Raw genomic sequence first — 49,345 nt, forward strand, 5'->3', positions numbered from 1 at the left:
TCTCTGCCGTCGCGCTCGCGGCCACCGTCATCTTCTGGCTATGACCAATGAGTCCTGACCCTAGGAAGCGCGGCGCCTTCGCCCTTATCGGAAACGGTCGGCAGTCTCCAAAAACCGGCATGTCGGAAGTTCGTGCTGTTGCCGTCAGATATATCCGCTATGCTGGATTTATGGATAAGGATTCGGCTATCGTTGCGTTTGCTGCGCTCGCTCAGGGCACAAGGCTCGACGTGTTCCGGCTGCTGGTGCGCCACGAACCGGACGGAATGGCCGCGGGCGAAATCGCCCGCCGGCTCGACGTGCCGCAGAACACCATGTCCGCGCATCTCGGCATCCTAGCGCGCGCCGGCATCGTCCGCTCAGAGCGACAGAGCCGGTCGATCATCTACCGCGCCGATCTGGACGGCCTGCGCGCACTCACGCTCTTCCTGGTCAAGGACTGCTGCGCCGGCTCGCCCGAGCTGTGCGTGCCGCTTCTGGCCGAACTCACCCCCTGCTGCTGAAAGGACGCGTCATGGCCGTCGACATCGTGATCTACCACAACCCCGCCTGCGGCACGTCGCGCAACACGCTGGCGATGATCCGCAATGCCGGCATCGAGCCGCACGTCATCGAATATCTGAAAACCCCGCCCTCGCGCGCTTTGCTGGTCCAGCTGATTGACCGCGCCGGTATGACGCCTCGCGAACTGCTGCGCGAGAAGGGGACGCCCTATGCGGAGTTGGGGCTTGGCGATGAGACGCTGACGGACGACGCGCTGGTGGACGCGATGATGGCGCATCCGATCCTCATCAACCGGCCACTGGTCGTCTCGCCGCTCGGCGTGCAGCTGTGCCGACCGTCCGAAGCGGTCCTCGGTCTGCTTCCCGAGCCGCAACTGGGTGCCTTTGCCAAGGAGGACGGCGAAGCGGTGGTGGACGCCTCGGGTCAGCGCGTCGCTTGATGCTGCTCGCGCTCGCCATCTTCGTCGCCACGATCACGCTCGTCATCTGGCAGCCCAAGGGCCTCGGCATCGGGTGGAGCGCGCTGGGTGGCGCGGCCGTGGCGCTGCTCGTCGGGGTGGTCTCGCTGTCCGACGTCCCGGTGGTGTGGGGTATCGTCTGGAACGCGACCGCGACGTTCGTCGCCATCATCATCGTCAGCCTGCTGTTGGACGAGGCCGGCTTCTTCGAATGGGCGGCGCTGCACGTCGCTCGCTGGGCGGGAGGACATGGCCAAAGGCTATTCGTCCTGATTGTCCTTCTCGGCGCGGCCGTGTCGGCGCTGTTCGCGAACGACGGTGCGGCGCTGATCCTGACCCCGATCGTCATCGCGATGCTGCGGGCGCTCGGCTACCGCGACAGGGCGACGCTGGCGTTCGTCATGGCGGCCGGTTTCGTGGCCGACACGGCCAGCCTGCCGCTGATCGTGTCCAACCTGGTCAACATCGTGTCGGCCGACTTCTTCGGGATCGGCTTCGCCGACTATGCGTCGGTGATGGTGCCGGTCGACCTCGCGTCGATCGGTGCGACGCTGATCGTGCTGCTGCTGTACTTCCGCCGTGACGTGCCAGCCGACTACGACGTGGCGCAGCTCCGCGCGCCGGCCGACGCTGTCCGCGATCGGGCGACATTCCGGGCCGGTTGGGTCGTCCTTGCGGCGCTTCTGGCGGGCTTTTTCCTGCTCGAACCTATTGGCATACCGGTCAGTGCAGTCGCCGCTGCCGGCGCGGTGCTGCTGCTCGTCGTCGCCGGGCGCGGCCGCGTCATCGAGACCCGCAAGGTGCTGCGCGGCGCGCCGTGGCAGGTCGTAATCTTCTCGCTCGGCATGTACCTGGTCGTCTACGGCCTGCGGAACGCCGGTCTGACCAACCATCTCGCCGGTCTGCTCGACCGCACCGCCCAGGGCGGCGTATGGGGCGCGGCGTTCGGCACCGGCATCATCGCCGCGCTGCTGTCGTCGGTCATGAACAACATGCCGACCGTGCTCGTCGGCGCTCTGTCGATCGACGCGACCCACGCCACGGGCGCGATCAAGGACGCCATGATCTACGCCAACGTGATCGGCTGCGACCTTGGCCCCAAGATCACGCCGATCGGCTCGCTCGCCACATTGCTGTGGCTGCACGTGCTCGAGCAGAAGGGCATCCGCATCGGCTGGGGCTATTATTTCAGGATCGGCGCGACCTTAACGATCCCAGTGCTGCTGGTAACGCTCGCCGCGCTCGCCCTGCGGCTCGGTGCCGCCTGATGCCGTTGAATCGAACCAAAGACAGGACATACCCCTGATGCCCCTGCGCCCGCTTTCCGACCCCGACCATCTGCCCGCACTCGATCGACGCTACACGCGCGACCGGCCCGCCATCGGACTGGGTGCGGGAGACCCGCCCCCGCGCATCCTGCTGCTCTACGGCTCACTGCGCGAGCGGTCATATTCCCGGCTCTGCGTCGAGGAGGCCGCGCGCCTGCTACGGTTCTTCGGAGCCGAGACGCGCATATTTGATCCCTCGACCCTGCCGCTGCCCGATCAGATGGCTGGCGACGACCATCTGGCGGTCCATGAACTGCGCGAGCTGTCGCTGTGGTCCGAGGGGCATGTGTGGTGCAGCCCCGAGCGACACGGCCAGATCACCGGCATCATGAAGCTGCAGGTCGATCACCTGCCGCTGTCGATGGGCGGGATGCGACCAACGCAGGGCCGGACGCTCGCCGTTATGCAGGTGTCAGCCGGATCGCAGTCGTTCAACAGCGTGAACACGCTGCGCCTCCTCGGCCGCTGGATGCGGATGGTGACGATTCCGAACCAGTCGAGCGTCGCCAAGGCGTTCGAAGAGTTTGACGACGCCGGCCGGATGAAGCCGTCCAGCTACTATGATCGCATCGTCGACGTGATGGAGGAGATGGTCCGCTTCACCGTCCTGCTCCGCCCTCAGGCGGCCCAGCTCGTCGACCGGTATTCGGAACGGAAGGCTTCCGGCGTCCCGATCGATCCGACAACCGATCTGTCGAGCATCGCTACGGTGTCGCATCTATTACAATGAACGAATGCCAAATGTGGGCAGGCACGCTGCAGCGCGACGGCTTTGACCAGAGCTGTATCCACCATCTATCCATGGGACGAGTTGGTCTTCGTGTTCGCACTATGCGCTGGCATAATGACGACGACAGCCCCGAAGCTTTCGCTTCGGGGCTGTCGTCGGGTTGGTTGCAGGGATAGGATTTGACCGCTGCGGAACTCGGCTTCTTCTGACTGGCTCAGCAGTCATCAACAGCCAAGATGCCAAGATTAATCATCAGGGCCTAGCCTCGTTCAGGGCCAGAGTGCCAAGACGGTAGAAAGTGACACGTTTAATAAGAATTTGGCAGCGGGCTTATTGTATCGGGTGTCGACGCAATTAAGGTTCTTGAAAAGATATAAGTAGACCTCGGTAATGTTTCGACCGAGACAGTCGATATCAATGCTTATCGATCTTAGCTAATTTTTACTAATCACCGACAGCGTCTGAAGTCGCCGACCTTTAAATGGCGCTTCCGAGACGAAGGCTCAGACACCGCCTTAGTTCTTTCATAGTACAAACTAGCCAGTCGAGCTTCCATACTACGAGAATGTCGCCGGTTCGCGCATAGGAGAGTGCGTCGACGGGCGGCTTACGGAGCGGTTTATTGCAATGGCAGACAGAGCGGGGCGCGGTCTTTTTCCAAAGACGATGGTATTTCTGGAAAGTTAAGCCTGTAAGCCGATGTCGCCTTCAGGGCTCTTCTCCCGCATGTTCCCGATCAAACATCTCTCGTGATGCGCGAAAGCTGTCGACGTTTTCGACGATCCACGTCCACAGGGGAACCATCATGACCAGTAGCTTCAATCCGGTTTCGGATAGAGCATATTCTACATGAGGAACCACCTCCTCGAAGTCGTGACGCACCACCAATCCATCGCGCTCCAGATGGCGCAGCGTGCGCGTCAGCATCCGCTGCGTAATACCGTGCATCCGTCGGCCGATTTCCGCGTGGCGAAGCTGGCCGTACACGCCGAGCGTATGGATGACACCAAGCGACCAGCGGTTACCGGCATGGGCCAACACCTCACGGCGCACCCCGTCGTCATCGTCCCGGAGGCCATCGCAAACCGTTTGCGAATATCGGAGGATGTCCTCCTCGTTTAGAGATTGAACGGCAGTATCACGCATGTACCCATCTTTCACGCTTGCCCGTGTCTTGCCAGATCACCAGCATCCACGGTGAAACGAGTTAGAACGATGAACGATACAGTCTCCAATGTGAAATCACGCAATATCCTCGTTCTGGGTGCCGGCGAGCTTGGCATGCCCGTGCTTCGCAATCTGGCGCGTCACGCCAAGAACATCGACGGCGCCAGGATCAGCGTCCTTCTCCGCGAGAGTGCCGTCGAGTCGGGCGATCCCTCCAAGCAGCGTGATATCGCCGAGATCCGCGAAGCGGGGATCGAGATCGTGCTCGGCGACCTGGTGAACGACACCATCGATGAGCTGGCATCGCTCTTTTCGGGCTACGATACGGTGATCGGCTGCGCGGGCTACGCAGCCGGGATCAACACGCCGATGAAGCTCGCCAAGGCGGCGCTGCAATCCGGTGTCCCGCGCTATTTCCCGTGGCAATTCGGCGTCGACTTCGAGGCGATCGGCCGCGGCGGGCCGCAGGACATCTTCGATGCGCAGCTCGACGTGCGCGAGCTGCTGCGCTCACAGGACAAGACCGAGTGGGTCATTATCTCCACAGGCATGTTCATGAGCTACCTGTTCGAGCCGGACTTTGGTGTCGTCGATCTGGAGAAGAGCGAGGTTCACGCGCTCGGCAGCCTCGATACCGCTGTGACGCTGACGACGCCGGATGACATCGGCGTGCTGACCGCCGAGATCGTATTCTTCGAGCCGACGATCCGCAACGAGATCGTCTTCCTGGCCGGTGACACCGTCAGTTATGGTGAGGTCGCAGACAAGTTGGAGGTGGCACTGGGCCGGGCCTTCAAGCGGTCGGTTTGGACCGTGCCTTTCCTGATGGAAGAGCTGGCGAACGATCCGAAAAACATGATGCGCAAGTACCGCGCCGCCTTCGCGATCGGTCGCGGTGTGTCCTGGCCGAAGGCAGGCACGTTCAATGATCGGCAGGGTCTTCCGGTCACCGACGTTGCGGCCCTGATCGATGCCGATCTGCGAGGCCCGCAAAAAGAAAAATGATGTAGGCGGGGTGACTGTAGAGACCTTCCCAAAGACGAACCTAGAGTGGGACAGCCGCCCCGGCGATCACGCAGACAGCTTAGGGCAGCTTACGTCCCAAGATCCGTTCCCGATTGGCCTTTCCCAAGATGGCCAATCGGAGACGGAGAAACGGGAAATTTCGCGCTGAACGAATAGCCGTTATTTGGCGCCCGGATCGCCAGCCTAAACGTCCGAACGTGGGCGAAACTGTTGGGTATCGCAGGGCTGCCAAAACTAACATTCGGTCATCCCAATGCGGCTTTTGCCGTTCCAATTTCCGACATCCGTCCATGTTCGCCGCTGACTTGAGCTTTCAATCATGCCAGCGGTACGGAGCACTTGCGCGGGCCAGCGACGTATATCTGGTGCAGTGATCTCTCTTGACCTGCTCCTCAGAATTCATCCGATTGGTTAGTTATCTCGTCAGATGGAGGAGAGTGATGCGGCATGGCCGATCTTCCGAGAATCAGATCATTGGCGTCCTGCGCGAGCGTAAGGCTGAGGCAGAGACTTGGCCCGGAGGGCGGCGATATCAGCCAGTCGAGCTGTACCTAAGCCAATCATGGCGATTTACGATTGCAGGTACGAGCATTACCGCCGACGGACTACTTTACAGAACGTTGGAGGGAAAAGCGCTGACATTGGATCTCCGACCGAGCGCGCTGATCAAGGCGAATGTGGACAGCCTGCGCCAGACGGTCCGCGTGATCGTTGCGACTGCAGCAGCGTTTGCGGCGTACAAGACGCTCGGCCTGCACGAAGGCTATTGGGCGGTGTTCACCGTGCTGATCGTGATGCAGGCATCGATCGGGGGGACGCTCGGCGCAGCGACCGATCGGTTGCTGGGGACCTTGTTGGGCGCGGTGCTGGGCGGGATCGGCGCGGCACTTGGGCGAACCGACACGCTCGAACTCGGGCTGGTGCTCGTCACCGTTACCGGCATCGCCGCGCTCGTCGCGTCGGTCCGGCCGCGGTTGCGGATCGCGCCGGTCACCGCGGCAATCATGCTGCTCAGCGCGCCGCCGGGCTCTTCGGTGGAGATCTTCGTCCGGGATCGCATCATCGAGATCGGCCTGGGCGGCATGATCGGTGTGCTGGCGGCGATGCTGATCCTGCCGGCACGCTCGCACGGCGTTGTGATCGCGCGCACTTTGGCCGTGTTGAGCCATATCGAACGGATGTTGCGGGCGCAGGCCGACGCGTTGACCACCGGGCTGGCGCTGCCATCGTCCCCCGAACACGCCGCGCTGCGTCATGCGCTGGCCGCGGTGGAGCTGGCGATGAAGGACGCCGACCGCGAACGCGCCTCGCGTCTCGCCGATCACGGTATCCCCGCCGCCGTCCCGCGCACGCTCTGGCGTATCCGCAACGATTTGGTGCTGAGCGGTCGCGCACTCGACGAGCCGCTGCCCCCGGCTGCGATGGCCGCGCTCGCCAAGCCATCGGCGGCGATGCTGACCGCGCAGGCCGCGCTGGCGACCCGGTGTTCGGAGGCGCTGCGCACGCGGGGCAAGGTCGATCGGGGCGACGTCGAAACCTGTTATCGGATGTTCGGTACCGCGCTCGATCTGTTCCGACGGAGCGAGGCCGCGGCGACCCTGGATTTCGACGCATCGGGCCGCGTATTCGGGCTCGCCTTCGCCGCGGGTCGGCTTCACCGCGACCTGCTCGACCTTGCCGGTCGCGTCGACGAAATCGCCCCGACCAAGGTGCTCGCTGCCGAACAAAGCTGACCGCGCGGCTTTGCCGCTGGCCACGCGCGCGGTACGGGCGGCGATGACCGAAACCTTATCGACGCCCGACCTCGCCGCCGAACTGGTCCCGCTGCTCGACCTCGAACCGCTCGATACCGACCTGTTCCGCGGACCCCAGCGACCCGGCGCAACCGCGCGCGTCTTCGGCGGGCAGGTCGTGGCGCAGGCGCTGATGGCGGCGCAGCGTTCGGTCGACGCACCCGCCGTGGCGCACAGCATGCACGCCTATTTCCTGCGCGCCGGCACCGAGACGCGACCGATCATCTTCCGGGTAGAGCGCGATTTCGACGGCAAGTCGTTCGCGAACCGCCGCGTCACCGCAAGCCAGAACGGCGCGACGATCCTGACGCTGGCTGCATCGTTCCAGCGGCCGGAAGCCGGCCTGGAGCATGCGGTCAAGATGCCCGACCTTCCCCCGCCAGAGGAACTGCGCTCGCTCGACATCCTCGCTGGTGACTATGCGGGTATCTCCGCGCAAGCCGTCGCGTTCCTCGGCCAGCCGTCCGCCTTCGATATCCGGCCCTGCGGCGTGCCCGCGTTCCTCCAGACCAAGCCCGGCACGCCCGTATCCCATGTCTGGATCCGGTTCCGGGGAAGCGTGCCGACCGATCCCGTCGTGCGCCGCGGCGTGCTTGCCTATCTGTCCGATTATGCGCTGCTCAGTGCGTCGCTGATCCCGCACGGGGTCAACATGTTCGAGCACAGCATGCAGACCGCGAGCCTCGATCACGCAATGTGGTTCCACGACGACGTGCCGCTGGACGATTGGCTGCTCTATACCAGCGAAAGCGCGTGGTCGGGACATGGCCGCGGCATCGCGCGCGGTGTCTTCCATAGCCGCGACGGGCGAGCGATCGCGCATGTCACGCAGGAGGGATTGATCCGGATGCGGCCCGATCTCGCGCCACGTACGACGATCCCGCATATGCCCTGATCGGTACACCCCGGATCGGGTCGCCGCGTAAAACCATGTTGACAGCGTATTTGTACGGACATTAGGATCATCTTATGCCAGTGAAGCTGGTTCCAGGATGTCGCGCCGCGCAAGACGGACGATCCCAATCGATGAGGATGTCTGTATGCGTCATTCGTACGCCGTATCGCTGTGCGCGTTGCTAGCCGTGCTGCCATCGGCAGCGCGGGCGCAGACGGCGTCTCCGCTCGATACCGATCCGTCGTACCAGACGATGCTGGCGCTGATCGACGAGATGGTTGAGAACAAGCTGGTCAGCCGCGAGCGCGCTGATACGCTGATCGCCAATGCCAAGGCGAAAGCCGGCCGTGCGCTTGCCGCGAATGCCCCACCTCCGGCCGCTGCGCCATCAACGGCCCCGCAACTGGCAGCGCCTGTGCCAGCACCCCCGTCAGCGGCCCCGACCCGCGTGCAGGTCGCCAACCAGACGGCCGACCCCGGCGCGAAGATCGCCCCCGTGCCGGTCGGCAACCCGCAGGTCGTCAATGCCGGCGGGGTCGCGCTGCCCGCCGATCTCGCGGTCGACTGGAGCCGGGGGGCCCCCGTGTTCAGCAGCCGCGACGGAAAGTTCACGTTCAAGATGCGCGGGCGGTTGTTGGCGGATATCTCCTCGACCGGGGGGTCGGATTTCGACCGTCGCAACATCACCGTCTCGACGCTGCGCCAGTTTCGCGTCGGCGCGATTGGCACGATCGGCGATCACCTCTTCTATCAGTTCGAGACCGATTTCCGGCGTAACGCGACCGAGGTCGTGCAGGCGTTTGTCGGTTACCGCCAGAAGTTCGGCAAGACCGACGCCGATGTCCGGTTCGGCAATCTCATCACCGATCGCGGCATCGACATCGGCACCGCGTCGACCGCCAATCCCTTCATCACCACCAACATCAACACCACCGCGCTCGCGACGCAGGGCGGCAAGGTCTTCCTGATGGGCGCGGTCGGCCGTGCGGGCGGCAAGAACTGGCATGCGAGCCTTGGCGTTCACGGCGATGCGATCGACAGCGATTTCACGCGTAGCGACAACCGCATGCTGCTGGGCCGCGCGCACTGGAACCCGATCCTCACCAAGCATGGCCTGATACACATCGGCGGTTGGGCGTATAGCGAGAACATCCCCGATACGACGCTGCCGACCACGTTCGCGCAAGGCATGGCGGGGGCGCTCAACAACAGCGTCCGTGTCGAGTCCGCGGCGCTGGCTGGCGCGGACGGATCAAAGGCGTTCGGCCTCGAACTCGGCGGCACGCTGGGGCCATTCTACGCGTTCGGCGAATATGGTCAGCGGACCGTGCACGGCGGCCCGACCTCGACCTTCCGCAGCGGCAAGATCAAGGCCTTGTCGGTCAATGGCGGCTTCTGGATCACCGGCGAGACGCCGACCTATGCCTCGCGCAGCGGCACCTATGTCGCGCCGAACGTGCTGAACTCGGTGCTCGATGGCGGATGGGGGGCGCTGGAGGCGGTGATACGCTACGAGGATCTCGACAGTTCTAGCCTCCCGCTCGGCGGCACCGGTACGGCGGGCACGCTCGGCCTGAACTGGTCGCTGACCAACAATTTCCGGTTCATGGCGGACTATACCCATTTCCGTACCGACAACCGGACCGGCAGTTTCATCGGGCGCGATAGCGGCGACACGTTCGCGGCAAGGGCCGAAGTGGCGTTCTGACCGCCGGCACCGGCTTCACCTTGCCAGCGTACCATAAGTTCGATAATGTCCGTACAAAGCGATAAGGAGGATGTATGAGCCTTTCGGCTATCAAGGTTGGCGAGCAGCGCTACCGCGCGAGCTATGGCCGGTATCTCGAGGATTTCGTCGTCGGGGACATTTACGAGCATCGCCCCGGGCGGACGATAACCGACGCGGACAATATCCAGTTCTCGTTGATGACGATGAATTCGCACCCGATGCATTGCGACGCGCAATATGCCGCCAAGAGCGAGTTCGGGCGGCTGCTGGTAAATAGCGGGCTGACCCTGGCGATCGTGCTCGGCATGACCGTCAACGACGTGAGCGGCAAGTCCCCCGCCAATCTCGGCTGGACCGAGATCAAGCTTACCCATCCGGTGTTCGGCGGCGACACGCTGACCGCGGAAACCGAAGTACTCGAAATCCGCGAGTCCAAGTCGCGCCCGACGCAGGGGATCGTCACCACCCGCACTCGCGCGTTCAACCAGGACGCCAAGCAGATCATGGAGTTCACGCGCAACTCGCTGGTCTACAAGCGCGGCGAATCTCCCGACGACAAATAGCCCGACTAATCGACTAACCGGTCGCCGTTGGTGACCGGACGCCCCCAGCGCGGCCTGCGAGAGCTTCGACAAAAGAAGACCCGGCCCGTCGTCATTACGAAGAGAGGTAGCCCCATGGCCGATACCATCGCCGTCAACGCAGGAGCCAGGCTGGACCGTCTGCCTATCTCCCGATTCCACTGGCGCATCCTGGGGCTGATCAGCGCGGGCGCATTCCTAGACGCGTTCGACGTGTATCTCGCGGGGGGTGTCATCGCCGCGCTGAAGGCCGAGGGCTTCTCGACGCTGGCGCAGGCTGCGGTGTTCATGTCGATGACCTTCCTCGGCATGATGATCGGCGCAGGCATGGCCGGCTATGTCGGCGATCGCTTCGGACGTCGCGCCTCTTACCAGTTCAACCTCGCGCTGTTCGGGCTAGCCTCGATCGCGGCGATCTTCTCGCCCAACATGACGTTCCTGATCGTCTGCCGCTTCATCATGGGCATCGGCCTCGGCGCCGAGCTGGTGGTCGCGGCGGGCACGCTCGGCGAGTTCATCCCGCCGGCCTATCGTGGTCGCTGGGTGTCGATCATGGGCATGGTCGTCAATTCGGGCCTGCTGGTCGCGACCTCGGTCGGCTATATCGTCATCCCGACGCTCGGCTGGCGCTACATGTTCGCGATCGGCGGCATCCTTGCGCTGATCGTCTGGGTGATGCGCAAGAAGATGCCGGAATCGCCGCGGTGGCTGGAATCGGTCGGCCGCAACGAGGAGGCAGAGGCGACGCTTCGCGAGATCGAAGCCGACGTCGTCAAGCATAAGGGGCCCCTTGCCGCCGTCCCCGAAGTCCGCATCGTGCCAAAGGTCCACGCACCGCTCAGCGCGCTCTTCGGCGCCAAACTTCGCCGCCGTCTGATCGCCGCGACGCTCGCCGCGATCGCCGTCAACGTCTCGGTCTATGGGTTCGTCGCGTGGTTGCCGACCTTCCTGGTGAGCCACGGCACGGGGATCGTCACCTCGCTCTGGTACACGACGCTGATGTCGTTCGGCAGCGTGTTCGGTGCGATCGTCGCGATCGGTATCGCCGACCGCATCTCGCGCCGCGCCTCGCTGATCGCGGCGGCTGTCGCGATCATGATCTTCGGCTTCCTGTATCCCAATGCGCACGGCGACCTGATGGTGCCGCTAACGGGCTTCCTGCTCGTGTCGAGCATCTACACGCTCGTGACGCTGGCGCTGTTTGCCTACATCCCCGAGCTGTTCCCGACCGCCTATCGGCTGCGTGGCACCGGTTTCGCGGGCATGTGCGGACGGGCCGCGTCGATGGTCACGCCCTATGCCACCGTCGCGCTGTTTGAGCGCTTCGGGCTGGAGGGCGTGCTCGGCATGGTCGGCGTGGTGCTCGCCTGCATGATCGCCGCCGTCGGTCTTTTGAACATCGAGACCACCGGTCAGTCGCTCGACGACGTCGCCGACGACTCGCTGGTCCTTGGGGGAGCCGCCAAGTGACGCTCTCGCAAACCTTCGCCGATTTCGCGACTGGCCTGACGATCGATGCCATTCCCGAGCGGGTCAAGGAGCGCGCACGCCACCTGATCCTCGACTCGGTCGGCACTGGCCTAGCGGCAGTCGGCGCAGACTGGGCCGAGGCGACTTTCGCCGCCGCGGGGGACCTCGGCAGCGGAACAGCGCCGGTGCTCGGCTATGGCCGCACGCTGGCAATGCGGGACGCGGCGCTGATGAACGGCATCGTTACGCACGGCCTCGACTATGACGACACGCATTCACGCGGGATCATCCATGCGACCGTCAGCGCCTTTCCGACTGCGCTGGTCGCGGCGGACAAAGCCGGCGCATCGGGCGCCGATCTGCTCGTCGCCTATATCGCGGCGATGGAGGTCTCGACCCGCGTCGCGGCGGTCGGCGCTGGTGGATTTCACGGCTTCGGCTTTCACCCGACGGGATTGATCGGCGCGTTCGGATCGACGCTCGCGGCCGGCAGGTTGCTCGGACTTGACGCGCAGCAGATCGCGATGGCGCAGGGGATCGTGTTGTCGATGGCCGGCGGGAGTCTGGAGTTCCTGGCCGACGGTGCGTGGACCAAGCGCTTGCATCCAGGCTGGGCGGCGAGTTCGGCACTGACCGCGGCGACGCTTGCCAAGCGCGGCTTCGTCGGACCGCCGGCTGCCTATGAAGGGCGCTTCGGTCTTTATGCCCTGTATCTTCGCGACGCCGCCCCTGCCCTGCTCGCGCAGGCGACCGAAGCGCTCGGCGATACCTGGGAGATCGAGGCGGTGTCGGTAAAGCCGCTTCCCGCCTGCCACATGACGCATGCCGCGATCGATGCGGCGATCGCGCTGCGTGCGGAATACGACCTGACCGCTGCCGATATCGCCAAGGTCATCGTGCTGGTACCCGAGGCGGTCATTCCGATCGTCTGCGAGCCGGTGGCTCCCAAGCGGACGCCACACACCGGCTACGACGCGCAATTCTCGATCCCCTACACGGTCGCAACCGCGCTGCTGACAGGAAAGTTCACGCTCGATTCGCTTGATCCGGCAGCACTGAACGATCCGGCGGTGCTCGATCTAGCCGCCCGCGTCACATACGCTGTCGACCCCGATAGCGATTATCCCAAGCACTTCACCGGCGAAGTCATGGTCGAAACCCGAGATGGCCGCATGCTGCGCCATCGCGAGGCGATCAACCGCGGCGCGTCCGACCGGCCGCTCAGCAACGCCGACATCGACGCCAAATATTTCGAGAACGCCGCTCGCACGATCGACGCGGCCCGCGGCGCGCATATCCGCGCCGCCGTGCTCGACCTGCACCTGCACCCCGCTTCCGCGCTCGGAGACATCCTCGCCGGCGCCACTGCCCCTCAAGGAGTATCCGCATGACCCTGGCAAACGCGATCGCTGCCGATGGCGCGATGACTGACGAAGAGATCATGATCCTCGATTCCATCGACAAGTTTCTCGAAACCGACGTGAAGCCCTTCGTCCATCAGCTCGAGCATGACGACGAATATCCGCAGAAGATCGTCGACACGATGAAGGAGATGGGCCTGTTCGGGCTCATGATCGCACCCGAATTCGGCGGGTTCGGCGTCTCGACGCTGACCTATGCGCGGATCATAGAGAAGATCTCGACCGTGTGGATGTCCGTCGCGGGCATCATCAACAGCCACATGATCATGGCGATGACGGTCCAGCGCTGCGGTACCGAGGCGCAGAAGGATCACTATCTACCCAAATTCGCGACCGGCGAACTGCGCGGCGGTATCGGCCTGACCGAGCCCGACGCGGGCACCGACCTTCAGGCGATCCGCACCACCGCGGTCCGCGACGGCGACGACTATGTCGTCAACGGCAGCAAGATGTGGATCACCAATTCGGGTTCGGGCAACACCATCCTGTTGCTGGTCAAGACCGACACGGCCGCCGAGCCACGCCACAAGGGCATGAGCCTGCTGATCGCCGAGAAGGGCGACGGCTTCATCGTGTCGAAGAAGCTGGAGAAGCTTGGCTACAAGGGGATCGACAGCAACGCGCTGACTTTCGACGGGTACCGCGTGCCGGTCGATCGGTTGATCGGCGGGATCGAGGGCGTCGGCCTGAAGCAGGTGCTGGGCGGGCTCGAACTCGGCCGCATCAACGTTGCGGCGCGCGGCGTCGGCATCGCGCAGGCAGCACTCGACGAGGCGGTCGCCTATGCGCAGACGCGCAAGACGTTCGGCAAGCCGATCTGCGAGCATCAGGCGATCCAGCTGAAACTCGGCGAGATGACGACCCGCACCTACGCCGCGCGGCTACTCACCGAAGCCGCCGCCAAGGCGTATGACCGCGGCGAACGCTGCGACATGGAAGCCGGCATGGCCAAGTATTTCGCGACCGAAGCAGGGCTGGAAAATGCGATCGAGGCGATGCGGATCTTCGGCGGCTACGGCTATTCGAAGGAATATAATGTCGAGCGCCTCTACCGCGATGCACCGCTGCTGACGATCGGCGAAGGCACCAACGAACTGCAACGCATCATCATCGCCAAGCAGATCATCGCGCGGAACCCGGCATGAGCCAGCCAGCGCCCAATCAACCACTCGCCGGCCTCCGCATCGTCGCGGTCGAACAATATGGCGCGGGGCCGTTCGGTACGCAGCAGCTCGCCGATCTCGGCGCCGAGGTCATCAAGATCGAGAACCACAAGGATGGCGGCGATATCGGCCGTCATGTCGGCCCGTATTTCTTCGCGCCGGGCGACAGCCATTTCTACGAATCGCTCAACCGCAACAAACGCAGCATCGGCCTCGATCTGAAGAGCGCGGACGGGCGCGCGGTGCTCGAGAAGCTCGTCGCGGAGTCGGACGTGGTCTTCAACAATCTGCGCGGCGACCTGCCGGCAAAGCTCGGGCTCGACTATGCCGCACTGTCGCAGTTCAACCCCGCGATCGCTTGCGTCCACCTCTCCGCCTATGGTCGTACCGGCAGCCGCGCGGCATGGCCAGGCTATGACTATCTGATGCAGGCCGAGGCCGGCTATCTGTCGCTCACCGGCGAGCCGGGAACGCCACCCGCACGCTTCGGGCTGTCGATCGTCGACTTCATGACCGGCACTACCGCTGCGCTCGCGATCTTGGCCGGCGTCGTCTCGGCGCGCGGCAGCGGGATCGGCCGCGATCTCGACGTCAGCCTGTTCGACGTCGCGCTCGGCAACCTCAACTATGTCGCCGAATGGTATCTCAACGGCGGCGTCACCGTCGAACGCACGTCCCGATCGAGCCACCCGTCGCTCACCCCCAGCCAGCTCTACACGACCAGCGACGGCTGGATCTTCGTGATGTGCAACAAGGAGAAGTTCTTCGAGGTTCTGTGCGGGCTGATCGAGCGTCCCGAATGGGCGACCGATCCGCGCTACGCGACCTTCGCCGCCCGGCTGGAGAACCGTCCGGCGTTCAACGCCGATCTCGATGCGGTGCTGTCGACCCGCACCACCGCGGACTGGATGCAGCTGTTCGAAGGACGCGTGCCGGCCGCGCCAGTGCTCGACGTTCAGCAGGCGCTCGACAATCCGTTTCTCGCAGAATCGAAGCGGATCATCGATTTCCAGCATCCCGAACACGGCCCCCTGCCCGGCATCGCTTCCTCGATCCGCGCGGGCGGCGTCGAACATCCGGACAAGGCTGCTCCCACACTCGGTGCGGATACCAGCGCCATCCTCGCGACCCTCGGCTACACCGATGACGACGTGGCAGCCTTGCGGACCCGCGGCGCGGTCCGGTGACACCCGCGCTTGCATCAAACGCCAAGGCATTGGACGGTGCGCTATTGTCCGGATCACCCGACAAAGCGACCGATGGATATTTGATGCCCCAGCTTCGTCAGCAACCGCGTTACCTGCAACTCGCCCAGACGCTGATCAACGAGATCGAGGATGGGCGCTATCCAATTGGCACGCTGCTGCCGACCGAGTTCGAGCTGTGCGACCAGTTCGGCGCAAGCCGCTTCACCGTGCGCGAGGCGATCAAGCGGCTCGTGCAATCGGGCATGGTTTCGCGACAGGCCGGGGTCGGCACGCGCGTCCTCGGGCTGTCGCGCCCGGCGGCGTATCGCCAGGTGATGGAGGGGCTGTCCGATCTCCAGCAATACACCAACGAGACCAGCCTCACGATCATCGCGCGCGAGACGATCGCGCTGGACGGCCCGCTCTCTGAACAGGTCGGCGCGACATCAGGCCAGACCTGGCTGCATCTCATGGCGCTGCGCCGCGCCGCCGGGACAAGCCCGATCTCCTTTTCGGACATCTACCTCCACCCCGCATTCCGCAGCCTGAAGCTCGACGACGATGTCGGCGACGTGCCGATCTTCAGCCGGATCGAGGAACAGTTTGGCGAGCGCGTCGCCGAGGTCCGCCAGCATATTGAAGCGGTGGCGATCCCCGCGCCGATCGCCAGGTTGCTCGAAACCAAGACCGGTGCGCCGGGCCTCCGCCTGACGCGCCAGTATCTGAACGCACGCGGCGAGGTCGTCGAGATGGCGATTAATACGCATCCGGCGGACCGCTATTCCTATTCCCAGACCTTCCGCCGCGATCCCGTATCCGGCCTGTAGAGGACATCCCATGACCATTGCCGCCCGCAGTATCCTGTTCGTGCCTGGCGATCGTGCCGAGCGTTTCGAAAAGGCGCGCGCGAGCGGCGCGGACATCGTTGTGATCGATCTCGAAGACGCTGTCCTCCCCGACCGTAAAGTTGCCGCGCGCGATACGATATACGATGCGCTCACAGGCCTGTCGGCCCCGCGCTTCTTTATACGCGTCAACAGTCTCGATACCGAGTGGCATGCCGACGACGTACGTGCCCTCGCGGCATTGCCAGGCGTCGCTGGACTGATGCTGCCCAAGGCCGAGCGCGCGTCGGACTTCGCGGCGATGCACGAGGCAGCAGCCGGCAAGCCGCTCCATGCACTGGTGGAAACCGTTTCGGCGGTCTTGAATCTGGCGGACCTCGTCACCGCGCCCGGTCTCTCACGGTTGTCGTTCGGCACGGTGGACTTTCAGGCGGACGCCGGCATCGACGGCGACCAGGCGGAGATAGACTATGTCCGTACCCAGCTCGTCCTTCACTCGCGAAGCGCCGGACTTGCAGCACCGGTTGATGGCGTTTCCACGGATCTCTCTAACGACGAGGCGCTGGCACGCGACACCGACCACGCACGTCGCTTCGGCTTCGGCGGAAAGCTTTGCGTCCATCCACGACAGGTGGGGATCGTCAACGCGGCATTCCTGCCCTCCGCCTCTGACGTGGACTGGGCCACCCGCGTGGTCGCCGCTATCGACGGCGCGTTCGGAGCCGTTGCCGTCGACGGCAAACTGATCGACAAACCCGTCGTCGATCGCGCTCGCCGAGTTCTTGATACACATTCGGCATTTGATTCTTTCCGCCGGTAAGCAGACAGTCCGGATGGCCTACCGGGTCGCAATATTTGCGGAGGATGACCCAGTTGCGGACGTTCAAATGCAGTCAGTTGCGTCACGGAAATGGACGCTCGTTTATCATTGACTAGAGCCGGTTTCGGCGGGGGAACGCAACGGAGGATGCTTGGAAGCGTGGTCAATTCGTTGACATGTGCATCTGATCTCAGACCTTCCAAGGCTCAGGCATTTCGCAACCTTCATTGCCCGTACCGGCTCGCAGAGCTACGTCCTTTGAGACGACATATATGCGTCCACACCCGCCAATCCTTGATGTCATTCTGTTGGTACAGCCGGTGCTCTAAACTCTTTGAATAACGATCGATGCTCGTCCAGAAAGCGCTGGCTAATTATCATTCTCACGACGGGCAAACAGATCACCGATGGACGCGACAAAATGCGTATTCATTGCTGCGGTCGCAGCTTTCGGGTCACGATCGGCGATCGTGCGCGCTAACGCATGATGATGTGCCAGCACGGCGGCACGCTGCCGCGCGGTGGTCCGCGTTGCCCACGCTGCAGGGACGGCATGAACCATCATCGGTGCGAACGAGCGGATGATCTGCAAGAACAACATGTTGCGTCCAGCCTGCGCGATTGCTTGGTGAAACGCGATGTCGTGGCGGGTCAGCGCATCGATATCGCTACCGGCTGCTTCCATTGCCTCGGCCAGACCGATGATCGTCCGCGCCTCTTCGTCGGTGCGGTCGATCGCGGCGAGCTCGGCAGTGCGCAGTTCCAGCGTACGGCGCACGTCCCAGATCTGTACCATCGAGATTTGCGCCGTTGCCACCGCGTGGTCGAGCGACGTTGCCATCACAGATCCGTCGATCGCGGCTACGCGCGCGCGCCTGCCGTTGCCTACGTCGATAAGTCGCAACGCCGCTAGAGCGCCGAACGCCTCGCGGAGTACTGGGCGGCTGACACCCAGTTCTGTCGCAAAATGCCCTTCGGACGGCAGCGTGTCGCCGACTTTCATGTCGTTCGTGCGGATATGCGTGCGGACCGCATGGACTGCCTGATCGACCAGCGAGCCGCCCTCTATCAGTCGCACGCTCGTCGCGCTCATGCCGCGAGCCGTGGTGCGCGCAGCGACGACGGGGTCGCGCCGAACTGCCGCGAGAAGGCCCGCGTGAAACTGGCATTGTTGAGATAGCCGCACTGGTATCCGATCGACGATACCGGCAGATCGGTCGCGATCAGCATCTGGCGTGCCGCTCCGAGCCGCCTGTCCAGCAGCGCGTCGGCGACCGTGCAGGCAAACATGTCGCGGAAGCCGCGGGTCAGCTTCGCACGGTTCAGTCCACAAGCGCGCGCGATCGAATCGAGCGTCATTTTCTCACCCCAGCGCTCGTCGATCATCCGCTTGGCTGCGACGATCCGCTGGCTATCGCGAGCGGACAACTGCCCGGCGCCCGCGAGCGGCACAAGGTCGTCCTCGACGATCCGTTGAAACGTGATGGACAGGAGTTCGATGCATTTTGCGGACCGGTGCGTGCTGCGCCAGGGCTCGGAGAGCGCGCAATCGCGGATCGCGACGACGATCAGCCGCAATTCGCTTGGCAGATGACACGCGATGTCCGCGTCAGGCGCGTAATCGAAGACCCGCAGGCAGGCACCGCGTTCGACCGCAAGAATGAGGTCTGCCCGCTCCTCCGAAAGAACCGCACCGGTTGTGACGGTGACCTGCGCCGGCGTATGCTCGCCCAGCGTGAAGCAGAGGACCACGGCATCGGCGGGGAACGTCGTCGGGTCGACCATACCCTCGCCGATGAATGCCACCATCTCGGGCGACACCGTGACGCGTTCCTTGTGCATGCTTCCCTCGCCCACCACCGCTCTCCTTCTCCCGTTTGCCGGGCTTGGGTCGATCATGCAGCTATCAGATAGCTCCTGCAAGAGCTATCTTACAGGTCAGGCCGTTGCTGACACCGGCGCGCGACGCATCGCAATCGTAAAGGCGACGACGGAGATCGCGCTGGTCACCACGCCGACGATCGCGAGACCTTGCGCGAGATGCGCCTCGCCGCCCAGCATGCCGCTTGCAGCCGCCACCAGCGTGGGTGCGAGGCCGTAGCCGATCAGCCCCGCGATCGCGATGAACGCGCCGATGCACAACCCGCGCAGTTCGTTGGGAATCAGCACGGTCAATGCCACCGAAGTCACTACGCCCGTCACCGCACCGCACGTTACCAACAATCCCACGGCGACCCCGAACAGCGGGACAGAGGGCATGATCGGAAACAACGCCGCGGGTACGCCGAGCGCGGCGGCAAAAATCGCACCGATCAGCAGGCCACCGCGGCGGCCACTCTTTTGCCCACGATCGGCGGACAGACCACCGACGATCGCACCGACCACGCCGGCACCGAATAGCAGCGCGCCCATCCAGCCGGCGAACTGGTCGGGTTGGAGGTGGAACGTTCGCGACAGGACCGGCGAAACCCAGATCCCAGCCGCGGCATCGGCCATCACGACGCTGATCTGGCCGACGAACAACGGGATCAGGAACACGCGACGCGCCCAGAGTTCGCCAGCCACGACCTTGAACGGCGCATGGGTGCCGGCCGCAACCTCCTGCCGCACCGGTTCGCGCAGCAGGAACAGTGGCAGGATGGCGAGCATGCTGACGACCGCCAGGCACAGATGCACACTTCGCCACGGCATCATGCCTGCGAACCACGCTGGCGCGCGGCCATGTGCGAACAGCCCGAACAGTGCGCCCGACAGTGCCAAGGCGAGCGCGACGCCGAGCGACTTGCCGAGGTTGACGATTAGCATCGCCCTGCCCCGCTGCGTCGGAACGCAGAAATCGGCGCACAGCGAGAGCGCTGCGGTCAGCGCGCCGGTCGTGCCGATCCCGGTCAGCATGCGTGCGACGAACAGCAACGGAACGCTATGCGCGAGCCCGGTCAGCACCGTGCCCAGCGTCCACACGAACGCGAGAACGATCATCATTCGTACGCGGTTGTAGCGATCGACCATGATCCCGATCGGGATCGAGAACACCGCCAGCGGCAGCGCCGCCGACAGCCCCTGGATAAGGCTCAGCGTATAGTCGCTGAGGTGAAGTTCGGCTTTCGCGCCTTCCTGCACCGTGCCGAATGCGCCCATCATCGTGAAGCCAACCGCCATGGCCAGCGCGAGCGCGAGCAACGGCAACAGCGTCTTGGCAAATGGCGGTGCGGCCGCCTCGATCGGTCGGGCGAAATCTGTCATTCTGGATCCTTATGCAAGCGCACGGCGCAGAGCCTCGTGGCTGTCGCGGCGTGCCTGTTGCGAGACCGGACCGTCGGCGAAGATGTCGAAGGCGTGATAGCCGCCGGGATAGACGTGAAGCTCGACCGGCACTCCGAAGCGAATCAGCCGCGTCGCGTAATCGATGTCCTCTTCGACGAAGAGATCGAGCGCGCCGGTCGCGATATAGGCGGGCGGCAGGTTGCCGAGATCCGTTGCCCGTGCTGGTGCGGCATAGGGTGACACGGCGTCGCCACCGGGCGCGTGGCCGAGCAACGCGGTCCAGCCAAAACGATTGCTCTGCGCGGTCCAGACGAACTCTCCGGCATAGGGATGCGGCGGTGCGGTACAGCTACGGTCGTCGAGCATCGGGTAGATCAGGTGCTGGAATGCGAGCGCATGTTCGCCACGGTCGCGCACCATCAAGGCCAGTGCCGCGGCATACCCGCCGCCCGCGCTCTGCCCCATCACGCCGAGCCGCGCCGGATCGATCCCGAGCCGGTCGGCATGGGCGATCGTCCATACCAGTCCTGCGTAGCAATCCTCGATCGGGCCGGGAAAGTTCGTCTCCGGCGCCAGCCGGTATTCGACCGACACCACGACGCACTGCAGATCGGCGACGAGCGGACGAAGCAGCGGATCATAGTCGGACACCTTGCCCATCACATAGCCGCCGCCATGGATGTGATAGATGCACGGCAGGGCGCCGGTGACGCCCGCCGGGCGGAAGACGTGCAGGTCGATATCAGGCGCCCCGGCAGGCCCTGGAACCGTATGAATCTCCAGCGTCGCCAGGGTTTCGTCGGCGGGCGGCAGCATCGACGGTCGGTCGCGCATCGCCGGCAGGATGTCAGCGGTGAGCGAGATCTGCGGCAACATCTCGAGCAACGGGCGCAGCGTCGGATCCACCAGGTGCAGGCTGTCCATCATTCTCTCCACGATCCTTGTTGTGACGCGCGTCCGATACCGGAACGGCGTTCAGAACGCGAAGATCTTGCCCGGATTGAACAGATTGTCGGGGTCCAGCGCGTGCTTCAGCGTCCGCATCAGTTCGACCGCGTCGCCCAGTTCAGCGACCAGCCAGTCCTGCTTGCCGATGCCGATGCCGTGTTCGCCGGTGCAGGTGCCGTCCATCGCCAGCGCGCGCTCGACCATCCGTGCGTTGATCGCCGAGACCTCGGCCAACTCCGCCTCGGACTCCGGATCGATCGAGAAGACGACATGGAAATTGCCGTCGCCGACATGCCCGAGAATGGTCGCGGGGACCGACGACGCCTGGAGGTCGGCCTTGGTCTCGCCGATGCACTGCGCCAGGCGACTGATCGGCACGCACACGTCCGTCGCCCAGCCGACTGCGCCCGGACGCAGGTTGACCGCCGCGTAATATGCCTCGTGCCGGGCCTTCCACAGCTTCGAGCGTTCCTCGGGCAGGTTCGACCAGCGGAAGTCGCCGCCGCCGTTTGCCGCCGCCAGCTCGCGCACCGTCTCCGCCTGTTCGTCGACATAGCTTGGCGAGCCGTGGAATTCGAAGAACAGCGTGGTCAGTTCGGGGTAATCTAGCTTCGACCAGGCGTTGACCGCCTTCATCTGCATGTCGTCGAGAATTTCGACGCGAGCGAGTGGCACGCCGATCTGGATCGCCTGAACCACCGTATCGACCGCGCCGTTCAGCGTTTCGAAGCTGCACACCGCGGACGAGATCGCCTCGGGAATGCCGTGCAGCCGCAGCGTCACCTCGGTGATGATGCCGAGCGTGCCTTCGGAGCCTACGAACAGCCGGGTCAGATCATAGCCCGCCGCCGACTTCCGCGCGCGACGGCTCGTACGGATCTCGCGCCCGTCCGGCGTCACCACGCGCAGGCTGAGCACGGCCTCGCGCATCGTGCCATAGCGCACCGCATTGGTGCCGCTCGCGCGCGTCGCGGCCATCCCGCCGATCGTCGCATTCGCACCGGGATCGATCGGGAAGAACAGCCCCAGGTCGCGGATATGCTCGTTGAGCTGTTCGCGACGGACGCCGGCCTGCACCGTACAATCAAAGTCCTCGGCGTTGATCGACACGATCTGGGTCATCTCGGACAGGTCGACCGAAACGCCGCCATGCACCGCCAGCGTGTTGCCCTCGATCGAGGTCCCCGCACCGAACGGCACGATCGGCACCTTGGCCGCGGCGCACAGCCTGACGAGATCCACCACCTCCTCGGTCGACCGCGCGAAGACGACCGCGTCGGGAAGCATCGGGACGAAATGCGCCTCGCTGCTACCGTGGTGGAGGCGCATCGCGTCGCTCATGTGCAGCGCAGTGCCGAAACGCTGCTGGAGCGCTGTGACGAACGCCGGATCGAGCGGCGCCCTTTCGATCTGTTCGACGTGCATGGTCATCCTAGAACCGGAAGCTCGCCCGCACGCCGTATCGGCGGCGGTCGCCCTGGATGGCGAGGTTCGACGCCAGCGGCGCAAGCCCGGCCCGCACCAACGCCGATTTGTCGATATAGCTTTCGATGAATTTGGTATTGAACAGGTTGGTACCGAACGCAGTCACCGTCAGGCCGCTGGAGAAGCGGAAGCCGAGCGAGGCGTTAGTGATAGCATAGGCCGATAGCCTGGGCGCGACATCGGGGTCGAGCGACGACCCGATCCGGCTGCCCTTCCCGAAGATCCCCGCGTCCAGCAACACCGCGTTATCGCCGACCGGGACGGTGTAGGTGGTGTTGAAGTTGAAGTTGTAGTCGGGCGTGAAGATCACACGGTCGCTCGATACATGGACGCCGGTGGTCGCGAAATACTGGCTGTCGTCGGTGATGCGGGCATGGAGATAGGAGGCGCCGGCGTCGATCCGCCAATGATCGGTAAGGCGGAGGTGCGCTTCCAGTTCGGCGCCGTAACTCTTGACGGTGCCGGTGTTCAGGTTGATCGCGACGAACCCGCCCGTGGCACTCGGCGCCAGCGAGTTCTGACCGATGAAGTCCTTGTAATCGTTGTAGAATATGTCCGCGTTGATCGTCAGGCGGCGGTCGAATGCATCGAACTTCGTGCCCAGCTCATAGGTCCAGACATTGTCGCCCTTGTACGTTGCGTCCTGCGGCCGCGTACCCGGACCGTTCTGGCCACCGCCGCGGATTCCCTTGGCGACCGAGGCATAGCTCATCACCGCCGGCGTCCAATGCTGCGTCAGCGTGACGCGGGGTTGGAACTGGTCCTTCTTATAGACCGGCGCGGTATAGGGCGTCACGCCGTTGATCTGGCTCGCGACCAGCTTCTGGTGATCGTAGCGCCCACCGACCGCGAGATCGAGCGTGCCAACCTTCAGGAAAGCGGTCGCGAAGATCGCGCGCGTGTCGTTGCGGACATAGGTCGACGAAGGCGTGGTCGAGGCGGGCAGCGGGAAGGTCGGGCCCAGCAGCGCGCGGAAGTCGATCGTCGTCAGCTGATCACTCACCTGCGTGTAGCGATTGCCGTACAGCCCGATGAGCGTCGAAAACGCATCGCTCCACTGCGTATCGAAGCGCAATTCGGCCGTCTTGGTCTTCAAGGTCGAACCACCGCGGGTACGGAGCAGGTCGACCGCACCAAAATCGCCGTCATTGACCCCGGAAAGATTCTTCTGGTTGTACGCGCCAATCGCGGTGATCTTGGTCTTGAGCGATGCGACGTCGAACTCGCCCTTCACGTTCGCGCCGTAATAATCGATCACCGCCCGGTTCAGCACGTTGGTCGCGCCATCAAGCCGGTAATCGGTCGGCCCGGCGACATGGATGTACGACGTGCTGCCCCCTGCGGCCCGGTCGTAATTGCCGTTGACGGTGAACACCGCCCAGTCGGCGGGCGTGAAGCGGAGCGTGCCACCGACGCTCTGCTGCTTCAGCGGGTTCATGTCGCCGATCGTCAGCGTGTTGCGCATGAAGCCGTCCTGCTCATGATAGGACGCGCCGATCCGGAACTGGAGCAGGTCGCGGACGATCGGCCCGCTGACCGACCCCGAGACCGAGGCGTAGTTGTCCGTACCGGCGATCGCGGCGTCGAACCGCCCCTCCCACTCGTTACCCGGCTGGCGCGTGATGACGTTGATCGCGCCGCCCAGCGTGTTGTTACCGAACAGCGTTCCCTGCGGCCCGCGCAAAACCTCGATCCGCGCGACGTCAACGATCGGAGAGTTCAGATATGATGTGTTCGGCTGATAGACGCCGTCAATGAAAATGCCGACGCCGGGCTGCACAGTGTCGATCAGCGTCGTACCGATACCGCGGATCGACACGAATGCGCGGCCGACGCTGTCGGAATTGATGTTGAGGCCCGGCGTGTAGGACGCGATGTCCTTCACCGTATTGACCTGCAATTCCTTCAGTCGGTCGCCGGAGATCGCCGTCACCGCGATCGGCACATCCTTCAACGATTCCTGGCGCTGACGTGCGGTGACGATGATGTCGTCGGAGCGTGCGGGAGGTGTCGCCTTTGCCTGATCGGCGGCGTCTTGCGCGGATACCGGCGTGGTGACGAGCGCGGCGACGGCGCATCCTCCGGCGAGCAATGTCTTGAAGCGCATTGGATCCTCATCCCCTCAGAGCGCCGATCCATCGCCGGCTACTTCTAGGCTCCAAGCTATCTGATAGCTGACCTGTCTGAAAGGTTATCGACTGTGCCGCCCGGCTCGCGGGCTTCGCCGATCGGTACGCTACCAGCAGCTATAGCCGCCATCGGCGAGCACGATGCTGCCGGTCATCAGACTGGCCGCGTCCGAGGCAAGAAAGGCGACGATCACCGCGACTTCTTCAGGTTCCCCCAGGCGCCCCTGCGGCGTACCGTCGATCCAACGCTTGTACATCTCCCCCTCGCGGTCGGCGAAGCTGTTGAGGACGGTGTTGATATAGGTCGGCGCGACGGCGTTCACGCGCACACCGCGCGGCGCCCATTCGACCGCGAGGCTCTTGGTGAGCTGATGCACCGCGGCTTTCGATGCGTTGTAATAGCTTTGTGGTTGCGGCCGGTTGACGATGAAGCCGCTCATCGAACCGACATTGACGATCGCGCCCTTCCCTGCCGCCAGCATGTGCCGTCCAAAGGCGCGTGCACACCAGAAGGTGCCGTTGAGATTGACGTCGAGCACGTTCAGCCAATGCTCGTCGGCCACGTCCTCAGCGGCGGTCTCGCTCCGCGCGATGCCGGCATTGTTGACGAGAATGTCGATCGCCCCGAGCTGATCGGCCAAGCCGGTGACCTGTGCAGCGTTGGTCACGTCCATCACATCGCCGTCAACCGCATGGCCCTTGTCCGCAAGCGCAGCCCGCCCCGCCGCGATCGCCACCCCGTCGCGGTCGGCTAACGTCACGTGTGCGCCCATTTCGGCTAACGCCTCGGCACAGGCGAGACCGATTCCCGCCGCGCCACCCGTCACGACAGCACGGCGGCCGGTGAGCTTTAGTCGTTCGAGATACATGACCGGTCCTTCACGGCAGATAGGGTGCGGCGGGCATAACGGGCTCATGCCGCGCCTCCTGCCGGACCAGGGAATAGACCTGGCGCGTCTCGGTATCGAACTCGGCCCAAGGCAGGTTGCCGTCCGTTGCGAAGCGGATCCACAGCGCGTGCATCCGGTTGGCGAGGTCTTGCGGCGGGTTGGGTCCGCACAAGCCCTGCTCGCCGGTTGCGGTCGCCAGCGTATCGAACACGAACGGCAACTCCATCCCGTGCGACGCACCGAGTTGGCCGCCGAACATCGGCGAACGCCAGTCGAACTCGTACATGTGCGTGCGCCCTTGGTGCGCCTCGGCAAACCTGCGTGCGGGCCAGCGAAAGACGAGGTCGTTCATCGCGTCGGTCAGCGCCTGGCCGGGCTTCCTGCCCTTCGTCCCGATACCATATGCCTTCAATACCTTGCGGGCATGCGGTTGCGACTTGTGGAGGACATAGGTTGCCAGCAGCCGCCCGATCTTGTCCCGCAGGCCGGTCGGGACGAGGTACAGGTTCATCTCTTCCGCGTTGGTGCCGATCAACAGGTCGACTTGCGCGCCCGCACCGTTCGCTAGCGCATCGAGCGGACGCTGCGGCAGCACGTCGTCGCCGTGGACGGGCACGAAGCGGCTGATTCCGAAAACTGGTTCGTGCCCGCCCTCGTCGCGCAGATCGATCCGTGCGGTCGGCGCGGATACCGCCTCTACCGCGTCGATCAGCGCATCGTACGGTACGCTGCCAAAACCACTGACGTTGGGAGTGATTTTCAGGACCTTCGCCAGCTTCTTCACCAGACGCTGCATCACCGGCACCGAACGCGTCATCCCGCCATGCCCGCTCTGAACGATCGCGCGCCGGAACAATCCCCTTGAGAGCGGGGATGCCATCAGGTCGGCGATCGCCATCGCGCCGGCGGATTCGCCGAACACCGTGACGTTGCCCGGATCGCCGCCGAACTGGGTTATGCCGTCCCGTACCCACGTCAACGCCGCGATCATGTCGCGGAGGCCGAGGTTGGTCGGCACGCCCGGGATCGGCAGGAAGCCGTCCACCCCCATCCGATAGTTGATCGCGACGCAGATCACGCCGTCGCGCGCGAAGGTGCCGCCGTCCTGCACGGGCGCATCCTTGCTGCCGATCACGAAGCCGCCGCCGTGGATGAACACCATCACCGGCAAGCCGGTCCGGTCGTCATCGGGGCGACAGATATTCGCCGTCAGATACTCGTCGCCCGGCACCCAGCCTTTGCCGATCAGCGGTACGATATCGAGGCCGGGAAATGCCCTGGTCCGCTGCGGCGCGTTGGGTCCGGCCACCGTCGCGTCGCGCACCCCGGACCACGGCGTGACCGGTTGTGGCGGCGCGAACCGGTTCGCACCCACCGGCGCCGCGGCGTAAGGCACGCCGAGGAACCGCACAACACCGCCCGCAGCGTTTCCCTGCACGATACCGTCGGCGGTCGAGACCATAGGTTCGCTCACGATATTCTCTCCTTCCGATCCTCAGCCGCGATCGAAGGGCAACGGTAGCAGCCGCGAAGCGCCAGTCTCGAACTCAGGCTATGCCAATCGTTGTTTTGATCGTGCCGTACGGCGGGCAAGCACCCGCCCACGTTACCAGGCCCCAGTTCCAGTCGCGCCCTGCCGGTATTCGGCGATGCGCCGTCGGGTCGCCGGGGACGTAGTTTCAGGCAGGTCGTCCACCGGAAACCAGTCAGCCTGTTCGATCTCTTGCAGATCAGCACGACCCAGCATTCTGCTTGCTGCCGTTCGCACGATAAAGATCACGATATGATCGTCCTTGCTCTCTCGGCGACTGTGATAGACGCCCAGCACCCGCTCGATCACCGGGTCGGCAATCGCCACTTCCTCGGCAAGCTCCCGCATAAGCGCGGCGGCGATACTTTCGCCCTTTTTCACGCCGCCGCCCGGAAGATACCATTGATCGACATAGGTATGCCGCACCAACGCGACCCTCTCGTCCGGATCCAGCAACACAGCGCGGACACCGATCGTGCGCGGCTTGCTGATCCGCCATACCAGCCTTGCTACCCTGCCGACCATCCGATGATGTATCCCCACGCGCTCGTTTCCCTGCCTGTAGTCGACGCTTCGCAGTGATACCGTAGAACAGGGTCGTACGCTCCAAATGCCTTCGGTGCGCATAGTCATGCAGCGGCCTTGCACAGTAATTGGTTTCGTCGCCTGCCCCGAATGCGCGCAGAATGCGACAGCTCTCCTGATATCCGGATCACGGGGACGGCGCGTCGGGATTACGTCTGCTCGCCGTGCTTGCCATCCCGGACATCGGCGAGGGGCCAAGACGTGGGAGAGTGATGGTGAATCAGGGTGCGCAGCTGTTTGCGATCAAGACGCGGGTACGACCATGAGGCAGCTTCACCGCGCGAACAATGTTGCTGACCTGCGCCTCATGGCACGCAAACGGTTACCGCGACCGATCTTCGACTATATTGACGGTGGCGCCGACGACGAAGTGTCGCTGCGCCGAAACGTCACCGCATTTTCAAACTACGAGCTGGTGCCGGACATACTGAACGACGTCTCTGCAGTCCGCACCGGCACGACGCTGTTCGGACAACCATCGCGCTGGCCACTGATGCTGGCGCCGACGGGGCTCACCCGGATGTTCCACGGCCATGCCGAACTGGCCGTCGCTCGCGCTGCTGCGCGTCACGGTATAGTGTACAGTCTGTCGACAATGGGAACGACGCGGCTGGAAGACCTTGCCCAGGCATTCGCCGGACCGAAGGTTTTCCAGATCTATATCTTCAAAGACCGCGGTCTGACCACAGAGTTCGTCGCGCGTTGCCGGGATGCAGGCTTTCACGGGCTGGCGCTGACCGTCGACACGCCGGTCGCCGGCAACCGCGAGCGAGACAGGCGCAGCGGACTGTCCCTGCCGCCCAAGCTGACGCTGAAGTCGTTGCTGAGTTTCGCGCGTCATCCGTCATGGTCGCTGCCCGCGCTGACAGGGTCAAAATTCGATCTCGCGAACGTGAGCCACAGGGTCGACGCGCTCGCGTCGGGGCAAATGAGCCTGTTCGATTATATCGGCGGCCAGTTCGATCGGTCGGTCGGTTGGCGCGACGTCGAATGGCTCGCACGCGAGTGGAACGGGCCGCTCGCGATCAAGGGCGTGATGACTCCCGAGGACGCGCGGCGTTCGATCGCGTCGGGCGCGACCGGCGTGATGGTATCGAACCACGGCGGACGCCAGCTCGATGGAGCGCCCGCCCCGATCGACCAGATCGCAGCGGTACGCGACGCGGTTGGCGGTGGGCCGGACGTCATCTGCGACGGCGGCATCCGACGCGGCTCGGACGTCGCGAAGGCGTTGGCGCTCGGGGCAACCGCCTGTGCGATCGGGCGCCCCTATCTGTACGGCCTCGCAGCCGGCGGAGAAGCAGGCGTCGATCGCGCTCTGACGTTGTTGACAGAAGAGTTCGAGCGCACATTGACGCTCGCCGGCGTGAACGATGCAGCAGTCCTGTCACGTGGCCATGTTCGGACTCGGGAGAACCGGCGTGATATGACGTAGCTCTCGACTTGAATGAGAGCGCCATGTTCGCTTGCGCTACTGGGCAGGCTTAACGATGCGTGTGTATCCGACGCCTGCCGCCTTGGCCGGATCTGATCTGTTTCTGCATAACTATACTCAAGAGACCAGCCTAACGCCTTGATTTAACCAACCAAAATTCGGGCTCTTGCTCCAATTTGCTCCAAAATCAGATTCGCCTCCAAGACCGGCCGTTCCGACGGCTTTCAGCGTCTCGCAACTCCGGACGCTCGTTCATATCCGTCACACGACTACGCGATAATCTCGGCTTTAGGTCTTTCCTGCCGTTCCTCCTCGGCTGGCGGGAGCATTGACAAGGTGAATGTCGATCGATCCTAGGTGCCGATAGACGATCCGGGGGACCAGCCATGAAGACGATTTTCGCGACCTGCACCGCCACGCTGGCGTTGCTCGCCGGCCCCGCGATTGCACAGACCAAGGCGCCAGCGGTGACCCGGTACGAGATCGCTTTCCCCAACGCGGTCCATCACGAGGCACAGGTGACCGTCACCTGGCGCGACCTCGGACCGGCCCCCTTGCGTGTCCAGATGTCGCGCTCCTCGCCCGGCCGCTACGCGATCCACGAATTCGCCAAGAACGTCTATTCGCTCGCCGCCAAGGATGGGCGCGGTCGCGCGCTCGCGATGACGCGGACCGACCCCTATGGCTGGACGATTTCCGGGCACGACGGGACGGTAAGCGTTTCCTACACGCTGTTCGGCGATCACGGAGACGGCACATATGCGCAGATCGACGCGACCCACGCGCATCTCAATATGCCCGCGACCTTTTTGTGGGCGGTCGGGCAGGCCGCGCGCCCGATCAGCGTCCGGTTCGTGCCCTTCGACGCCAAGTGGAAGGTCGCGACCCAGCTCCAGCCGACCGACGACCCCTACACCTTCGCCGCGCCCAACTTCCAATATTTCATGGACAGCCCCACCGAGCTGTCCAATTTCGATCTGCGCGAATGGCAGGTCGGAGAGGGGCCGACGCGCGCCACGATCCGGCTCGCGGTCCATCACGACGGCTCGCCCGCCGACCTCGATCGCTTCGCCGCCAGCGCCAAAAAGGTCGTCGCGCAGCACATAGCGATGTGGGGCGAACACCCCGCGTACGACTTCGGTACCTACACCTTCATCGCCGACTATGTGCCGCAGATCAGCGGCGACGGCATGGAGCATCGCAACTCGACGATCATATCGCAGCCGCGTTCGTTCACCGCGGCGAATTTTGCGCAGATCGACACACTTAGCCATGAATTCTTCCACAGCTGGAACGTCGAGCGCATCCGCCCTGCCGAGCTCGAACCGTTCGACTTCACCCGCGCCAACCCGACCCCGTCGCTCTGGCTTGCGGAAGGGTTCACCCAATATTACGGGCCGCTGATGATCCGCCGAGCGGGGGAATCCGCGATCGACGCGTATCTGCGCGGGGTCGGCTCTACCGTCAACGCGCTAACCACTGGCACCGCACGCCGTTACGGCGGTCCGCAGGAAATGAGCCTGCGGGCGCCGTTCGTCGATGCGGCAAAGTCGATCGACGCGACGAACCCCAACATCTTCGTGTCCTACTACACCTATGGCGCCGGCCTCGCGCTCGCCCTCGACCTGACATTGCGCCAGCGTTACCCGGGCATCACGCTCGACACGTTTATGCGCCACCTATGGCAGACCTTCGGCAAGCCTGAGCGCCCCTATACCCGCGCCGACCTGTCGCGCGCGTTAGGCGAGGTGACCAAGGATCCCGCCTTCGCGGACGCCTTCTTCAGGACCTCGGTCGATGCCGAGGCGCTCCCCGACTATGCTCCCCTGCTCGACCAGGCGGGTCTGAAGCTCCGTCCCGCCAACCCGACCGCCGCGTGGCTCGGCAACGTCCGCCTCAAGACTACCGGCACCGACGTCCGCATCGACGGCGCGCCCGCCCCCGATACTCCGCTCTACCGCGCCGGCTTCGACAATGGCGACCAGATCGTCAGCCTAGGCGGGACGGTGATCACCAGCGATGCTGACGCGGCTGCGGCGCTTGGCCGTTACAAACCCGGCCAGACCGCCGACATCACCTACCGCCAACGCGGCCTCGACCGCCGCGCCACGCTGACCTTCCTCGCCGACCCCACTGTCGAGGTGGTCCGCTACGAAACCGCAGGGGTTAAACCAACCGCCCAACAACTCGCGTTTCGCGCCGCGTGGCTCGGGCCGGATGCAGTGGCCAACTAGGCAGGGTCGACACTCAGGGTTTCAAATACGCTTAAGGCTGGCCCATGGATGTCCATGGGGATCGGCAGCGCATGACGACGGAGGAGAAAACTGTTGGGCTACTTAGAGGCCACGACGACCAGTTGCGGACGTTCGCGGGCTCGTTTTGGCTTCTCAACTTCGGCCGCGCGTTCATGTCGCAAAAGCGCCGATCCGAGCGGCTTGGTTTGGGGACATTCCCGCCGATTGCAGCGATAACCCGAACGACAGCTCTAGGCAGAAGCCGACGTTCAGGCGCAGTCTTCGTTGGAAACGATGCCGCTGATCAAATCATCAAGGCGGTTCAGCCGCTCGTTCCATTCCTGACGGTGATAGTCGATCCAATCCTGCAACGGCGCGAGCCCGGCAGGATCGAATTGACAGGTGCGCACCCGTCCAAGCTTGGTCGAGCTGGCGAGCTTGGCTTCCTCAAGAACTGCAAGGTGCTGGCCTATCGCTGTCTTGCTGATCGCCAGTACCGCAGCAAGTTCCGAAACGCTCGCGGGCTGCTCCGCAAGATGACTCACTATGCGACGGCGATTGGCGTCACCCAGCGCATGAAACAGAAGGTCGACCCTCGACGAGCGGACAGTCTCTACGGCAGGCTGCATCATGCGGGGTGCAGTTCCGAAGCCATCGTGTCGAGCAGGAAGTCCCACCCCATCCGGCGCATTGCCGGGCCGTCGGCGCCTTCGAAATAGACGGCCTGGTGCGTCAGCAAGACCTCGCTCTTGTCGCCGAGCGGCGCAATTTCCACGGTGACCACGGCAGCAGATACGCGGGCCTGATCGACGTCGAGCGTTTGGAAGAACACGATCCGAGCGTTATCGACGATCTCAGCATAGGTTGAGGTCCAGCACAGCTCCCTTCCCGCGATAGGAGTGCCTGGCAGCATCCTGGCGGTGAGCTTCTCCTCACCGCCCGGACGAAAGTCGAAGCTGTAGGACAATGGCTCGTGTCCGGGACTGGCGGCGTACCACCTGTTCTTGCGGTCCTGAAAAGCGAAGGCGCCAAAAATCGCGGGCGGAGCGGCATCGCAGGTTTTGCGGATTTTGAAGGTATCGTGTGTGATGGTCATCGACTCGCTCCTCAGTGAAGCTTTGACTTCACTAATTTTCAAAAGCCTTTTGGTCAAGTCTGTACTTCACTATTGCGCCCGCGACTGTTGGATCGGCGATGGCCACGGGAGGACCGAGGCGTCACCGGCACCGATGGTTGTCACGCACCGTTCAGGCGGGCAGGCCTTTTTCGCGATCACGATCGCTGTCGATGCGCGATTATAGCGGTCGAGCCACCCAGCGGCGCGCGCCGCGTCCGCGACGAGTTCCGGATCGTCGGCGACATAGAGCTCGCCTGCCAGCATCCGCTCCTTCTGCGTCATCGCCATCAACTCAGGTCGTGGAGGTCCTTGCCCAACGGGGCTGTGATGCTCAGGTCTGAAAAACGCACGTCCAGTCCGGCACGTTCGGGCGTGCAGGCCATCGGTCCAACCTGATAGGCGGGGGCGATCGGAAAGGGTGCCAGTCTGACCAAAGGCCACGTCTTGCCGTCTGCTGAGACCTGCAACCGCAGGACGCCCTTGGCGACCGTCGCGCGCATCCAGAAATCCTGCGCGTCATGCTCATAGGGGCCGGTCGCCCAGTCGGACTTGCCATCGGTCAGCACGCTGCTCAGCATGGCGCGCCCGTCGGACAATTCGATCCCCGCCTTGACCCAGCGCCCTTCGTCGACCCGCACCATGATGCCGGCCTGATCGTAGAGTTTCTGATACTGGCCGCGAATGCGCAATTGGGCGGTGAACGCGGCAGGCGCGGTGAAGCCGAGGAAATGACCGCTGTCACGGGTGAAGCCGTAATGCGTCTCGCGCCAGAAATCGCTGCCCTTGTCGGTGACGAGCGTCAGGTCTCCGCCGGGTGCGGCCTTCCAGGCCTTGGGCGCATTCAGCCAGCGACCGTCACGGCGCCCAAGCGCCGAGATTGCCGAGCCCTGCGCGGTCGCGACGCCGGCATTTCCCGCGATCGCAAGCGCTGCGGCACCACCGATTACCGTCCGCCTCCTCACCTGGTCCTCCATCATAGCCGCTACCTTCCAATAACCCTCGATATTATGTACATATGTACACATGCCGAGATCGAGGTAAAGAGGCGATGACCCAACAGTCCCGGCGCAACGATCCGACACGGCGGCAGCGCATCGTCGATGCGACGCTAGGAGTCATTGCCGAGCTTGGAACCGCGGCAACGACTCATCGCCGCATCGCCGAGGCGGCGCAGGTGCCGCTGGGATCGGTCACCTATTATTTTGCGACCCTGGAGGACCTGCTCACGGCTGCCTTCCTGCAACTGGCGGCGGAATCCTCTGCGGCGTTCCGCGCGCGCCTGGAGTCCGCGACGGACCGCGCAGAGGCGTGTACGGCAGTCATCGACATCATAGCCAACCAGGTCTGGGCGGAACCGCGCACGTTGTTGTTGAGCTACGAACTCTACGCCTTCGCGGCCCGGCACCCACCGGTCAGCGCGGTCATGCAACATTGGATGGACAGCAGTCGAGGCGCCCTGGGCCGCTTCTTCGACCCGCTCACGGCGCGCGCGCTCGACGCGCTGATCGAGGGTATCGGCATCCACAATTCGATCGACCGCGCCCCCCTAGAGCGCGATGCGATCAAGACCATCGTCCAGCGGATTGCCGGGTGTTAGCCGGTCCGATCCATCCGGGTACCCCAGCGCAAATGGCGCGACGGTCAGGGTCAAGCCGATGCATGAGGTATCACTGCCGCATGACCGCATTCGGTGCCCCTTTTATGCGCGCGCCGCTCCGGGCTAATGCGCGGTCCGTAGGAGAATATTCATGACAACAGCACCGGTCGCCCTTCTCTACCAAGCGCTTGCACCACCGCTGATCGACGGACTGCGAAAGGACGCGAAGCCGGGCGGATATTCAGATGGCGGCGCCGACATTGCTTTCGCCTTGCGGACGGCTGGGGTGGATGTTGTCACACCCGCCTCCGCGCCAGACCCTTCAAAGGCACTCGACTGGGTATTCCCGGACACGGCCGAGGGCATCCGTAGCGCAGGCGCGGCCGGCGCATCGGTCCTGTGGGCGAACACGGTCTTGTTCGAAGGGCATCCGCTCGAGACGGCGATGGTCGACTTCGACATCGTCGGGCAGCTTCCTGCGGCGATGCAGGCGTTCGACGACAAGTTCGAGACCAACCACCTTCTTGCCAAAGCTGGCCTGCCGGTAGCACGATCGTTTCTGCTGTCTGGCACGGCGAAGGAGAACGTCTGCGCGCTCGCCGATGTCGAGCACGCGTGCGCGTCCCGCGGCATGTCCTTTCCGATGATCGTCAAGCCGGTGCGTGGCCGTGGTAGCCAGGGCGTGACCCTGGTGGAGAGCCTCGATGCCCTGCGCGATGCCGCGACTGCGTTGATCGCAGCCGCCAGCTTCGGCGACATGCTGATGGTGGAAGAATTTCTCGATGGTGACGAGATGACCGTCACCCTCATGCCGCCCGCGTCCCCGCGCCCGGATGGTTCGCGGGCACCGACGCACTGGGCCCTGCCGCCCGTGTACCGTTTCGATCAGCGCGGCGGAGTAGCACCTTATAATGGCGACGTTCCGGTGACCGCCAACAGCATCGCAATAGCCCCGGAGCGACTTTTCGATCCGGCCATCGTGGCGATGATCGAAAGCTGCGTCTCGGCAGCCGCGTTGGTCGACGCGCGCACCGCGATCCGGATCGATTGCCGGGCCGATCGTCATGGTCTGTTCAAATTGTTCGACCTCAACATGAAGCCCAACATGACCGGGCCGGGCCGCCCGGGGCGCGAAGATCAGGATTGCCTCTCGGCCATCGCCGCCCGCGCTAACGGTTGGAGCTACGTTGATCTTTTGCAGGCGATGCTTGCTGCCAAATGGAGGCTCGAGCCGCTAAGGGAGCTTAGCTAAGAACGTCAGCTACGGGGCGGAAGTACCTGCCCATGCTTCCGGTCAGACCCATAAGGCGACGCTCAGACCGTCCTACCGTCGCCCGAAGAGGCGACGGTCGTTCCGCTTCGGATTTTAGCCGACGCGCCCGCTGCGACAGGCTAGTCGAGCCGGCGTTCCAATGAGGCTCTCGTCGACCATGCCGGCTGCATCCGATCGGCTAGAATTTCGACCCGAAAGTGATGCTCGGCAAAAGTATAGGCAAGAGTGCTCCTTATCGGTCCGGTCCGACCAGTTCCGCTGGAACCGGCCGAGCACTTCCGCCGAGATGTCCTTCTTGACGGCGAACAATCGCCGGACTGGCGCCGACACGTCTAACCCAGCCTGCACCCGTAGGCGGAGATCTTGGCGAAGCTCGCTCCGGGGTCCCACCCGCTTGTTGCGATAGAATCTCCACTCACCCATCGCGGCCGCTACCGCGCGGAGGTCGTCCCAGAACGGACCCGAGATTACATCGGCGCGAGTTTCCCACGACCATCCTGCCCCGTTCTGCACCGATAAGCTGCCCGAGGAAGGCACCGAATGCCAATAGCACCTTGACCAGCCGGAGTGCGCGGTCGACGCAGTCTGGATGACGGATCCGAAGGCAGCCACTCTTTCCCTGCTCGAGCGCCGCGCACCCGGGGCGACGATATGCCCAAGCGAGGTGGCCCGTTCAATGGCACAGGATTGGCGCAGCGCAATGCCTGCAGTCCACGAAGCGATAGACGAGCTAGTCAGCGACGGGCTGGTACAGCTTAGCTGGAAGGGACAGCCGCTTGCAGAGCGCTCAGGGCCGTACAGGATCCGCAATCTTGGCGGCGATTGAAGCTAGGGCGTAATTCGCATGCTTTGCCCATTCCAGTATCAGACGTCCGCACAACAACGTCATATTCAGCAGCTGCGGCTGCGGCGACTCACAGGCAGACTTTCATGCCGCTCCTTCTGCTGCCCGCAATCAGACATCGGTTTAGGTTGGCACGCTGTGCTCCTTGGTCGCTTGCGACACGAACACCGAAAACGCCAGCGTGACACCTACGATTATCAGGACGCCTCAGAACGTCAGGTGCAGGCCGCCGACCCCTGCCCCACGAGCATCTACTGAACCTGTTGCAGCGGCCCAGTGGGTCCGCGTTCTAGGCTGGTAGGCACAGTGCCCAGCACCGCCGCCCCAAGCGTGCTGCCAGATTGCAGGCAACAAGTTGGAGGCCGTCGTGGCGCCACGCTCTGCCAAATCCACGCTGCCCCGGATCAGTGTAAGGATAATGCACCACAACCCATCTTTGGCAGGTCGCACAAAATTTAGCTTTGCCGTCTCATTATGCGATAGCGCTGCGAGAATTCCGGAGCGCAATATGAAAACGATCTTACTCAGCTTGTCTCTGGCAGCAGTGGCCGCACCGACAATCGCGAAGACGGATGACGTGAAGGCCAGCGCCGCGCGCCAAGCGGAGGAGCGGTTGCATACCGATTGGGCATGGCTCGGCCGCTACACGGAGGCCAATACGGCGTTGCCTGCCGGCATGGCGGGCCCACGCGTCGTCTTTATCGGCGATTCAATCACGCAGGGCTGGTTCGACATGGCCCCTACCTTCTTTACCGACAACAACCGCATCGGACGCGGGATCGGCGGACAGACAACGCCGCAGATGGTGTTGCGCTTTCGCCAGGACGTGATCGATCTGAAACCCGTGATCGTCCAGATCATGGCCGGCACCAACGACATTGCCGGCAATACGGGGCCGATGACGCCCGACCAGTCGAAGGCCAATATCATGACGATGGCGGAACTCGCGCGCGCGCACGGGATCCGTGTGATCCTCGCCTCGATCCCGCCCGCCGCAAATTTTCCGTGGCGGCCCGGCCTCGAAACCGCCGACAAGATCGTGGCGATGAATAGCTGGTTGAAGGAATATGCTGCGCAGACCGGCGCTACCTATGCCGATTACTGGACGGCGCTACACGACGGCAAGGGGTTCCGCGCGAGCCTGACCTATGACGGCGTCCATCCGAACAAGGCGGGATATGCCGTCATGGGACCGGTTGCCGAAGCGGCGATCCGCGCCTCTCTCGTCAAGCCGGCGCCAAAGGCGCTCGCGCGGTGATCGTCCTCGCGCTGGCGCTCGCCGCCGTCACCGCCGGCCCGTTGGTGCGCGTCGACGATGGTCCGGTCCGCGGCGAGGCGCTTGCGAACGGCGGTGCGGTGTTCCGCGGCATCCGCTTCGCCAAACCGCCGACCGGACCGCTGCGGTGGCGCGCGCCCGAACGGCCGACGCGTTGGACTGAACCTGTCGAGGCAATCGCGCCCCATGCGGCCTGTCCGCAACCCGTCTATGGCGACTGGAACCGGGACGCGGCGATCCATAGCTCGGAGGATTGCCTGTTCCTCGACGTACGCACGCCGACGTCGAGCGCGACCGCGGCGCTGCCGGTGCTGGTATGGATCCACGGCGGTGGCAATCGCGCGGGCGCCGGCGGCGGCACCGTCGAATCGCGGATCACCGAAGCAGGCATCGTGCTGGTGAGCGTCCAGTACCGCCTCGGCGCGCTCGGCTTCCTGTCGCATCCCGCCCTCAGCCGTGAACAGGGGGGGCATTCGGGCAATTACGCGTTGATGGACCAGCAGGCGGCGCTCGCCTGGGTCCAGCGCAACATCGCGCGCTTCGGGGGCGATCCAAAGCGCGTCACGATTGCGGGGGAATCTGCCGGCGCGCAGGACGTCGCGCTTCACCAGCTGGCCCCGGCTTCGCGCGGGTTGTTCGCGCAGGCGATCCAGGAAAGCGGAACGCCCAGTTTCGGTGTCGCTCCGCGCACGCTAGTGCAGAACGAACGCCTGGGTGAACGTCTCATAAGGGCCGCCGGACTGCCGGATACGGCCCCGACCGCCCAGCTCCGCAACCTGTACGTCGACAAAATCCTGGAGGCGCAAGATGCAGTCGATGTTCCCGATCTGGACGATGACAGCTTCATCTGGTTGCAGGCGGTAATCGACGGTCGCGTCCTGACCGATACGCCCGCCAAGCTGCTGGCGGGCGGCCGGTTCGCGCGCACGCCGCTCGTCATCGGCGTCAACGCAAAGGAACTGCCCCTGCATGGCGGTCGCGCTGCGGCGGAGGCGACGGTTCGACGCGAATTCGGTGCGGGCGCCGACCGGGCGCTCGATCTCTACGGTCTCCAGCGAGGCGGCACGCCGGTCGATGATCTGCGCCTGGGTGACGTCACCGCGCAGATCGCCGATGACGTGACCTTTCGCTGTCCGACGATTGCCGTCTCCAAGGCATTCGCACGCGTCGGTGTACCGGTGTGGCAGTATCAGTTCGACTACGCGCCGGCTGGCGGTACGGTCAGCCATGCAAGCGAGATCGGCTATGTGTTTAACCCGCCGCAACCCGGCCAGCCGCCGCTACAACGCTATTGGGTCAACTTCGTCAGAACCGGCAATCCCAACAGCGCCGGGTTGCCCCTATGGGCGCGCTATTCGGTCGACACGCGCGCCTACATGGCGTTCGAACAGACTGGCCCGGCTGCGCGGCGAGACCTGCGCGGGCCAATCTGCACGCTGCGCGACATTCCCTAACGCGCCGGCATCATCAGGCGATCGGGAGCGCCGCCGGGCTCGGCAGCCTGCGCGCGCGCCGGATGGCGCGCCGACAGGCCGAGGAACGCGTCGTGCGGCTGCGCGAGCGCAACTGCCTGTGCGATCGACTCCTTCATCCGGGCAAACGCCGATTCAAGGTCCTGAACCGAGAAATGGTCGGCACCAGGATCATGCGCGGCGGCGTCGATCCCGAAACCTGCATACATCGACAACCAGCTTGGATCCTGGAACGATTCCCACTCATACCGGACCAGATGGCCGCGCGCCTTGAACAACCGGAGCTTGTGCGCCAGCGCGTTGGGGAGCGCCGTGTCGCGGCAGCGATCCCACATCGGCTCTCCACGCCTGACATTGGCAAAATAATGGAGCAGCAGGAAATCGCGGATCCGCTCATATTCCAGTCCGGTCGTGCGATTATATTCCTCCGCCAACGCGGGATCGAATCCGCGATCGGGCAGCAGGGCGAGAAGCTTTTCGATACCCGTCTGTATCAGCGTGATGCTGGTCGATTCGAGCGGTTCCATGAAGCCCGCAGCGAGACCAAGTGCAACACAGTTCCCCTGCCAGAAGGCCGTACGCCGCCCGGTGCGAAAGCGGATCATGTTTGGCTCGCCTAGCGCTTCGCCCTCAAGCCTCCCCTTCAGCGTAGCGACCGCCTCGTCGTCAGAGATGTGACGGCTCGAATAGACATACCCGTTGCCGACGCGGTGCTGGAGCGGGATGCGCCACTGCCAACCGGCTTCGAGCGCGGTGCTGCGTGTATACGGGGTCAGCGGCCCCGATCGCGTACACGGCATCGCCACTGCCCGGTCGCACGGCAGCAGGTTCGTCCAGTCTTCATATGGCACGCCCAGCGCGCCGCCGAGCAGCAGCGACCGGAAACCCGAGCAATCGATGAACAGATCGCCGTCGATCGCCTTGCCGCAACTGGTGTCCACCCCGCTGATGAACCCCGTGCGACCGTCGACGCGCACATCGGTGATAGTGGCATCGATGTGTTCGACGCCCCATGCGATCGCCTTCTGCGCCAGGAACCGTGCGAATAGCCCGGCATCGAAGTGCACCGCCCAGTCGAAAAACAGCAGATCATGAACCGGCCGGTCGGTCGGCGGCATGAACAGGTTGCGCTCCGCCAGCGCGGTCGCGAGACAGAAATCGGCCAGCGGCGAAGCGTGACCGGCAGCGTTCATCTTGCGCCAGTAATGATGGAACGCCACGCCGCGCGATCGCATGCCGTACAGGCCAAACGGGTGGAAGAAGCGCTCGCCTTCGCGCTTCCAGTCGACGAACTCGATACCGAGTTTGACCGTGCCCTGCGTCGCCGCCATCACCTCCTGCTCGGTGACGCCGATTTCGCGAAAGAAATCGCGGATGCCCGGCACGGTCGCCTCGCCGACGCCGACCGTGCCGATCGCGCTGGAGTCGATGACCGTGATCTTGACCGGCTGTCGCTCGAGCCGGCGCGCGAGCAACGTTGCCGCCATCCATCCCGCCGTGCCGCCCCCGACGATGACGATCGAGCGCAGCGGCCCGCGGGCGGAGGCCGGACCCGGTGTTCTGCCCGTCATGACCAACTCCCCGTCAACGCAGTCCGGCGTGCAGGTGCCCGCCACCCCGATGAAAGCCGGCGGGCATCTGCGTCACACATTACGCCTCAGAACTTAAAGCGTGCACCCGCCATGAACCGGCGCTCGTAAATGTTGTTGTAGGCCTTCTCGTCCGGGAAGGTCAGATAGTATTTCTCGTATTCTCCGGTCAGGTTCGACCCTTGCGCATACAGCGTCAGGTTCGGCGTGAAGTCGTAGCTGATCGACGCGTCAACATAGTTGGTTGGCTGCTGATAGAGTTCGAGACCCTGAATACCGCCGAAATTCTGCTGCACCGCGCGCTTGGAGCGATAATTCCACGCGACACGCGCCTGGAAATGATTGTCCTGGTAAAAACCCGCCAGATTGGTCTGGATCTTCGAATTATCCTGGAACGGGATCGCATCGCCCTTCAGATCGACCGCGCCGGAGTCGGACGGCGAATAGGTGATGTTCGCGTCGATACCGAAGTTGGTCAGGATCGACGGCATGAAGCCGAGGTCGCTGAACGACTGTTTCCAGCCTGCCTCGACGCCCTTCAGCGTCCCGCCATCGCCCTGCACCGGCGTGCTGATCGAGACCGTCCGGTTGCGGACGACGCCGTCATTGTCGGGCAGGTCGGTGCGGACGATGTTGCCCGACTGGATGAAGCTCGCAACGTCGATGTAGAAGGCGCCGACGCTGATCAGGCTGCTCGCGCCGATATAATATTCGAGCGATCCCTCGACGTTGGTGGCGCGCCACGGATCGAGCTGCGGGTTGCCGTTGGAACTGCCGCCGGTGACGCGGAACACGGGCGAACCGGGGTTGCTCGTGTCGATCGCATAGGTCGGGTTAAGGCCGCCGCCCCATTGGTTGAGGTCGAGCAACGTCATCGTCTTCGAATAGGCAAGCCGCAGCTTCACATTCTCGACGAGGTTGAACGCGAGATTGAAGGCGGGCAGGAAGTCGGTGAAGCTGCGCTTGGTCTCGACGGTGCCGTTGCTCAGATTGGCCAGGCCATAGGGCTGTGGCGAACCGGTGACGAACTGCGTGATGTCGAGCTTGGTGTTGATGACCTTGAGGCCCGCATTGCCCGACACCGGGATGCCGAACACGTCGCCCTTGACGTTGAGCTGCGCGTAGCCCGAAATCTGCTTCACGCCGACGTTGAACGACGCACCTGGGTTCTGCACTTCCACGTTGCCAGGGTAGAAGCTGTTCTGGAACGCCAGCGCGTTGTCCATCACCTTGGGATCCAGCACGTAGATCGGCGGCAGGCCAGCGCCCGGCAGGTTGTACTGCTTGACCTGCCCGTTGAAGATCGGATCGCTCGCCTTGCGGACCTGCCCTGCGGTGTAGGGAGCGAAGCTGGCGGTCCCGAACGTGCCCGTACCGGCACGGCACGAGGCATCGTTCAGGGGGACGTCGAATGCCTTCCATTTGACCAGGCAGCCACCCGCCTGCGACGCCTGCCCGGCATAGAGCGGTGCCGCGCGATCGAATTCGAAATCGTCGACCGTGCGCTCGCTGTACCGGCCACCCAGGGCAAGGCTGACATTGTCGTTCGCCTCGTAGGAGACGTCACCGCGGATCAGCTTGAGGTCGCCCTTGCGCCGGTAATTGCCCTCCGACGAGGTCGTCTTCATCGTGTAGCTGTCGATATTGCCAAGCGCGTTCGTCAGCTGCGATGGCAGCGTGAACACGGGCTGGTTGCCGGTGAAATCGACCGTCGCTGGTAGCGACGCCGCGCCTGCCAGGGTGTTAACGACATAGCCGCCGGGATTGAACGCGACGTCTCCCGTCGGATAATGACCGATCCCGCCCGGCTGCCACTGCGCGCCGTTGGACGGGCTGAACTGCAGATAGCTCTGGTCGTAGTTCGAATAGGCCTTGCCGTAGATACCGCGCAGGCTTGCCTTGAAGCGACCGCCATTGTCGTACTTGAGTTCGACATTGTAGTTCTGCGACTGCGACTTGAAGCGATCATTCTGCGCGTACGAGTCGAAGTTGCCGAGATCGTAATTATAGACTTGTGTGGTGTTCAGGTCATAGTCGCGAGTCACGCCGCCGTTGCTGAGCGAAACAATCGAACCCGTGTTACGCGACTGCCCCGGGACGAATTCGGCCGCCTGCCAGTTGACGTTCTGCATCTGGATGCCGGCAGTCCGGTCGTTCTCGTTCTGGCGGGTGAAGAACGCGTCGGCGTTCAAGGTCAGCGCATCGCTGATCTCCCACTGCGCCGAGGCATTGATACCGATCCGCTCGCGCTGGTTCACCTTGTCCCAGGCGGTGAAACCCTGTGGGACGATGAACGCGTCGTTCGAGTCACCATCGCCGTTCACGTCGCGGCCGGTACCGACGATCGTGCCCTTGGGACGATTGGCGGGCGAAAAGCCGCTGCTCAGGTTGACGTCGCCAGTCGGGTTGGCGGCGGTGTTGAACTGCTCGTTGTGGAGCGCTGCGCCATAGCCTTCCTGGATGCCGTTGTGCGAGTTCGACAGATGCAGGTTCGAATAGGCCCCGGACACGAGGAAGCCGACCTTCTCACCACGGAAGCCGAACAAGCCGTTCAGGTTTGGATCGAATTCCTTGGTCTTGTCGCCGTACGCGCCCTCGGCGGCAGCGGCGAAGGTGAAGCCCTTCTTCAGGTCGAACGGACGGCGCGTACGCAGGTTGACGGAGCCGGTGATGCCCGCGTTGAGCAAGTCCGCCGTGCTCGACTTGATGACGTCGGCGCCGGCGAACAGCTGCGACGGGATGTCGTTGAAATTCGGTTGGATCGTCGTGATCGATTGCGCGCCGAGATAGGCCTCGCCGTTAAGCAGCGTCGTCACCTGTGGCAGGCCGCGAATGTTGATTGCCGCCCCCTCACCCGCGTCGCGGCGGATCTGCACGCCAGGGATACGCTGGAGCGAATCCGAGATGGTCACGTCGGGCAGCTTGCCGATGTCTTCGGCGGAGATCGAATCGGTGACCGACGCGGCATCGCGCTTCAGGTTGACCGCACGCCGCTGCGCGCCGCGAATGCCGGTAACGACGATGTCCTCGCTTTCTGCGGCGGCATCACTCGTCGGGGTGGTCGGGGTTTGCGTTTCGCTCGCCTGATCGGCCGCAGCTGCGGACGGCGATGCTGCCTGATCGGTGGGCGCGCTTTGCAACACCCCCTGCGTCGTCGATGTTTGCTGCGCGAGCGCAGTACTGCTGCTGACCAACGCCGTCACCGACGCGGCGACCATCAGCATGTTCTTGGATTTTGCGCGCAACATTCCGACCCTCTCCCTCACAATCAACACCGCCAGCGATTGGCGAACGCGTTAGCCTGCGAGAATGAAGTTGATCGACGCCGCGGCGCCTACCCCTCTCCCACGTGCCAGCCGCAACTTACCGTTGTCTTGGCAACCGTGTTCTACCGCGCCGCAAAGCGCCGTCAATTGGATAATCAATTTGCGTTTATTTTTCGAACTGGCATTGTCGATCGGGATGGCCGTGCAGCGGTCACGAGCATGGGGGGAGGATATCGTGGGGGAGAGTGGTACCATTGCCAACATCGGCGGGCTGGTATGCGAAGATGCTGCGCCGGCGCTGGGTATCGATTTCGGCGGTACGAAGATCGAAGCCGTGTTGCTCTCGAAAGACGGCGCGGCTGCGTGGCGGCAACGCATTCCCAATCCCGGCAGCTACGACAGCGCGCTGACCGCGATATCGAACCTGGTCGCCGCGGCGGACGACGCCGGGGGCGCGCGCTGCACGGTCGGGATCGGTGCACCGGGCTCGCCGTCACCGCGAACCGGGATCATGCGCAACAGCAACTCTACCTATCTCAATGGCCGCCCCTTTCGCGAGGACCTCACCCGGGCGCTCGGTCGCCCCGTACGGCTGGTCAACGATGCCAATTGCCTGGCCCTGTCGGAGGCGATCGATGGTGCCGCTGAGGGTGCGCAGAGCGTCTTTGCGCTGGTGATCGGTACCGGAGTCGGTGGTGGCGTTGTGCTGTCCGGCGCCGCGATTGATGGTGCACACGGGATCGCTGGCGAGATCGGCCATCTGCCCCTGCCCTGGCCCGGCGGACGCGAGGCCGATGCTCCGACATGCTGGTGCGGGCTGTCGGGCTGCATCGAGAGCTGGGTTTCGGGTACCGGCTTTGCGCGGGCCGCGGCCACCGAACACGGGCTGGCGCTCAGCGCGCCCGACATCGTTGCCGCGGCGCGCTCCGGCGACCCCGCGGCCCGCGCCGCGCTGGATGCCTATGTCGATCGCCTCGGGCGTGTGCTCGCGCTCGTCGTCAACCTGCTCGACCCCGAGGTGATCGTCCTTGGCGGCGGCATGTCGAACGTCACCGAAATCTACGCCGGCCTGCCCGATGTCGTGCGCCGCCACACATTTTCCGATCTGTGGGACGGCCGTATCGTGCCCGCACGCTGGGGCGACGCCTCCGGCGTTCGCGGTGCCGCTAGATTATGGACAAAGGATCCGCAGGTCGGTCACTGACCCGGCATACCGCGGCACAAAACTGACCGGCAGCACTGCCAAGCCGGCACCTCAGGAGGGACTATTCATGCGACTGGCGACACTCACCACCCTGTTACTGCTAGGAACGGCCCTGTCGGGCGCGGTCGCAGCGCAAACCGCGCCAGCCGACGCGCCAGCAGCGATCGGCAACGCCGGCCCCTATAACGTCGACATCCTCGCTGGCGGGATCGGCGTCGAGCGCGACCTGACCGGCGCGCAGGCAGGGGTCGCCGCCGATGCGCCCTGGACTCTGTCGACCTGGGTCCAGCCCGGTGCGACGCGTATGACCGGCACCCTGCTCGCCGTCGGCGATCCGCTGGGGGCCTGCCGCTGTCTCTCGCTCGTCGATGGCCGCGTCACCGGCGCCGACGGCAGCGTTCGCGTCACTGGCGGAAGCATGCTCGCCGCCGGTCGCTGGACGCATGTCGCCGCCGTGTCGGACGGTCGCACGCTGATGCTCTATGTCGACGGCCGGCCGGTAGCGTCGCGCGCCGGCCGCTCGGTCGCCGTCACGCCCCGTCTGGCACTGGCACCCGTCACCGGCACCGGCCGCGCGAAGCAGCATTTCGGCGGATCGCTGGCCGACGCGACGTTCGACGCGCGCGCGCGGAGCGCCGCGACACTGGCCGACGAAGCCCGCGCGCAGCCAGACTTCGCGCTCGTCCAGTTCTGGCAGGTCGGCGTCGGCTGGCCGCTCCAGAAACAAGCCAATATCGGTTTGACGCAGCAACAGGATCCGTGGACGCTGCCAAAGGCACGCGGCGACGCCACCACGCCGCCGGTCTTAAACATGCCCTTGCCGCCAACGGGGTTGGCGCCGGCACGCGACGGCCGCTGGCTGGTGAACGGCTGGCAGCTTGCGGCCGCGCCGGACGTGCGCGACGATGGTGCGACGCTGTCACGTCCGGGCGTGCCCAGCGGCACATGGCGTGCCGCAACCGTGCCGGGCACCGTGCTGACCACGCTGGTCGATCGCGGAGTCTATCCCGACCCCTATTACGGGTTGAATAACCTCAAGATTCCCGAAAGCCTCGCCCGGCAGGATTACTGGTACCGCACCAGCTTCACCGTCCCGCCCGAAGCCGCCGGAAAGCGGCTTACGCTCGTCTTCGGCGGCATCAACTATGCCGCAGACGTCTGGGCAAACGGCCGCAAGCTCGGCAGTACACGCGGCGCGTTCATCCGCGGCCAGTTCGATCTCGTCCCCGTCGCCGGTGACAATGTCGTCGCGGTGCGCGTGTCGCCGCCGCCCCATCCCGGCATTCCACACGAACAATCGATCAGCGCGGGCGTCGGCGAGAATGGCGGACAGCTCGCCATCGACGGTCCGACCTTCGTCGCCACCGAAGGGTGGGACTGGATTCCCGGCATCCGCGACCGCAATACCGGGCTGTGGCGTCCGGTCGAACTGCTGGCGCATGGCGACGTCCGCCTGCTCGACCCACAGGTCGTCACCGACCTGCCGCTGCCACGGACCGACCGTGCCGATGTTTACATCACCGTCCCCGTTCGCAACGACGGCACCACGCCGCGCAGCGTCACCGTTCGCGCGGCGTTTGGCGACGTGCATGTCGAGAAGACGGTGACCGTATCGCCCGGCGAGACGAAGGTCGCCTTCTCGCCCAAGGACTTCGCCCAGCTGCGCGTCTCAAATCCGAAACTCTGGTGGCCGAACGGCTACGGCGAGCAGGCGCTGTACCAATTGTCGCTCGAGGCGCTGGCCGATGGCCGGCTGTCGGACACGCGTACCGATCGGTTCGGCATCCGTGAGGTGAGCTACGACCTGTCGCTGTTCGATACTGCGGGCTCGCTCCGACGAGTCAATCTGCAGTTTACCGATGGCAGCCTGCGCGGCGAACGTCTTGTCGACGTCCGTCACGAAGCGATCAAGCAGTCGCCGAACGGGTGGACCGAATCGCTGACCGCGGCTGGCGAGCGCTCCCCTGCGGTGACACCCGTCGCGGAGACAATGCCCGAGCCGCATTTGACCATCCGCGTGAACGGCGTGCAGATCGCGGCGCGCGGCGGCAACTGGGGCATGGACGATGCGATGAAACGCGTCGGCCGGGACCGGCTGGCGCCCTATTTCCGTCTCCAGAAGGAGGCGCACATGAACGTCATCCGCAACTGGATGGGCAATAACACCGAAGCCGAGTTTTTCGACCTCGCCGACGAGACCGGCATGATGGTGCTCAACGATTTCTGGCAATCAACGCAGAATTTCCAGGTCGAGCCGCAGGACCCGGAGCTCTTCCTCAAGAATGCGGACGACGTCGTGCGGCGCTATCGCAATCACCCGTCGATCATCCTGTGGTTCGGCCGCAACGAAGGCGTGCCTTATCCCACGCTGAACGAAGGGCTCGACGATCTCATCGCGCGCGAGGATGGCACGCGCTGGTTCACGGGCAGCTCGAACGTCGTCAACCTGCAGGGGTCGGGGCCGTACAACTACCGGCCACCGGTGGGCTATTTCACCGATCTGGCCAGCGGCTTCTCCGTCGAAACGGGAACGCCGTCGCTCTCGACGCTTGAATCCGTCCGCGCCACCATGCCCGATAGCGAGACCTGGCCGCTCAGCGACACGCTGGCCTATCACGACTGGCACTTTGCCGGGAACGGCGACACCAAGACGTTCATGACGACGCTGGCGACGATGTTCGGACCTGCGACGAGCTTCGCCGATTTCGAGCGGAAAGCGCAGATGATGAATCTCGAGACGCACAAGGCGATGTATGAAGGGTTTCTGGGCCATCTCTGGACCAAGAACTCCGGCCGACTCCTGTGGATGACCCACCCGGCCTGGCCGTCGAACGCATGGCAGATCTACAGCTGGGACTATGATACTCATGCGGCATATTACGGGGCGAAAAAGGCCGCGGAGCCGCTCCATGTTCAGCTGAACCTGCCGGGCAACGAACTGGTCGTACTCAATACTACCCGCGAGCCACGCCCCGGCCTTCGCGTTCGCACGCGGGTGGTCGGGCTCGACAATGCCGAACTGTTCAGCCGCGAGGATCGTCTCGATGCAAAGGCGAATGCGGCAACCCCGCTTGCCGCCGTGCCACTCGACCGCCTGTTCGCATCGCATCCGATACTTCTGGTCAAGCTCGACATGACCGATCAGTCCGGCAAGACGGTTGCGGAGAATTTCTACTGGCGCGGCAAGGACGAGGCTGCCTATCAGATGCTCAACAGCCTGCAGAGCGTTACCCTGAGCACTTCGGTCGCCGCCCCGATATCGATCGGTGACGACATGATGGTGGCCGTGACGCTCACCAATGCCACCAAGGTGCCCGCGCTCAATGCGAAGCTGACGCTGGTCGATACGGCGGGTAAGCGCATCCTGCCGGCATTCTACAACGACAATTATGTCGCGCTCCTGCCCGGTGAGACCCGGCGCATTGAAATCCGCTATCCAAAGACGGTCGGCGCGGCACCGGCGGCGGTGACGTTACGAGGCTGGAACCTCCCGGAAATGACGCGTCCAATCGAACGATAGCGCGTTTGATCGTACGCGGGTCATTATGGGGCGCGACTGCGTCGCCGCCCCTGATGATCGGAACTACGTCCGGAACGGGACGCCTTGAAGGGCGACGGGGCACACCTGAATATACGGCGTTTTACGCTAAAAGTGCCACCTAATGCGGAATGCCGGCTTTCCACCAAGGAGCGACACTCGGTCCCCCGCCCCGTCTCTTGAACGAACGTCCATTTATGCCGATCGCCGGCCGAAAGCAGACTGGCTGCTCTCTTCCAGTTTTGCATGCAGAAGGTCTGATGTTGCCGAAAACCGCGGGATGGCTCAAAAAAAAACTACGCGGCGGTAGATCGTACGACCGCACGACATCGGGCACCGCGCTACTCCTCCTCATCCTTGCGCGACCGACCAGCAGCGCGATCGGCAAGGACCGTGTTGCTGAAAGCGACGCGGCGATCTTCGCGCGGACGATCGAGATCATCGTCGTGCCATGTGAAGAGCTTTGATCAACCAGCTTCCGCGTGCTCGATCCTAGGGTCAGGACCCATTGATGTTAAAGGCGCGATCTGATTCAGGCTCCGTGAGGAGACT

The 49,345-nt window shown here is 64.0% G+C and carries 41 protein-coding genes; 25 read left to right on the forward strand and 16 right to left on the reverse strand.

The features are described from left to right. The first annotated feature begins 170 nt into the window (after positions 1-170). Genes ASE89_RS11485 through arsH form a run of 4 tightly spaced genes read left to right on the forward strand, consistent with a single transcriptional unit; the run spans position 171 to position 3,019 of the window. Positions 171-503: an ArsR/SmtB family transcription factor gene (locus ASE89_RS11485; protein ID WP_056677716.1), complete on the forward strand. Its 333-nt coding sequence runs from the start codon at positions 171-173 to the stop codon at positions 501-503. Between the two features lie 11 nt (positions 504-514). Next, on the forward strand, positions 515-943 hold the full coding sequence (arsC, locus tag ASE89_RS11490; protein ID WP_056677719.1) for an arsenate reductase (glutaredoxin): 429 nt from the start codon (positions 515-517) through the stop codon (positions 941-943). Then, a complete protein-coding gene (locus ASE89_RS11495; protein ID WP_056677722.1) occupies positions 943-2,229 on the forward strand; it encodes an arsenic transporter in 1,287 nt (428 codons plus the stop codon). The genes arsC and ASE89_RS11495 overlap by 1 nt, the downstream gene beginning before the upstream one ends. A 37-nt stretch (positions 2,230-2,266) precedes the next feature. Continuing rightward, positions 2,267-3,019 (forward strand): arsenical resistance protein ArsH, encoded by a 753-nt coding sequence (arsH, locus tag ASE89_RS11500; RefSeq protein ID WP_056677726.1) that lies wholly within the window; start codon positions 2,267-2,269, stop codon positions 3,017-3,019. A 708-nt stretch (positions 3,020-3,727) separates the two neighbouring features. Here arsH and ASE89_RS11505 read toward each other — a convergent pair. Further along, positions 3,728-4,165, reverse strand: a complete 438-nt coding sequence (locus ASE89_RS11505; RefSeq protein WP_056677730.1) for a winged helix-turn-helix transcriptional regulator — start codon at positions 4,163-4,165, stop codon at positions 3,728-3,730. A 69-nt stretch (positions 4,166-4,234) separates the two neighbouring features. Here ASE89_RS11505 and ASE89_RS11510 point away from each other — a divergent pair, with 69 nt between their 5' ends. The 11 genes from ASE89_RS11510 (at position 4,235) to ASE89_RS11560 (ending at position 17,116) form a co-directional block, all read left to right on the forward strand. After that, positions 4,235-5,191 (forward strand): aromatic alcohol reductase, encoded by a 957-nt coding sequence (locus ASE89_RS11510; RefSeq protein ID WP_056677732.1) that lies wholly within the window; start codon positions 4,235-4,237, stop codon positions 5,189-5,191. Between the two features lie 662 nt (positions 5,192-5,853). Beyond that, positions 5,854-6,945, forward strand: coding sequence for an FUSC family protein (locus ASE89_RS11515; RefSeq protein WP_056677735.1), 1,092 nt, complete (start codon positions 5,854-5,856; stop codon positions 6,943-6,945). Positions 6,946-6,988: 43 nt separating this feature from the next. Next, a complete protein-coding gene (locus tag ASE89_RS11520) occupies positions 6,989-7,900 on the forward strand; it encodes an acyl-CoA thioesterase (RefSeq protein ID WP_056677738.1) in 912 nt (303 codons plus the stop codon). Positions 7,901-8,045: 145 nt separating this feature from the next. Next, positions 8,046-9,608: an OprO/OprP family phosphate-selective porin gene (locus tag ASE89_RS11525; protein ID WP_056677741.1), complete on the forward strand. Its 1,563-nt coding sequence runs from the start codon at positions 8,046-8,048 to the stop codon at positions 9,606-9,608. Between the two features lie 74 nt (positions 9,609-9,682). Continuing rightward, positions 9,683-10,192 carry a MaoC family dehydratase gene (locus ASE89_RS11530; RefSeq protein WP_031441432.1) on the forward strand — a complete coding sequence of 170 codons (510 nt, stop codon included), beginning with the start codon at positions 9,683-9,685 and terminating at the stop codon, positions 10,190-10,192. A 114-nt stretch (positions 10,193-10,306) separates the two neighbouring features. Further along, a complete protein-coding gene (locus ASE89_RS11535) occupies positions 10,307-11,680 on the forward strand; it encodes an MFS transporter (RefSeq protein WP_056677742.1) in 1,374 nt (457 codons plus the stop codon). After that, positions 11,677-13,071, forward strand: a complete 1,395-nt coding sequence (locus tag ASE89_RS11540; protein WP_056677745.1) for an MmgE/PrpD family protein — start codon at positions 11,677-11,679, stop codon at positions 13,069-13,071. The genes ASE89_RS11535 and ASE89_RS11540 overlap by 4 nt, the downstream gene beginning before the upstream one ends. After that, positions 13,068-14,246 carry an acyl-CoA dehydrogenase family protein gene (locus ASE89_RS11545; RefSeq protein WP_082451436.1) on the forward strand — a complete coding sequence of 393 codons (1,179 nt, stop codon included), beginning with the start codon at positions 13,068-13,070 and terminating at the stop codon, positions 14,244-14,246. The genes ASE89_RS11540 and ASE89_RS11545 overlap by 4 nt, the downstream gene beginning before the upstream one ends. Continuing rightward, positions 14,243-15,451, forward strand: a complete 1,209-nt coding sequence (locus tag ASE89_RS11550) for a CaiB/BaiF CoA transferase family protein (protein WP_056677748.1) — start codon at positions 14,243-14,245, stop codon at positions 15,449-15,451. The genes ASE89_RS11545 and ASE89_RS11550 overlap by 4 nt, the downstream gene beginning before the upstream one ends. 83 nt (positions 15,452-15,534) lie before the next feature. Further along, positions 15,535-16,278, forward strand: a complete 744-nt coding sequence (locus ASE89_RS11555) for a GntR family transcriptional regulator (RefSeq protein WP_056677811.1) — start codon at positions 15,535-15,537, stop codon at positions 16,276-16,278. Between the two features lie 10 nt (positions 16,279-16,288). Next, positions 16,289-17,116 (forward strand): HpcH/HpaI aldolase/citrate lyase family protein, encoded by an 828-nt coding sequence (locus ASE89_RS11560; RefSeq protein WP_056677752.1) that lies wholly within the window; start codon positions 16,289-16,291, stop codon positions 17,114-17,116. A 370-nt stretch (positions 17,117-17,486) separates the two neighbouring features. Here ASE89_RS11560 and ASE89_RS11565 read toward each other — a convergent pair whose 3' ends face one another. The 9 genes from ASE89_RS11565 to ASE89_RS11605 form a co-directional block, all read right to left on the reverse strand. Beyond that, positions 17,487-18,209 carry a FadR/GntR family transcriptional regulator gene (locus tag ASE89_RS11565; RefSeq protein ID WP_056677755.1) on the reverse strand — a complete coding sequence of 241 codons (723 nt, stop codon included), beginning with the start codon at positions 18,207-18,209 and terminating at the stop codon, positions 17,487-17,489. Continuing rightward, on the reverse strand, positions 18,206-18,973 hold the full coding sequence (locus ASE89_RS11570) for a helix-turn-helix transcriptional regulator (protein WP_236701730.1): 768 nt from the start codon (positions 18,971-18,973) through the stop codon (positions 18,206-18,208). Before ASE89_RS11570 ends, ASE89_RS11565 begins: the two co-directional genes overlap by 4 nt. A gap of 81 nt (positions 18,974-19,054) precedes the next feature. Beyond that, positions 19,055-20,359, reverse strand: a complete 1,305-nt coding sequence (locus ASE89_RS11575) for an MFS transporter (protein ID WP_197979538.1) — start codon at positions 20,357-20,359, stop codon at positions 19,055-19,057. A gap of 9 nt (positions 20,360-20,368) precedes the next feature. Then, positions 20,369-21,304, reverse strand: a complete 936-nt coding sequence (locus ASE89_RS11580; RefSeq protein ID WP_056677758.1) for an alpha/beta hydrolase — start codon at positions 21,302-21,304, stop codon at positions 20,369-20,371. Between the two features lie 51 nt (positions 21,305-21,355). Continuing rightward, positions 21,356-22,759: an FAD-binding oxidoreductase gene (locus ASE89_RS11585; RefSeq protein ID WP_056677761.1), complete on the reverse strand. Its 1,404-nt coding sequence runs from the start codon at positions 22,757-22,759 to the stop codon at positions 21,356-21,358. Between the two features lies 1 nt (position 22,760). Beyond that, positions 22,761-24,920 (reverse strand): TonB-dependent receptor, encoded by a 2,160-nt coding sequence (locus ASE89_RS11590; protein ID WP_056677764.1) that lies wholly within the window; start codon positions 24,918-24,920, stop codon positions 22,761-22,763. Between the two features lie 129 nt (positions 24,921-25,049). Then, positions 25,050-25,811: an SDR family NAD(P)-dependent oxidoreductase gene (locus tag ASE89_RS11595; RefSeq protein WP_056677766.1), complete on the reverse strand. Its 762-nt coding sequence runs from the start codon at positions 25,809-25,811 to the stop codon at positions 25,050-25,052. Positions 25,812-25,821: 10 nt separating this feature from the next. Continuing rightward, on the reverse strand, positions 25,822-27,306 hold the full coding sequence (locus tag ASE89_RS11600) for a carboxylesterase/lipase family protein (protein WP_082451437.1): 1,485 nt from the start codon (positions 27,304-27,306) through the stop codon (positions 25,822-25,824). Positions 27,307-27,438: 132 nt separating this feature from the next. Beyond that, positions 27,439-27,906, reverse strand: a complete 468-nt coding sequence (locus ASE89_RS11605; protein ID WP_236701731.1) for an NUDIX domain-containing protein — start codon at positions 27,904-27,906, stop codon at positions 27,439-27,441. Positions 27,907-27,973: 67 nt separating this feature from the next. Between ASE89_RS11605 and ASE89_RS11610 the strand changes: the two genes are divergently transcribed. Beyond that, a complete protein-coding gene (locus ASE89_RS11610; protein WP_236701732.1) occupies positions 27,974-29,383 on the forward strand; it encodes an alpha-hydroxy acid oxidase in 1,410 nt (469 codons plus the stop codon). 386 nt (positions 29,384-29,769) lie between these two features. Beyond that, entirely contained in the window at positions 29,770-31,617 is a 1,848-nt protein-coding gene (locus ASE89_RS11615; RefSeq protein WP_056677776.1) for a M61 family metallopeptidase, read from the forward strand. Positions 31,618-31,886: 269 nt separating this feature from the next. Here the strand turns inward: ASE89_RS11615 and ASE89_RS11620 are convergent, their stop codons facing one another. The 4 genes from ASE89_RS11620 to ASE89_RS11635 all read right to left on the reverse strand — a co-directional run bounded on the left by ASE89_RS11620 (position 31,887) and on the right by ASE89_RS11635 (position 33,696). Next, positions 31,887-32,249 (reverse strand): ArsR/SmtB family transcription factor, encoded by a 363-nt coding sequence (locus ASE89_RS11620; protein WP_197979539.1) that lies wholly within the window; start codon positions 32,247-32,249, stop codon positions 31,887-31,889. After that, entirely contained in the window at positions 32,246-32,713 is a 468-nt protein-coding gene (locus ASE89_RS11625; RefSeq protein WP_056677779.1) for an SRPBCC domain-containing protein, read from the reverse strand. Before ASE89_RS11625 ends, ASE89_RS11620 begins: the two co-directional genes overlap by 4 nt. A gap of 69 nt (positions 32,714-32,782) precedes the next feature. Then, positions 32,783-33,022 (reverse strand): maltose acetyltransferase domain-containing protein, encoded by a 240-nt coding sequence (locus tag ASE89_RS21515; protein ID WP_056677782.1) that lies wholly within the window; start codon positions 33,020-33,022, stop codon positions 32,783-32,785. Continuing rightward, positions 33,022-33,696, reverse strand: coding sequence for a DUF1349 domain-containing protein (locus ASE89_RS11635; RefSeq protein WP_236701733.1), 675 nt, complete (start codon positions 33,694-33,696; stop codon positions 33,022-33,024). Before ASE89_RS11635 ends, ASE89_RS21515 begins: the two co-directional genes overlap by 1 nt. Positions 33,697-33,782: 86 nt before the next feature. Between ASE89_RS11635 and ASE89_RS11640 the strand changes: the two genes are divergently transcribed. The 5 genes from ASE89_RS11640 (at position 33,783) to ASE89_RS11655 (ending at position 39,178) form a co-directional block, all read left to right on the forward strand. Further along, entirely contained in the window at positions 33,783-34,331 is a 549-nt protein-coding gene (locus tag ASE89_RS11640; RefSeq protein ID WP_056677788.1) for a TetR/AcrR family transcriptional regulator, read from the forward strand. A gap of 151 nt (positions 34,332-34,482) precedes the next feature. Then, entirely contained in the window at positions 34,483-35,583 is a 1,101-nt protein-coding gene (locus ASE89_RS11645; RefSeq protein WP_056677791.1) for an ATP-binding protein, read from the forward strand. 610 nt (positions 35,584-36,193) lie between these two features. Beyond that, entirely contained in the window at positions 36,194-36,430 is a 237-nt protein-coding gene (locus ASE89_RS19795; protein ID WP_082451438.1) for a DUF3253 domain-containing protein, read from the forward strand. Between the two features lie 526 nt (positions 36,431-36,956). Beyond that, positions 36,957-37,706 carry an SGNH/GDSL hydrolase family protein gene (locus ASE89_RS11650; RefSeq protein WP_056677794.1) on the forward strand — a complete coding sequence of 250 codons (750 nt, stop codon included), beginning with the start codon at positions 36,957-36,959 and terminating at the stop codon, positions 37,704-37,706. Next, positions 37,703-39,178: a carboxylesterase/lipase family protein gene (locus ASE89_RS11655; RefSeq protein WP_056677797.1), complete on the forward strand. Its 1,476-nt coding sequence runs from the start codon at positions 37,703-37,705 to the stop codon at positions 39,176-39,178. The genes ASE89_RS11650 and ASE89_RS11655 overlap by 4 nt, the downstream gene beginning before the upstream one ends. Here the strand turns inward: ASE89_RS11655 and ASE89_RS11660 are convergent. Both ASE89_RS11660 and ASE89_RS19800 read right to left on the reverse strand, forming a co-directional pair. Further along, positions 39,175-40,767: a tryptophan halogenase family protein gene (locus ASE89_RS11660; RefSeq protein ID WP_056677800.1), complete on the reverse strand. Its 1,593-nt coding sequence runs from the start codon at positions 40,765-40,767 to the stop codon at positions 39,175-39,177. The two genes, ASE89_RS11655 and ASE89_RS11660, sit on opposite strands and share 4 nt — an antisense overlap. 86 nt (positions 40,768-40,853) lie before the next feature. Continuing rightward, a complete protein-coding gene (locus ASE89_RS19800) occupies positions 40,854-44,033 on the reverse strand; it encodes a TonB-dependent receptor (protein ID WP_236701734.1) in 3,180 nt (1,059 codons plus the stop codon). A gap of 178 nt (positions 44,034-44,211) precedes the next feature. Here ASE89_RS19800 and ASE89_RS11670 point away from each other — a divergent pair, with 178 nt between their 5' ends. From ASE89_RS11670 to ASE89_RS11680, 3 genes are all read left to right on the forward strand, one after another. Beyond that, positions 44,212-45,255 carry an ROK family protein gene (locus ASE89_RS11670; RefSeq protein ID WP_236701735.1) on the forward strand — a complete coding sequence of 348 codons (1,044 nt, stop codon included), beginning with the start codon at positions 44,212-44,214 and terminating at the stop codon, positions 45,253-45,255. A 67-nt stretch (positions 45,256-45,322) separates the two neighbouring features. Beyond that, complete coding sequence (locus ASE89_RS11675; protein WP_056677803.1) at positions 45,323-48,775, forward strand: glycoside hydrolase family 2; 3,453 nt, start codon at positions 45,323-45,325, stop codon at positions 48,773-48,775. 215 nt (positions 48,776-48,990) lie between these two features. Beyond that, positions 48,991-49,260, forward strand: a complete 270-nt coding sequence (locus ASE89_RS11680) for a hypothetical protein (protein WP_156363441.1) — start codon at positions 48,991-48,993, stop codon at positions 49,258-49,260. The last annotated feature ends 85 nt before the right edge of the window (positions 49,261-49,345 follow it).

It is taken from the genome of Sphingomonas sp. Leaf30, assembly GCF_001422525.1.
GTDB lineage: Bacteria > Pseudomonadota > Alphaproteobacteria > Sphingomonadales > Sphingomonadaceae > Sphingomonas > Sphingomonas aerolata.

Bases quoted from the DNA above. Each gene is read 5' to 3' on its own strand.
- ASE89_RS11610 (WP_236701732.1), top strand. From the start codon at position 27,974: ATGCCTTCGGTGCGCATAGTCATGCAGCGGCCTTGCACAGTAATTGGT.
- ASE89_RS11595 (WP_056677766.1), bottom strand. From the start codon at position 25,811: ATGTATCTCGAACGACTAAAGCTCACCGGCCGCCGTGCTGTCGTGACG.
- ASE89_RS11555 (WP_056677811.1), top strand. From the start codon at position 15,535: ATGCCCCAGCTTCGTCAGCAACCGCGTTACCTGCAACTCGCCCAGACG.
- ASE89_RS11660 (WP_056677800.1), bottom strand. From the start codon at position 40,767: ATGACGGGCAGAACACCGGGTCCGGCCTCCGCCCGCGGGCCGCTGCGC.
- ASE89_RS19795 (WP_082451438.1), top strand. From the start codon at position 36,194: ATGACGGATCCGAAGGCAGCCACTCTTTCCCTGCTCGAGCGCCGCGCA.
- ASE89_RS11525 (WP_056677741.1), top strand. From the start codon at position 8,046: ATGCGTCATTCGTACGCCGTATCGCTGTGCGCGTTGCTAGCCGTGCTG.
- ASE89_RS11505 (WP_056677730.1), bottom strand. From the start codon at position 4,165: ATGCGTGATACTGCCGTTCAATCTCTAAACGAGGAGGACATCCTCCGA.
- ASE89_RS11545 (WP_082451436.1), top strand. From the start codon at position 13,068: ATGACCCTGGCAAACGCGATCGCTGCCGATGGCGCGATGACTGACGAA.
- ASE89_RS11495 (WP_056677722.1), top strand. From the start codon at position 943: ATGCTGCTCGCGCTCGCCATCTTCGTCGCCACGATCACGCTCGTCATC.
- ASE89_RS19800 (WP_236701734.1), bottom strand. From the start codon at position 44,033: ATGTTGCGCGCAAAATCCAAGAACATGCTGATGGTCGCCGCGTCGGTG.
- ASE89_RS11580 (WP_056677758.1), bottom strand. From the start codon at position 21,304: ATGGACAGCCTGCACCTGGTGGATCCGACGCTGCGCCCGTTGCTCGAG.
- ASE89_RS11560 (WP_056677752.1), top strand. From the start codon at position 16,289: ATGACCATTGCCGCCCGCAGTATCCTGTTCGTGCCTGGCGATCGTGCC.
- ASE89_RS11520 (WP_056677738.1), top strand. From the start codon at position 6,989: ATGACCGAAACCTTATCGACGCCCGACCTCGCCGCCGAACTGGTCCCG.
- ASE89_RS11620 (WP_197979539.1), bottom strand. From the start codon at position 32,249: ATGATGCAGCCTGCCGTAGAGACTGTCCGCTCGTCGAGGGTCGACCTT.
- arsH (WP_056677726.1), top strand. From the start codon at position 2,267: ATGCCCCTGCGCCCGCTTTCCGACCCCGACCATCTGCCCGCACTCGAT.
- ASE89_RS11530 (WP_031441432.1), top strand. From the start codon at position 9,683: ATGAGCCTTTCGGCTATCAAGGTTGGCGAGCAGCGCTACCGCGCGAGC.
- ASE89_RS11510 (WP_056677732.1), top strand. From the start codon at position 4,235: ATGAACGATACAGTCTCCAATGTGAAATCACGCAATATCCTCGTTCTG.
- ASE89_RS11645 (WP_056677791.1), top strand. From the start codon at position 34,483: ATGACAACAGCACCGGTCGCCCTTCTCTACCAAGCGCTTGCACCACCG.
- ASE89_RS21515 (WP_056677782.1), bottom strand. From the start codon at position 33,022: ATGGCGATGACGCAGAAGGAGCGGATGCTGGCAGGCGAGCTCTATGTC.
- ASE89_RS11650 (WP_056677794.1), top strand. From the start codon at position 36,957: ATGAAAACGATCTTACTCAGCTTGTCTCTGGCAGCAGTGGCCGCACCG.
- arsC (WP_056677719.1), top strand. From the start codon at position 515: ATGGCCGTCGACATCGTGATCTACCACAACCCCGCCTGCGGCACGTCG.
- ASE89_RS11640 (WP_056677788.1), top strand. From the start codon at position 33,783: ATGACCCAACAGTCCCGGCGCAACGATCCGACACGGCGGCAGCGCATC.
- ASE89_RS11565 (WP_056677755.1), bottom strand. From the start codon at position 18,209: ATGAGCGCGACGAGCGTGCGACTGATAGAGGGCGGCTCGCTGGTCGAT.
- ASE89_RS11485 (WP_056677716.1), top strand. From the start codon at position 171: ATGGATAAGGATTCGGCTATCGTTGCGTTTGCTGCGCTCGCTCAGGGC.
- ASE89_RS11535 (WP_056677742.1), top strand. From the start codon at position 10,307: ATGGCCGATACCATCGCCGTCAACGCAGGAGCCAGGCTGGACCGTCTG.
- ASE89_RS11625 (WP_056677779.1), bottom strand. From the start codon at position 32,713: ATGACCATCACACACGATACCTTCAAAATCCGCAAAACCTGCGATGCC.
- ASE89_RS11575 (WP_197979538.1), bottom strand. From the start codon at position 20,359: ATGACAGATTTCGCCCGACCGATCGAGGCGGCCGCACCGCCATTTGCC.
- ASE89_RS11615 (WP_056677776.1), top strand. From the start codon at position 29,770: ATGAAGACGATTTTCGCGACCTGCACCGCCACGCTGGCGTTGCTCGCC.
- ASE89_RS11550 (WP_056677748.1), top strand. From the start codon at position 14,243: ATGAGCCAGCCAGCGCCCAATCAACCACTCGCCGGCCTCCGCATCGTC.
- ASE89_RS11585 (WP_056677761.1), bottom strand. From the start codon at position 22,759: ATGACCATGCACGTCGAACAGATCGAAAGGGCGCCGCTCGATCCGGCG.
- ASE89_RS11675 (WP_056677803.1), top strand. From the start codon at position 45,323: ATGCGACTGGCGACACTCACCACCCTGTTACTGCTAGGAACGGCCCTG.
- ASE89_RS11680 (WP_156363441.1), top strand. From the start codon at position 48,991: ATGCCGATCGCCGGCCGAAAGCAGACTGGCTGCTCTCTTCCAGTTTTG.
- ASE89_RS11590 (WP_056677764.1), bottom strand. From the start codon at position 24,920: ATGCGCTTCAAGACATTGCTCGCCGGAGGATGCGCCGTCGCCGCGCTC.